This is a genomic window from Acetobacter oryzifermentans (assembly GCF_001628715.1).
Taxonomy (GTDB): Bacteria; Pseudomonadota; Alphaproteobacteria; order Acetobacterales; family Acetobacteraceae; genus Acetobacter; species Acetobacter oryzifermentans.
Map to the genome: position 1 here is coordinate 57,293 of NZ_CP011122.1, position 56,222 is coordinate 113,514.

A 56,222-nucleotide genomic window follows, 5' to 3' on the forward strand; every position below is an offset into this window, starting at 1 on the left:
GCCCTGACTGTCATTTCGCCTGATCTGTTCCTTGGCCAACGTGAGGTCGAACTTGGCCTGGCCCAGCGTAAAACGAGCTTTGTCTATTTTTTGCTCCATCGTCATGGGGGCGCCTGCAGGAACCGTCTCGGTTTTAAGGGTCATAGAGGAGCTTTGAGGCACTGGCTGAACAGATGGCGGGGCAGGTTGTGGAATATCAACGAACTCTGGCGTCCAGTCGGCGGGTAAGCGGCTGGGCATGATGGGCCTGTCGTTATTCTCATTATTCTTTGGCTTTTCCATGTCTGAGGTGGGAAGGGCTTGAGCCCGTTTGGCTTTGGCTCGACAAACGAGGTGCCATGTTTTGCGCACACGCTGTATCGACCTGGTATCAGTCTTGATAGGCACGCCGTCCTCAATGGCGAGTTCTATGTAAGGCAACCACATTTCACCAGGTAGCCGCATTTCCAACAGTTCTGCGTGGTTTTCAAACAGCCACTGATAGAGTTTTCCTGTCGTGCGCTTGCGCGGTTGCGTTTTGAGTCGTTCTTTCAGTTTTGCGAACTTCATGGGTCTCTCTCTTGGCCTCAGTGTCCTCTGAGGGTGCGCTTCCAAGATGCGACCGAAAACGATATCCGCTTTTCCGTTCCACGATTGTGGGGCTTTCTGTTCCATTTCCGTGGGGGTTCCGTTCCTCATGGCGTCCCATATCTGTGGGGTTTCCGTTCCGTTTCCGCCCCATATGAGTCCCACATCCGTTCCACCAAATTTAGGGCCTTCATACACCATTGCACCCTCAGTGCGGCGGCTGCGCCGCCAGGATTGGGCAAGCGGAGAAAGGGAGCTAGGATTCTGGCTCCCTTTGGGGTCGTGCATGGTTTGTGTGAAGAGAAAAAATCTTTCTCGTCGCATCATGATTACTGAAGATTAGCTGTTCATACGGTTATCAGGAGATACGGACGATGACAGCAAAAGAACACAATCAGAACAGCCGACAAAATGTACATTCAGTTGTGCCTGCAGGTTTAACCTTCGAGACACAACAATTGGGAACAGTTCTCATTGGTGGGCAGCGATGGGTATTGGCCAAAGAAGTATGCGATTTGTTAGGTATTAGCCGTCATCGCTATGCCGTGACGCGCTTGGATGATGATGAATGCAAATTAGTGCCTGTTCAGACACAAGGTGGTCCCCAAGACACATATCTGGTGAATGAGAGTGGCGCGTACCATCTCACATTTATATCGACGAAACCCGTAGCCAAGCGGTTCCGGCGGTGGGTGACAGATGAGGTGTTGCCGCAGATCCGTCGCACGGGAGAATACCGGCCTGATGCAGGTGCGCAGACCGACAGGGGGGCGTCCAAGCCCGATATTAGCGCGGCCGATCTGCGTCTTCTTGCGGAGTTGAAAGAAGGTGATATCTATCAATCAACTCGCCATCTGGTGACCCGGATGAACGGGAAATTCTCCGTCGAAAGAGCGTTAAGCGAAGCAAAACGTCCGTGGTCTTATGATCTGGATATTCTGGAACTCATTCATCTGGTGAAGCTCGTGCAAATCAGTTGGTTTGCTCTTGGACAAAATAGTGAGCGGTCGGATCAAATGCGCCAGTATATGTGCCGTCTATCCACGGTTATGCGGCTGTTGGATGATAAGCTTGGCACTGGCCCCTACTTTGAGCCGGTTTCCGCTGTATCACCAGTGAGGTCATAAGTTCCATCATTGAGGGAGTGGAAGGTAAACCCTTGTGGTTGTGGTGTAAAATCTATTACCCTTCCATTCCCTACTGGATCATGTTGGAACGTTAAATGAATAACCAGGACTTGATTGAACGTATTGTTGCTGTAACGGATATTTCAAAAAAAGATGCCAAAGCAGCCTTGGAAACAGTATTTGCAGCAATTACTGAAGCCGCTACGAAAGGTGACGAAACGACTATCTCAGGATTTGGCAAATTTGTCGTCCGTCAGATGGCTGAGCGCAAAGGACGCAATCCACAAACTGGTGCGGATCTGGTGATCCCCGCATCTCGTAAACTGGCTTATACACCAGCAAAAGCTGTCAAGGATGCTTTGACAGGTCAATGAGGGTTTACTGATCGCCTTGAAGTGCGGCGGAATGATTTCTCAGTGCGGGATGGGGCTTTTCTGCAACTCACTCTTTTCCCGGACGCCGTTTCTCTGGTGCGCGTCTATCCGCCGCGTAACACATGGCGCTATTACGATCTTTCAATCCAACCAGATCTATTCGGTGGCGCAGCACTCATTCGACGATGGGGAAGAATAGGAACTCCCGGAAAAGTAAGGCTTGATCTTTTTCCTGATGTAGGAGCTGCGGCTAATCAACTGGCACATCTATTACGTCAAAAGCTCAAGCGGGGGTACGCTGTAAGATCATGAGTAGTGGCATAGATGAGAGAACTTAAGTATCAATTTTCCTTTTTAGGGTGTTTACGGCTGCTGTGACTATCTGTCCCTGTTGCAATTCTTGAGACCGTGCTGGTGCTGATCTCGTATTCCAACGCAAGTTCTTTCAGTGTTGCGCCACTTTGACGCAAGTCCTTGATTTCCTGTTGCTGTAGCTTTGTGATCCTGGCAGGCCGCCCCATTTTTACACCTAAACGGGCAGCGCGTATGCGCCCTTCCGCAGTGCGGGTTTTAATCAGGTCACGTTCCACATCAGCCAGACCGCCTAAAACCGCCAGCATCAGGCGGCCAGTGCTCGTTGTCGTATCAGCCCAAGGCTCTGCAATAGAAAAAAACTGCGCACCTCTTTGTGTAATCTCTTTAATGATTGCGAAAAGATCAAAGGTACTGCGTGCTAACCGATCAATTCGCGTCACGACGACAGTCTCTCCATCAGAGAGGTTACGAAGTAGGCGTTGAAGCTGGATGCGTTCTGAATCCGCGCCACTTGCCTTTTCGCGGAAAATTTTGGCGCATCCATAGTTTTGAAGAGATTGGAACTGTACGTCGAGCGTCTGGCCGACTGTGCTCACGCGAGCATATCCAACTTTCCGAGACAATGTGCCGCCATCCTGAATTCATAAAGACGGATGCTTATCTCGGGATCTTTTTGTGCGCAATTCCTGATTTGCGCAAATGCCATAACGGGCCTTTTGCACCAGTGAATATATATTTGATGTTTATATAGGTAAAACAAAGAAGGCAATATGAAAATAAATAATGTCAGAAAAATCCTGTCTTGCAGGTTATGCGCAAATCAGGAGTTTGGGGAATGGCAGATAATACATATACGATTAACACCAGTGGTGATTGGACAAGCAGTTCTGATTGGAAAGACGTAAATCTTGCAGGGGGAAAGTCTGGAATAACACTTGCGGTTAACCCAGTAGATTATGGTAGCTGGAAAGAAGGTGATACCGCTAACTCGTCTTTTGGGGTTAATTCTTTAACGATTACCGGGAACGTGACGCTTTCTGGTAATGGATACCTGAAAGATAGTGGAAATCTGGTAAATAATGGCAGCCTGACCATTACGAATCCAAATTTTGCAGTTAATGGTACAGCATCAGGTAATACAATTACGATCTCTGATGGTGGCGGGTTAACAGTTGGCACATTAAATGCTTCAATTGCATTTGGTGCCTCGCCATCTGATTCAAGTCTCTACAATACATTAACAATAACAAATAATGCTCAGATAAATACAATAAGCAATCTTTCTCCGCAAGATAAAGTTGTTTTTGCTGATGGGAATACGTCATCTTTGCATTTAAGCTCTGACGGAACGCAAATTCTTGATCAGGCTGGAACAGTCAAAGCCAATGTGACATTGGCCCCCGGTTATACGGCTTCAGACTATCACTTTGAGGGAAACACTTTAACGGTCACTTGTTTTCTTTCAGGCAGCATGATCCGTACACAGGACGGTGATGTGGCTGTAGAAGATATCCAGATCGGTGACAAAATCGTTGCATTCGACTGGAAGAGCAACAAGAATGTCGTCCGTCCCGTAGTCTGGGTGGGCAAGGCGCGAGCTGTGGTGCGTCCTGAACTTCATGATGACGAAGCCGGTTGGCCAGTGCGTATCCTCAAAGACGCCATTGCCGATGGTGTGCCTTATAAGGATATGCTGATTACCGCTGAACATTGCCTGTTCTTCAAAGATCGGTTTGTGCCAGTGCGGATGCTGGTCAATGGCGTGTCTATCTTCTACGATAAATCCATCACCTCCTACGACTACTATCATGTCGAAACTGAACAGCATTCTGTGATCACCGCCGATGGCATGCTGACCGAAAGCTATCTTGACACCGGTAATCGCTCTTCTTTCCGTCAGGAAGGCAAGGTTGCTACTCTGCGAGGTGCAGTCAAAAGCTGGGAAAACGACGCTGGTGCAACGTTGGGGGTAGATCGTTCTTTTGTGGAACCGCTGTTCCGAGCACTGGAATGGCGCGAAAACAGTGTGATTGGTTGTCAGACATCCGGCCAGGCTACGACATTGACCAACGAGCCAGATCTGCATTTGGTAACAGATACAGGAAGTATTGTGCGTCCGATGCGTAAGACAGCGCATCAGTATAGCTTCATGCTGCCGCCTGATACGCAGTCTGTGCGTATTGTTTCACGCGCCAGCCGTCCATCTGATGTGATTGGTCCGTTTGTGGATGATCGCCGTTATATGGGTGTCGCTGTTGCAGATGTGCGTTTGCAGTGCGCAAAACAGCATTTCGATATCACCTCTCACCTTCAGGCTGAAAAACCGGAAGGTTGGTATGAGACTGACTGGACAGATTGCGCATGGACGAATGGCAATGCCGAACTGCCTTTAGGGGATCATCTGTCACACGGGAAAATGGGCATCCTGTCCATGACTGTTCGTGCTGCTGGCCCATATGTTGTAGACAATCAGACAATGACAAAAACGGCAAAATCTGCTTAAAACTTTAGAAACTCTTCCCCTCATCATCTGATGGGAGGGGAGAGTTTTCTCTCAGTATCCTGATTAAGGAGATTTTCCCATTCCGAGGGAAACAATAAACTAACAAAACTATTATCTATCCTGCTTCTCTACCGGATAATCGAGAAATCGGTTTTTTGCATGCATTAAGAACGAATAACTCATACCATGCTGTCATGAGAAAAAAGCTTTCTACTGTGCTTCTGGCTTGAGGGCGATCACACAGGGCTTGGCTTGACCGGCTTGTATTGCGGGGATTTGACAGTCTCTGATTTTTGGAAAGCCTATACCTGCTGGGTAGGTCTTTATTTTTTGAAACAACAGGAGTCATTTCATAAGCTAAAGTGCAGCAAAACCGGTCCACACGTCAGGTCTGACAGAACATAAACACGAGAATGATCCTTCATTCCCGCGCTGAAGTTTACCAGTAATATTCGTGGGGTCGTTGGATTCCGGTATACGGAAAGACCGCTTCGAGAGGATCAAGGTCGCCCTTGATGATCAGGCGGGCAACATGCCTGTCATGATGACGGCCAGAACGAATATCATGCAGATGGCTGTACCAGCTGGGGTTTCATAGGCTTACTTCAAAAAGAATCTCGCATTGTTTTCCGACATGAATTGAATTTGAAAAACAAAAAAGTTGTCATTCGGTAATCTCCCCACTTTATTACCTGGTGATAATCTAACACTAAACCCCAACCTTAATTCTCCTGATAAATAAGAAATTTAGCTATTTCCATCACAATGTAGATAGGCAAAAGAGAAAGATATCAGTATTAAAATCTGGTTGGAAATTTAATTCTGAATATGGGAAATGCTAAATGCATATAAAAAAAATAGCTTCTGTTTTTAGCTTAAGTGTTATGATGGCACTTTCTGCTTGTGGCTCTAGTGGCAATGTTTCCATCAAAAACGAAACCGCTACCTCAGTTGATCAGAAGATCCATGACGGTGTAACCACCAGAGAAGAAGTTCGCCAGATGTACGGCGACCCAGTAGCAACTGACTTCACCGATAGCGGCCATGAAAAATGGACATACACCTTTTCAAACACACAAGCAGATGCCGCTAACTTCATCCCGGTTTATGGTGACTTGCGCCAGGGCCAACATGGCACCGAAAAGCATCTGACCATTATCTTTGAAGGCGATAAAGTCTGGCACCACTCCATGAATAGTTCTGCGGTGAAGGCTAAAAGCGGCCTGTTCTAAGTATCCCATTTTTTCTTTAGTGACCCTGTATGCAGCTCTAAGCATGCAGGTGGATATCCACTGGAAAAATGGAAACGGCCAGTTCCCGGTACGGGGCTGGCCGTACACGGTGTGCTACTCACGGGAGCAGCATTGCGCTGACTTATCGGATTTTTGGAATATCCAAGAATTGCTTTCGCTACCCTTCATCTTCTCCTGTTAGTCCCTCTGGCATAGAACGAGGAGACTTTTCCTCTGTCCTGCTTTTCGGCCTGAATGGAAATCTAATAATTTTTCTATTCTTCCTTCAAAGTTGACGCTGTTTTCTGGCAGACAGTAATCCTGTCCTTATTGACTTCAACGTAACTGGCATAAGTCTACACTACTCTGCTCGGGGAATTTCTGAGCATTGCGGGGCAACTTCAGGGAAAAATGATACTGCTCCGACTGACCTGAAAACACGATGGAGACGCGCAGGGCTCCATGCTTTCGATGCAGGCTGAGATCATAATAGGATAACAGGTGGAAATGACCATGACTGATACAGTAACACCATCATCCAGACCCGACATGATACGCAATCTGACAGTACAGATTGTCTCTGCTTATATCAGCAACAACACTCTGCCAGATAACGCGCTACCTGACCTCATCTCCACGGTTTTTCAGGCACTCAACAGCTTGGGACAGGGAACACTTATAACACAAAATCTCGTGCCGGCTGTGCCCATAAAAGAATCTGTCTTTCCAGATTACATTATCTGCTTGGAAGACGGGAAAAAACTCAAGATACTCAAGCGTCATCTTCGATCCGTTTATAGCATAACACCAAAACAGTATCGGGAAAAATGGGGCTTGCCGGACAGCTACCCAATGGTCGCTCCATCCTACTCGGCACAGCGCTCCGCTCTGGCACAGGAAACCGGACTAGGGCGGGCCATTAGGACCATACAGGACGTTGCCGAACCCGCTGAAGATCAGGTGCCCGTCACGCACATACCCGAGAAAAAACGCGGACGCAGACCAAAATAGGCATGAGCATTCAGGACAGATCGGACCTGTCGGAATCTACTTCGTATGGGCGTAGCGTTCTTCTTGGAACACTGGATGCGATTGAACGCGCAATTGATCCCAGACCTGGCATTGGCCGTAAGCAGGCGCTGCTGCTGCTTGGGGTACGCGATCGTGTGATTGACGCGCAAAAGCGCTACGAGGATGATATTTCCTCACCAATGGATCACAAGGAATTGGCACGTCAGATACATAAGCTTTCGAAAAGGCTCGTTGCATGAAGGATATTGTCGTTCTCCCTGGAGGAGAAGAACTGTCATTGGACTGGAAACTATCCGATCCGGAGCGATTTCAACTCCTGCTCAAGGAAAAGCATGCTGACAATGGCAAAGCGGGCCCGGGGGAAAAAGCACATTGCCTCTGTGTCCACCAAGGACGTTATCTGGAGCTTCAGATCAGGGAGCTAGGTGAGAGTTATTATTTTGCTTGCATGCCAAATACAAGACCATACCACAGACCAACCTGCCCATTTTACAAACCTAACCCCGAAAAAAGTGGACAGGCCGCCTATGTGGATGGCGTCATCAAGGAAGACACAGAGCACGACGAAGTTACTGTCAAACTAATTACCTCATTAAACCGAAACAGCCCTACGAGTTCGGAAACTGCCGCTCTTTCGTCTGCTGGGACACGGTCAGGCGGAAAAACCCAGAGACGCATGACCACTCTTGGTTTGCTGCATCTCGTATGGGAGCGTGCCGGTTTGCACTACTGGCGGCCACAGTTTGCTGGACACCGTACTGATCCAAAAGCGCTCAGGCGGGCTTACGCAACATCTCGCAACATCAAGGTCCACCGTGGCATCACACTGGATCAGGTGCTCTGCCCAGTCGTCTCCGGCGATCGGGGTATTCAGTATTTCACCCAACGAACAATCAAAAACCATTCAGAGAAATTAAGACTGTATGTGATTGGGCGTTTAAGTAGCGTTCAGGTCCATCCTTATGGAAAAGGATACAATATCGAACTGTCTGGAATACGAGATGGATACCGAATGTTCATGTCGATTTCACAGGCCAAATGGGAGCGATTGGAAAAATCGTATTCAAGAGAACTGGCAGAGTTTTCTCGGAGTGAGGAAGGGCTTGCAGTTTTTGGATTATTCCTTGTCACCATAGATCCAATAAAAAAAGGAAAATATAGTAATTTTAGTACCGTTCAAATCGAAGATGCTGCTCTCATGACAACGACTGAGCAACTTATTCCAGTCGAAAGCCGCTATGAAGCAAAAATTGTAGAGTTATTAGTTCAAAAGGATAGGACCTTTATAAAGCCTCTCCGCTTTGATGCAGCACGAAAGCTTGTCCGGCCTGACTTTATCTTGACTGATATGGGCAAAAAAGAAGGCTGCCCAATGGAAGTATTTGGGCTGACGGATGAAAAATATCTCGCACGCAAAGCAGAGAAAGAAAAATACTACGCGCGTGTTTTTGGAGTTGACGGATGGTGGTCATGGGACGCTGCCCATAACGCACCCATTCCGCCTTTTCCAAAGGTCTCACTCCCCTTAGTCAATCATTCTTAGGGCTCAGACACATTCAGAGCCAGAAGCCGATGATCAAGTCTTGCGGCCACCCGGCTGCGTCGAATGAGCTGGCAACTGACCGACGTGGTACGCCCCTGGTCGAAACACTAAGCTGGTGGACGAATACGGCTTGTGCCGCGCCAATTTACCAGCAACTATTGTTTCAGCGCGACGACAGCGCCAGCTTGAGGCCGAAAGCAACGAAGATCCCACCGGTCAGATGGGGTGGACGGCCTCCCTGCGGCATCAATGTGCCATGATGGAGGTTCACTGACCATCAGGAGGAGACCGCCCGTATGAAAGCTAGCATAATTGGCCTTGATATTGCCAAATCCGTTTTTCAGGCTCATGGGGCTGACGCAATTGGAAAGTGCGTTTTCAAGCGCAAGCTTGGTCGCAGTGAAGTTTCAGCATTTTTTGCAAAACTTGACCCATGTGAAGTTGTTCTGGAAGCCTGCGGGTCAGCTCATTACTGGGCACGGGTGATCAGCAGGATTGGTCATGATGTCAGACTGGTTCCTCCTGATCGGGTCAAATCATTTGTCAAAAAAGGCAAGAAAAATGACGCTGTTGATGCGGCTGCGATCTGCATGGCGGCGACTCATCCTGATACGATGTGTGTTCCGATCAAGAGCGAAGAGCAGCAAGGTGTCTTGTCACTGCATTCTGCCCGCGCTCTTCTGGTCAAACAGCAGACCATGCTGAGTAATGCGTTACGGGCTCTTGCTTCCGAGTTCGGGCTGATAGCCCCTCTGGGCACACGCCATCTGCCAGAACTGATGGCAAAAATAGAGACATCAGCCGACCTGCCTGCTGCCATGAAGCAGAGTGCCATGTTGTTATTTGAGCATTATGAAAAGGTCGCTCAGAGCATTGATGCTTTGGAAGTGCAGATCCGGGCGCGTGCAAAAAGCGATGACGATGCGCGTCGGTTGATGACCATCCCTGGGGTCGGTCCCATAACGGCTTCTCTGATTGTCGCCTCGGTCGCGGATATTGGCTCTTTCGCCTCTGCGCGCCATTTTGCCGCCTGGCTGGGGCTTGTGCCTCGTCAGCATTCTACCGGCGGTAAAACCCGTCTGGGAAGGATTACCAAAACGGGCAATCGGCAGATAAGAACGTTGCTGGTTCTTGGTGCGACGGCCATGCTTCATCGTGCCCATAAGTGGGATAGCGCTGCGGGTCAGTGGCTATGCGAACTCATGGCGCGTCGTCCAAGGCGTCTGGCAACAGTTGCACTTGCCAATAAAATGGCTCGTATCATCTGGGCGTTGTTGTCACGTAAAGAGATCTATCGTCCGGCTGGTGTCAGTGTTTCAGCAGGCTGACCTGCACCAGCAGAACGATGGACACCGGAGCTTGCTCCGGTAGATCCGGCAGTATGTACGAACCGACGTGATGGGAAGACAGTCATTCAGCAACAGTTCAGGCCATACCGTTCGACCGTCTGTGCCCCTGAGCACGTGATACCAGATTGGTGCCTGACACGTGAGCGCACACCCATGATGGCCAGCGCATAAAGTCGCATAAACAGGCCGGACATAAGAGCGCATCTGACCGGGTCTTCACGTTAAATCGGTATTCATCATCCAGCCGGTAGAATAATACGTTTTAGAAATGACATCGGGAGAACAATGTGAGGTATTGCGCTTAAACGGCCGTCCACATAAGACGGTCGAGAACACAAACTGCGCCAGGACGCCGCAGGAACCGACCCAGTGGCATGGTGGCCGCGATCAGCAGCGCGAACCACAGCATACCCAACACGACGTGGATGCTCACCAGGAACATAGTGTAACGCGCCACACCCGCCGCCACCGGCACGAACTGCGGTAAAAAGGTCACGTAAAAGACACCGACCTTGGGATTAAGTATGTTGGTAAGGAAACCGCGCCAGAACGTGCCGCCGCTACGATTTGTTTCCTCGGTCCCCTCCAACGCCTCGCGTGGGCTAATGATCAGCCTGACGCCTAGCCAAAGGAGGTACATCGCCCCGGCAACCTTAAGGATAGTATAAGCGAGTTCGGAGGCCCGCAGCAACGCACCCAACCCGAACGCCACCGACAGCCCCCAGACTAAGCAGCCACACTGGATGCCGAACGCCGCCAGCACCGCCGAACGCCGACCATCGACGGTCGCGCTGCGCAGGACCATCGCCGTATCTACGCCGGGTGTAATAGTCAGGACCGATGCTGCGGCCACGAACTCAAGCAGAAGAGGAAGATTGATCATGATCCGCCGTTATCACAGGAGGCGTGGCACCGCCACCTTCCTCTTCTGATTGAATTTGGACTCTAAGGTCTATATTAACTTATCTATCCACCTCGATCAGCTGATCGAATAGCATTGAGACGTGGCGGGCTTACCGGCCAGATTTTCAACTTCACAGCGGTAACGGCCTTTAGGCGTCTCAATGATATAAATGCCTCCAGTTGCATCCATCATAGCAGCCTCCACATGACCCTCTTTCAAGAGGTCGGACATCGGTGTTGAGACCGGATCATTTTTCGTTGAAACTTTTGGTGCTTCTGTTGTTGGCTGATCAGCCATTGCGTTAGGTATCGTGGCACAAAACAAGGATGCTAGAGCCAAGGCAACGGGAATATTTTTTTTAAACATACTCAAACCTTTCATGAACCAAAATTGGTTGAGAGTTTTATGAACCTTAATAAGAGATGCTATGTCTTATAACTTGACGAACCGGCCACCTGAATCGCGTTTAAAATGGACTCACGTGCTCTGGCATCTGCAGCAATATTTGCAAGATCAGCTTGATGATCTAACTCCTCGGGAGACATATCGCGTCTTGGGAATGCCATAGCCCTAACGGCAGATCGCACGGGTGATGTCGCTACTGACGATACCGGATCCTCAATACGAGCAATTCTGCCCACCAGGCCGACAACCAGGCCCACGAGCACCATAAAACCGACCAATACCAGAAAGAGCATGAGGGCTTCCTTTATGCTAAGTCTTGAATATCGGCATTATGACATTAGCAAAGCCTGTTGCAAGTTTCAGGACACAGAGGGAGATGACTGGCCAGAAGGCGTCATTGTCACGATCTTTGCATATCGTTGGCGTATATCTTTTTCCTGACGGCTCATCACTTCAGGAGCTTGTTCGAGTATTTTTTTCAATTCATTATCAAGCCGACTTATCAAGTCGGAATGTGCGGCGTTAATCTGACGGCCTCTAAGAGCCATCTGGTTCTCACGTCCAATATCCCGGCCCTCAATACGAGCCTTCTCTATTTTGCGGCCGATATCAACAAGTTCACGGACTCTTTTATCCCGATCCTTTTTCTTCCGATAAGGCAAATCCATACCCAGAGCCTTGTAAGGCTTATGCGCCATCTTTTTAGCAACATAGTCCCACAACTGGTCACTCGTGATTGGTTCTTGATCTCCCAGAGCACGACCATTGCGAACCGCCTCAAAAGTTGCCCCATCTGAAATCATCGTCTAGGTTGTACCCCGTGCACGACTTTCGGCAACATAGGTTGTAAACCCCGTCGCCAGATCCACACCGCGCGGCATGGCATTAATATGTTCATCAGAGGTCAGACCTTGGGCGGCATCAATTGTCATGGCATGACCAAATCCCAACAGAACACGATTTGAGCGTGGATCTGATAGCCGGCGCCATTCCACTTGTGCTTCCTTCCCATCCGCAAGCCTCAATTTCAGCCCCTTGTCAGATGCACTGAGAACCTCACAGATATCTCCGTTATTCCCTACCCAGGTGTGCTTATCTCCAACAAGACCCCAGACCCGACGATACAGGCGCACCTTGTCTCCAACAGCAAGAGCCATGTCATACTCTTCGCCACGCTGATCAATGGCTTTGATAATCTTCTGGTCTGCGCCAATATCTCCGCGTTTTTGTAACACCTGACGTACCGCCAGACTGAGATCCGCAGCATCCTTGTTCGTTAGCGCTGACATGGTGATCGTCTTGAATGATCCGTCCGGCTTCGGGCCTTCAGCCTTCAGGGCATCTTTGCGGGACACATAATGTTGTGCGATGGCCTCCAGAACATTCTGATGGTCTCCTGTCACCAGACTGATGCTGCCGTCCTGGCGCTTCATCTCGATAGCCTGCCTAACCTCCTCAGTATGAAAACGGTTCCTCACGTCATCATCACGATTCGCGTCTGTCTCTGCTGCAACTGCTTTGCCCTTCGTCTCAAGTGCCTTAAGCTGATCATCGCTTGGTTCTTCTCCACGAAAAAGAGCCGCGATGTCACGATTACGCTTCGTTTTCTGGCGTACTGTTGACAGAAGCTCAGCCTGATCACTCGGCTCCAGCACTCTCTTGATTATTTCAAGGGCATCACCCGCCTCGATAGCCTGAGCCTGTTCTCTGTCACCCATCATACGCAGGGTCAGTCCCGTATCACGCTGCAGCTCAAGCAGTCGTAGCATCTGACGCGGCGCCACTTGCCCGACTTCGTCAAGAGCTATGACGGTATGCTCATCCAACGTGAGGTCGCCCCGATCAATACGGGCCAAAAATGGAGAAAGCGCATAGGTTTCATCAATACCGGCATCTTTCATGGCATCGGCCTGGCGCCACGCATTGGCCACACCAATGATGCGCCGTCCTGATGGGTTGGCCTCGGTATCATTGCGCCATGCGTCCACAAGAGGCTTGAGAAGTGTGGTCTTGCCGGCACCAGCCACCCCCGTAAGCATCGCTATCCTGCCGCTCTGCCCCAAGGTATGAACGGCTTTACGCTGAGCCTGCCCATGCTCCGATGTAAAATCCAGACCTGAGCGGGCAATCGCATCCTCAATGGCTTCTTTTCCGAGAGCCCTGCTCCGATCAGATGCAGCACGAGCAATATGAATGGCAAGATCCTCTTCCAGTCTGATTTGCTCAGTATGTGTGACCCTCTCACGCTCTCCTTTCATCTCAATAATGAGTTGCACCTTCTGACCGCGCACCTCAATGCCCCGTTTTTCTGTCAACTCGACCACGGCATCTATGTCAGATATTCCGCCCTCAATACCCGTCGCAATGAGACCTCGTGCAGCATAAGTCCGCAGTTTCTGGTGATCGATGACAGCGGCTGTTTCAAACTCCTGACCAAGATGCCTAGCAACGAAACGCCACGCTTGATCAAGCCGCTGTTGGCGATCCAGGCCGGTATCAATCTCCGGCCCCATAAGGCTTTGATCTACCCAACCCAACTCCTTAGCCTGACGCTTCCAAATATCGTGGTCGTCAGCGTCCAGATCCTTACCCAATCGGGCGGCCAATCCCGCCATTGAAAGCATTTTCTGCTTTCGTTCGATTGACAATCCCTCCCACTCCAGACCTTGTTCCGAGGCGTAGGACTGAGCAGCTTTCAGGACATTGCGGCGACCTTTGCTGAAAAAATCTGAAATCTCCTGTGGCACGGCAGAGATGACGGTTGCCTGTTCATTGGCGTCATACGTCTGGGCAATGCCAATTTTACGCAATTCCTGAGCGAGGATGGCTTGGAAGTAAGCGCCAAACTCGTGAACTCGCGATCGAAGCTGTTTTGTATCCAAAGACCCGACATGACCATCATCTGTGACAACCATGTTGAACATCGTGTTGTGAAAATGGGCATGAGGATCACCACCAGCCGGCGTATCAATCAGGTAGGTCTGATTGCTCTCGGGGTCTAACGCCTCGACTGTTGGCCGTGCTGTCGTGTGGCGGTATGTTACCCATGCAACATGCCCTTCTTCAGCACCGTCCTTCCCGCCCCGGCCCCGTCTAGCCAGTCCCAGTTTACGGGCCACATACCGCATAGTCTCGTCGTTAGCGACCTGCATAGCATGCCAGATAGCGGCGCGTTCTGCGTCAGTTTCGGCAAACTCTGCCGCAAGAGTCACAGACTTGTGAGGGGCCAATGTCAGATCATAGGCGCTGATTTTGCGCTGGTGTGCTGACCATTCCTCGCCATTGTCAGCCCGTTTGGCTTCATAGAGACGGGAAAGCTGCTCTCGGGTGGGAGGCTTGAAACGGTCGATGCCTAATGCCTCAGCAGCCCGCCACGGCATATCCGGACGCCAGGACGCACGACCATCACGACCGGTATAATAATTTGTCAAACGTGCACCGTCGCTGTCAGGCGTCTTTGTCGGATCCAGACGGCAGTCACTCTCCGGATCAGGAATATCCTGTAGGTAATAATTAGAGATGATCTGTCCTCTGCAGGCCGCAGAGATTTTCCGGAAGGTCATCATTCCTCTGCGCCTTCTTCTCCCGTTGTATCCGGGTAAGAACGTGGTGTACGTCCTTCAAGAAGATCCAGCGATGCGCCAGTGGTATGGTCAATGCGGCGAAGAACCGGTCTTTGGTCGGCTATGAGGGTGACAATACGGGCCAGCAGATCATCCAGAGATGGGCCTTCCCGTTCTTCTGGGGTCAGCAGTTCGAGTATGAGTGTCTGGCGTTGATGCAGAGCACGCAGTGATTCATGGATCGCATCAAACTGCTCATCAACGTGAGCACGCCATTCTGCCGTTGTTGGTTCTGGTAATTTTGTCATCACATTCTATCCTGCGAGCCCTAAATGATGCTTCAGGATCAGGAATGATGATGCGACGAAAAAGGGGCGAGCGGAAAAAGAAAGAGGACTTTCTCAATGAAGAGAAAGCCCTCTCACGTCTCATTTCACAAAAGATCGTTAAGCTGAAAGCTTCTGCACATCAGACACGGCTTGATCTGACAGCAGATAAGAGCCAGCAGCCCGAACAGTCATGGACAGGATGCCCATTTTCCCGTGTGACAGATGATCCCCTAAAGGCAGTTCGGCGTTACCATTTGTCCATGCACAATCTGTCCAATCGGTCTCATACCAACCTTCCAGTTTTTCGGCCTGAAGGTGAGAGGTGATATCGAAATGCTGTTTTGCGCACTGCAAACGCACATCTGCAACAGCGACACCCATATAACGGCGATCATCCACAAACGGACCAATCACATCAGATGGACGGCTGGCGCGTGAAACAATACGCACAGACTGCGTATCAGGCGGCAGCATGAAGCTATACTGATGCGCTGTCTTACGCATCGGACGCACAATACTTCCTGTATCTGTTACCAAATGCAGATCTGGCTCGTTGGTCAATGTCGTAGCCTGGCCGGATGTCTGACAACCAATCACACTGTTTTCGCGCCATTCCAGTGCTCGGAACAGCGGTTCCACAAAAGAACGATCTACCCCCAACGTTGCACCAGCGTCGTTTTCCCAGCTTTTGACTGCACCTCGCAGAGTAGCAACCTTGCCTTCCTGACGGAAAGAAGAGCGATTACCGGTGTCAAGATAGCTTTCGGTCAGCATGCCATCGGCGGTGATCACAGAATGCTGTTCAGTTTCGACATGATAGTAGTCGTAGGAGGTGATGGATTTATCGTAGAAGATAGACACGCCATTGACCAGCATCCGCACTGGCACAAACCGATCTTTGAAGAACAGGCAATGTTCAGCGGTAATCAGCATATCCTTATAAGGCACACCATCGGCAATGGCGTCTTTGAGGATACGCACTGGCCAACCGGCTTCGTCGTCACGAAGCTCTGGGCGAACATTAGCACGGGCCTTACCGACCCAGACAACAGAGCGGGTAACGTCCTCATTGTTTTTCCAGTCAAAGGCAATAACTTGATCGCCGATCTGAATATCTTCGACAGCAACATCACCTTCAGGGGTACGGATCATGCTACCAGCAAGGAAGCAGATAATGGCATTACCATCCTGTGTGCCTGTGGCTACTGTCGTTCCTTCAGGAACACCAGTGTCTTTAGAAGTATCGTATGAAACACTATTATATGTATATTTCTTGCCACCAGCATTCAGAACGACACTACCAGACCCATTCGAATTGGTATAGGTGGCCGTATCTACCGTTGAACCATTGACACCGATCATATCTCCTTTCGAAATACCCGAGATAGGAAGGTTGGTTTGAGCCGCAGAGGAAGAAATCAGGATTGTATTACCTGTGCCAGTGCCGGATACAACGCTGGAACCAGAATTATAGTTACCATCTAGGGAAATGGTAGACCCACCATTAACAGTAACCTTAGACTGTAGGTTGCTCACTGTCATACTCGAACCGTTGTTCAAAACGATTTGACCACCGCTTTTCACGTTGCTTCCGTTAAAACCAGAAAGGCTACTATGATCTAATTCAAACGTGCCGCCACTTACATTCAGGTTATTAACAGAATAATTTGTAAGGCCACTAATTACAAGTGTTCCAGAAGCGCTTGTTACGTTAGCTTGGCTAAATTGAATCTTAGAACTTGCAACGGTTGTCGTACCTGAGTTTACGTTTAACGTAATATTATTAGCTGAGGCACCGCTAGAAAATGTAATAGTCCCGCCATCATTTTCGATTTTTTGTGCCGAAATGCTAGAATTAATATTTAAGACACTGCCTTTATTAACAATAACAGTATCATTTTGTCCAGGAACAGTTTTTGAACTCCAATTTTTGGGGTCGTTCCAGTCTCCACTCGCAGCACCGATCCACGTTACATTTGACATTCTCTAAACTCCGATTTGCGCACAACCTGCAAGACAGGATTTTTCTGACATTATTTATTTTGATGTTGCCTTTTTTGTTTTTCCTATATAAACATAAACCGTAAGTTCACTGGCGCAAAAGGCCCGTTATGGCATTTGCGCAAATCAGGGTTTTTGCAAGGAACTTTTGAACGTTTTCAGTCGTTTAAACCTGAATGCAACCAGAAATAACACGTCGTAAAGTTGGATATGCCCGTGTCAGCACAGTAGGGCAGACTCTTGAACTTCAACTGAAAACACTGAAGGAATTCGGATGCCGTCGTATCTATCGTGAAAAAGCAAGTGGTGCAGATGCTACGCGTCCTGAATTATGTAAATTGCTTGCCAACCTTAAGCCTGGTCAAACCGTAGTCGTTACCCGTCTGGATCGACTGGCACGCAGTACATTTGATCTCTTCTCTATCGTAAAGACAATTACTGATCGTAAGGCTCAGTTTTACTCTTTAGCTGAACCCTGGACTGACACCAACACAAGTACAGGTCGGCTTATGCTTGCAGTCCTTGGTGGCTTGGCCGATGTGGAGCGCGATCTTATCCGTACACGCACCTCAGAAGGACGTGCACGTGCCATTAAGCAAGGCAAACGCATGGGAAGACCATCTCAGATTACAGACTTACAAAAGCATAAAATCATTGAAAGACGAAAAGAGGGGGAGTCCCTGAAATCGATCGCTGCTGCATTTGGAATCAGTGAAAGCACTGTCTCTCGCCTAGCTCGTGGCAGAGACAGCCATCACCATTATGGTCGGAAAATCGAGAAAGCTCGCAAATCTTACAGTACATCATGAGGTAGATAGCGCTTGGTGAACCCAAAGCTGTGATTTTGGCCATGTTGAGGAACGTACCGACAATGCGGATTTTTGATTGATGCATCTCATGCAGATCGTGCTTTTTCAGTCAGGAAGTAGCACAATGCAATCTGCATCTTCGGCAGCCGATATGGTGATGCCCTGGAACCTGAACTTTGCAGCCTATGGCTATTTCTCGTTGGATCACACGACAATTTTTTCTGAACGTCTGCTCCAAACCGTTCTGGTTAAACAGCAATGAGCCCACCGGATGATGCCAGAAGATTATCGCAGACTCACGTTGCTGATTTATAACCACGTCAATTCTTAATGGGCATTTCGAGCTGGATCTGGACACGTGGATAGATTTTGACGTTCTAGCCGTATGAGAGGAAAAATTCTCATAACATTAGGGGGCTCTTTCTTTACACTGGGATTCAACGATCCCACGAATATTACCAGTAATATTCAACGCGGTAATAAGATATTATTTTGTATTATATAATAATTTTAAAAATTAAATAACAATAAAATTTCGAAATTTTGGCAAAATAAAATCATTATTATTGAGTTTTTTACTTAAGTTATCAATGATTTGGAATAATGGAAAAATGTCGGATCTTTTCTCAAACATTTCTTCTTCGCATTCTGGACCACTTACTGTGTTTCAAGCACAGTTAAAAACTTATCGGCAGCAGAACTGGTCCGAGGTTTTCAAGGGGTATTCTGCTTTACGTGCGATTACCTTTTCAAGTTCTCTGGAATTTTTGCTCGATCTGACAGAACAGTTTAAAGATATCGAAATTGTTTTTGGCTCTGAGCATATTCTAACCAAAACCCATATTGCTTTGGCTCAAGCCAGTCAGCTTTTTGAAGACTACGGGTTTAAGGACTGTCTCACAGATCAAAAATCTCTTGTAGAAAGCTTACGTCAACTTCTTGGGTTACGCAGCAGTCTCTTTCTTCCGCGTTTGCAAAATGGTACCTTGCGTTTCAGGCTTCTGACTGGCCGTCCAAGTCATGAAAAACTTTATTTGCTATCAGGTTCCAACGGTCAACGCGTTATCACAGGATCCGCTAATCTCAGTATAGCGGCTTTCCATGGGCATCAACATGAAGTCATCATCACTTTTGATGATTTAGCAGCGTGGGATGCTTTTGATGAATATTACCAACGTGACTACAAAAAAAGTGTTGCAATCGAAAGGGATATTCTGATCAGCGTGTCTTCTGACGGCAAGAATAAACAGCCTGATATCTCTACAACATCCCTTCCTTACGAGGATGTTCCCATCGTGCGTGCGATACGGGCCGGGCTGGTTCATGTCGAACAGGGTGGTATGTCGATTTCAGAGGGAATAACCATTGATACGTTACGAAAGGCTCAACGCTTACGGCAGGAACTTGAAACAATTTCTCTGCCGATGAGCCGCAAGGGGGTAACGTTGGTCACTCCCACAATCGTTTCAACTTTTCTGCAGACACGCAATAATCTGCCTGCTGTGGACTCTCCGAAAGATGAAATTCCACGAGCCTCCCTCTCTGTTCGGACAGGAGAGATTTTTCTCAATGATCAGTTATGGCTTTCTGAAAAAGATACCATTTCAGAACATGACGTTGCCCGAGATGTACATCTGCTTGTGAATTATATCAGCAGTTTTTCGGCATTTTATGGAAATAGCCAAAGTGCCATCGCTTCCTACTGGGCATTTCTAGTCTGGCTTTACATGGCACCTTTTGCACCCTTTTTAAGACAAGGAGCCGTTAGTCATCATATCGATCCGTGGCTTTATCCCCCGTACGCGGTTTTATATGGCCGCTCCAGTGGTGGGAAAACCCTGTTTACGCAGATTATTGCACAATCCATGTTCGGGGTTGTCAAAAGTATTCAGTCATCAATGTTTACGGCACAACGTGTTTTGGGCTTACGTCAGCAATTAGGGGCAATTCCTCTGTTGATTGATGACGTGACGCCAGATCGAATGAGTAAATATGTGCCTGACATGGTGCGTACTGATCGGGATATGGCCGAATGCTACGCACCTATCGTCCTGACGACCAACAAGGACGTGACAAGCATTTCAGCTGATCTGACCAAACGGATGGTGACGTGTCACATTGATGCCTCTCTCCCGGATAGTCGAGCGCTTCAGACGGAAAGTCCCCGTCGTTTACAAAAAGAAATCGGGACAGCTTTATACCGGCGTTATCTGACTCTTATGTTCCCTCGCGTTCGAGATATGCGGATCGATATGGATCAGAGTGATGGCAAGCAGATTCCAGATGTTTTTACGGTGTCGTCTCATCTCTTGTTGTCGTTGATAGAACAACACCTTCCTGTAAAGCCAGACTGGGTTTGTCCTCTTTCTTATCGAACCTATCAAGCTATGCGGGCTGTTCAGTTCCAACGTGTGCTTGTCGAAATGATTAGAAGTCATCCTGAAAACATCGCTCTGTCGCGAGACAAGCGCTTTATGCAAGTGTGCTTTGGTGGAGATATTCGCCAAGCCATGGCATTTGAAAAATCTGTACCAGAATTTGTTTCCAAAGGGCGCATTGCAGATACCGTCAAGCTGGATATTCAAGCAATGGAAAATGAGCTGGGATTTTCTCCAATTCATCATAGTTCACTGGTTGAGAGGCTTATGAAAGTTTGGAGGAAGCGTAAGTAATTAACGCATCAGAAGCTGGTGTTTGTTTCGTGACAAATTGGATTGTCCATGTCCTTGCGGCACAGTGACAAAGTAACTGAGGATTTCCCCATGACTGCCGATCTGAACTGGTATGTCTGGCTTTTGGCCTTAAGTTTTTTGAAATCGCAATCAAGGCGGTTACCCTTGTCTTCCAGCGTTCCTGCTGGAAACCGTTGTCGTGCAGACGTAGTAAAGCATATTCCGGTCAGAATAGAGAAAACCGGGCGACATAGATAAGTCCCATAGAACGATTGTTTCTCACGTGGTGATGCCTTGCCAAACAGAAGCCGAACAAACTCCGATCTGCTGTTGTTGTCGAAGATAAATAGTTCCCACCTGAATGGTCGAACATCATGCTTATTCCTCTGACCGACGACGAGAATCTCGTTATTCCAGATCTGGCGGTTCGGATTGATCCGAGTGCTGATAATGGCTGTTCAAAGCTATGTTGGGCAGTCAGCGTCTTATTGACAACTACATCCAAGCATCGTCTCCGTGTAACCGGAAGCAAGGTGCGTCCTGACCAGTTACTCGCAATCAGACGTCAGATTGCTTTGTTGGTCGGAGCTGATGGCTAGATTGAATTGCCCCAAGTTTTGTGGTGACAGCAAGACCCGGAGCAACTCAGATAGAGCCAGCGGCAAAGCGGCAGTCAATGACGAGCGTCTTATGATGCATGCCATCGCGACGTTATTTAAGTCTGGCCGAACAATGATGCCTGACCAGGCTCGTCGTGAAGCTCTGTCGCTCCGTGATCCAGCACGCCAGGAACTGCAATCCGGGATTGATGCGGCCACCAGAACACTGAACGCAGGCCAGGCAGATAGTGCCACGTTGAAAGAACTCAGGGGCTTACGGGGAGAACTGAAAGCTTTGGAAAGCGACACGCAGGTTGGTGCCGTTCTGCGTCATATCGATCAAGCGCAAAAGGCGGGCATTGAAAAGTTGACCGTGCTCCCAGGACGCGACGGTTCTGCGCGTGACGCCATTTATGCGATCGGGCGGGCTGCCGTGCGTAGTCTTGACTTGCAGGACGATCAACGAGCAGTGCAGGGTATGAATTCCCAACAGACACAATCCCCAGCATCGTGGTTCAATCGTGCCAGTCAGAAGCTTTCTGCGCCGGAAGAAACACCCCCTCAGCCAAATAGCCCAAAATCACGTGGCCCGCAGTTTGGCTAGTTCTTGCTGAACCTAATCAGGCCGATGGCGGCTGATGAGACGTTCTGCGTGATCTATCGCACGCTCCAGTTCCTCATAATTAATGGGAGCAAACGTGGGCGCCGGCTCTACCGGCCGGATGTCCACGTTCTCATCTGGAGGACAGGTTTCCTGACTTTCTTTTTTTCTCGGTCGCCCACGTTTTCTGCCTGGTTGGGATCTTTTGGGAGGACGAACGATCTCGCGGAGAGGTTCCATATCTTTTAGTGCGAACAGACGTCGCGCCGCGCGATGCGTGACTTCAACAATCAGCCCTTCTTCTAGAAAACGTTCCAGATAGATGTAGGCAGCTTTCAGCGACAGGCCGAGCTCGGCTGAGAGGCGTGTTGCCGAGACCACTGAATAGGGCTGTGAGCAGATCTATCACCTTGTCAGCGCGCGAGGTGCGACGTTGGCCACCCGATTTTGATCTGGCCTGACGCCAGCTTTGTTCCAGAGTCCGTGTGCGGTCCTCAACGGCCGCGATCTCTTCATTCAGACAGTTCAGGAAAAAAGGGAGCCATTCTGAAGGGCTCCAAGGTGCTTCCGGTACGAAGGATCTGGCTCCAACAAGGGGAAGCGGAAAATGAAGAACATTGGTCAGGCGCCAGTGGCGGATCAATGCGGCGCGCATCGGGGCACGAACATGTCCTGCTTCTATCCAGGCATGAAAGGCCCGGGCAGAGCCAAGAAGAGGGCCTAATCTGACACTATGCTTGCTGAGCCAACCTGAAGCCTCTTCTATGGCGTTGCGTTGCGTATCCGTTGGCCTAACCAACCATTGATATTGCTCAAATGCAGCGTGGAGAGCGTCCACAGACGTTCCGCGTTCATAAATATCACATCCGAGTGGTACTGATCTCAAACCTTCCAGTTCTGCCGCCAACCGCCACGGATCTATGAGATGGCCATCGACTGCTGCGCAGGCTCTTGCAGCTTCCAGCTGCTCCCGAAACAGGATTGCAGGGAGGAGAGGATGATGATGCAGGCGCTGATCAAGTCTGCCGAAAGCCAGTGCCGTCTGGGTGAGGCTTTCGTATAACTTTCCGTCAGAAGATTGAACTGAGGCTGTCCGGAACATGCTCAGACGCGGCGGGTTGCATCGTCGTAAACCTCATTGGCATCCCTGCGTCCAATCGCAACAACCAGCACTATGAGTTTCCCCTCATGAACCTGATACACCAGCCGATATCCGGAAGCTCGACGTTTGATTTTATAGCAGCTCACAGATCGTCCAATGAAACCGGAAGAGACGGTTCAGGCGAGGCAAGACGCTCTCGAACGACGGCAAGGAGCTCCAGACCGTCATCCGATACAACAGTGCGCCGGACAGGGAGCTTGCCAGTAGCGACGACATATTCAAAGGTCTGGCGGATGAGATCTGAGGGTGTCACGCCGAGTTCTGACAGACGATCGTAGGCCGCTTTCTTCAGACTGTCATCGATGCGCAGGTTAATTGAAGCCATGATGTGTCCTCCAACAAACACATCATCTGTTTGTGCCTTTACGTTTGTAAAGGCAAATGAATAAGGGCTGCGTTCCTGTCGTTCCCATGGAAAACGACAGGGACCCATCGCTCACATCCTCAGATAGTGCGTCTTTCGACGAACATATCAGGCCATCGTTATCCGTGCTCACACACGATACAAATGTAATTGTACAAGTAGATATGACCCGCTTGACATCGTAAGGAATTTTCCTTACCTTTCAGAAGAAATCAAGATTGGAGCCAAGACATGGCCGCATTGCTGAAAGAAGAAAGTACTATCACCGCGAAGGGTCAAACAACCATTCCTAAGAGCATCAGACAGGCTTTGGGCGTGGACTATGGTGGGCGTATCACCTTCTTCGTGGACGACCAGCGTCGTATCCATGTCAAGAAGGCTACAGAAGGAACAAGAGATCCCGTCGTTTTTCGCTTCCTCGAATTTCTGGAGCAGGACATGATCGACCATCCCGACAGTTCCATCGTCAAGCTGCCTGCCAGCCTGCCTGATCGCGTAGCCGCGCTTGTCGGAAACATGGACGTTGACCTTGATGCCGAGATTGAGGGAGATGTTGCGCTCTGACTATGCTGACTATCAATGGCTGGACCATCCTAGCGCATCCGCTCTTTCTCGATCAGTTGGAAAAGCTCACCGACGCCGTTGAGGAGTTGAAGAAAAAAAAGCCTAACGAATACCAGAAGAATGCAAACACAAAGCTATTAGCTGCCTTGAACAAACTGATCTTCCAGTCAATCCCTGCTGATCCGACTGTAACCGCTTATCGGCAGGGCACGACGCTAGGGAAAGCGCACAAGCATTGGTTCAGGGCAAAGTTCGGGAATGGTCGTTTCCGCCTGTTCTTCCGCTATGATTCGGCCACGAAAGTCATCATCTTTGCCTGGGTGAACGATAACAATAGTTTGCGCACTTATGGCGCAAAGACCGATGCCTACAAAGTTTTCCAAGGAATGCTAGAAGGTGGCAACCCGCCTGATGGTTGGACCGAGCTTAGCAAAGAAGCGTCCGATCAGGCTGCTGTTGACCGGCTGGAAATTGCCTCGTCTTCGAATCCGTGACGAATACTGTAAAGTGTTACACTATATACTTGTTACCGTCTGAATCAGACTGTCAGCTGCATCGGAACTATGCTGTAGGCATGGTTTCCGCTATTCAACTTCAATCTCATAACGCAAGGGCGATACGTACACTTGGCCAGCCGCTCCATGCGACATGAGCTAGTCACAGCGACCCTGTCATGATCACACGGTAGTCCTATACTTTACTATCCGACTTAACAAGTGAATTGTCCCAGGTTTTGTGGAGAAAGAAAGATTCGTGATCCTGAGGGAAAGTGCCCATCATTATACGTGTAGACTTGTTAACGTATTCACAAAACTAAAACTGCGATCTTCAAAGCAGGCGCCGCTTTTGACATCATTCCACTCGAACAATTTCGGCCCATCTGTCATAAATTATTTTATACGCTAATAGCGTATAAAAAGCATGCGATGCGTCCTCTACACGTTCAAAACGTAATAACTGATGTTATCACGTGTCAGCCCGTCATTTCCTGAATTTGTGGCAAGCCTGCAAGGTAGAGGATTCTAAAAACCCTCATTTTGCATTTTAGAGAGGTAGCAATATCAATGTTTTACGATTTTCATATCGGCAAAAAGGAGGGTTTTTTAGAACCCTTCATGTTGGTTAGGACAATTTTAGTATGCGGTATATTAGGATTAACAGCCTGTGCCACAGAAACCCCAGAACAAGAATCTGCACATGTTGAACGCATCCAGCACGAAAATTATGTCTCAGACGCAGATCAAAATTATTACTACAATAGCCGGATTAAGAAACAGAAAAGCAAGATTTTCGATTATTACGAAAGTCACTGTCCAACGATTCAAGATCAAGATGAACAATGGGCATGCTGGAGTGAAGCAAAGAAATTTTGGGCAACATATTCACCCATGCCAGATCATGTTCCACATCCAGACCCTTTTGTGGATGATGTAATGCATGATCAAGATATTACGAATGAACGAAGAATGTTCGAATTCTATCATCGTTTAGATAATCTTGGTATCGGGTATTAACGGACAGTTCGTATTCCTCGTCTGTAAATGGTATCGATCTGAATGGCCTCATATTCTAACTGTCCCCACAAAACCAAGGGTAATTCAGTCGAGGGATGTGTCAAACTGGCCCAGTAGCTACGCCAGAAACTCCAAGAACAAGCGGTCAAGGCTCAATGGGAACGGACTAAAACATTTAGTCGATTTCGTGTACGTGATAATGATTGGGGTCGAGGGAGTTAAAAACGCAGTTCTATAAAATTCTTCATCTTCGAAAGGAAGAAAATGAAAAAGTTTATCTCTTTAATTGCTATCATGTTTCCTTGCTATGCTTTCGCAGAACCAAGTAATGATACTGTAACATCAAAATTAAATGATACATTTTCATTTGAACTGGAATCAAATCCAACTACAGGATACGGTTGGATGATTAAAGGTCTCCCAAAAAACGTCGCTTTAGTAGGTATGGAGTACATACAATCCAAAAATTGCGGTAATAATTTAGGTTGCGGTGGAGTGGAAAAATTCTTTTTTAAGGCCATTTCTTTAGGAAAAGGCACATTAGAGCTCAAATACGGACAACCTTTTGAAGATTTACCAAAAAACTCCACTTATAAATATATAAGCGTAATTAAATAATTTTTTTCAAAGCAATCACATTCGTCAAAATTCATAGGTCTATCAACGAACAAACTCTGCCAGAAAGGCGGGGTTTGTTCGTTGGTAGATCATTTGCTCAGAAAGAAATACTTAAACCAGTTCCCGTCCTATAGCAGGAGCGTCAATCCACTCTCGTTCGTCTAAAGGTTGAGGTTGGGAATAATCCGAGACGGCAAGAAGTTCATCCATTGTGTATCTATGTGGATTGGATGGTTTGCCAGACAGGGATTTTTCTTCTTTTTCCACGATAAGAACTCAAGAAAATAGAATGAGGGGCGATTTACGTATCTTTCCGCCAGATGCCTTTGGCGGGCTATGTCGCTCCCGTTCAGTATCGAAGCTAGGCTGTCGCCAGAACGGTCGATATTCATCACTCTCCATTGTTTCCGCGTTTACGCGAGGTACCACGGTATCGCCAGTCGGAATATTGTCATCAAAGGCGCCCTCAGATTTTCTGAAGAGAGAAAATTTAGTTCTTGATAGACTAAACTCATATGGCTAAGTTTTATGGTAGAAGATGATGACGCTTCTCTTATGCGCACAGTCAACATTCATGAAGCCAAGACCCATCTGTCTCGGCTGATTGATGCGGCCATGAAAGGGGAAAGTTTCATCATTGCCAAAGCCGGTCGGCCGATGGTGCGGGTCAGCCCGATTACGGCCCCTGAAGAACAACAGCAACGGCGTCTGGGTTTTCTGACAGGGAAAATCCGGGTGCCAGAGGATTTTGATCGCATGGGACAGGAGGACATCATTTCTCTGTTCGATGGTTCGGCATGAAGCTGCTTCTTCTGCTGCCCCCATGATCCTCTCGTGCAGGCTTATCTAGGTCCTGTCGAAGCTGTTTGAACGATATTCGTACGCGCCGCGCCCCTTATGTGTTGAGATGAAGTTCAGACCTATCTGAATTCGCGCGTGTCAGTAGCAGGATTTCCAAGATTATACCCATCAGCTCGTCTGGGATGCCACCGTCTTCCTCAGAGCTGGTCGTTTCCGGAGCAGTAGGTTTGCCAGAAACCTTACGGTTAAGGTTATTCAGCAGATCAGTCATCCCCTCATATCTTGACCGAGATACACCAGCTGATCGTCCCTGTTGACCAGTTTGCGGTCACTTTTAGACTGTCTCAAAACTGGACTTGTAACGGTTTTGAGCCGGTTGAGTGAGCGTTTACAACATTTAACAGGAAAGGCATGAGACCATGGCATTGAAGCAGACAGAAGAGTTTCGCCGCGAGGCGGTCAGGATCGCACTTAGCTGCGGTTTGTCCAGGACACGGGTTGCGGCGGATATGGGGATTAGCAAATCAACGCTGAGCCACTGGATTTCGCAGTCCCGAAATCGGGCCACCGTCAACTGTTCGAAACAGTGAAGATAGGTGAGATACAGTGCTTAACACCCAATATCAGGTTGAGTCGGAACCAAGGCAGGACTGCCATAAAGACAGTTTCACTCTCTGCCTACGGGCTATTTCTCCACGCAGGCAGGAAAGGTAAGGCTTCAGAACGTGGCGGAAAGGCTCACGTTGAATGAACGGCCCATGCCCGGCAAGGCGCGGGTGGTGCCGATATAACGTGTATCACCAAGAGAGAGACCACCCAGCGGCAAGTAGTAAGGCTGGTTGAGCACGTTATCAATTCCGGCATCCAGCGTCAGCATCTTCCAAGTGTAGCTGCCGCCAAGGTTCAGCAGGGCATAGCCTGCGGTGCGGGGTTCGCCGCGCAGCCAGTCCACGGTGTCCTTGGGTTTGACAAAGTTCATCTCCACCCGACCGGTCCAATGGCCCACTGTTTCATGTACAGCCACCGTGCCGTTAAGCGGCATCATGTTGTACAGGCCGGAATGTGTGACCTCATCCTGTCCACGCACCCAGTTGAGGACGCCGGTGACTTCACCCTTGCCATATTTTGCTGTGTCCCACAGCGTGTAATGGCCGGATGCGTTAATGCCGTAGGTCTGGGCATTGTGATTGGCAAATTGCAGCAAATGGTGCCCGTTGGAGAAAGTGCTCAACTGTACCACGTTGATGTAATTGTGCACGTAACTGTAATAGGGCTGGACCGTCAGACCCCAGCGGTTGGCGGCAGTGGGGTCATGCCAGTCCAGCGTCACGCTGGCCGTGTTGGCGATTTCTGACTTCAGATCCATGTTGCCCACATAGCCGTTGCCATCGCCAAACCAGCCGATCATGCTGGAAGACATGGTGCCACGGCCCCACGCATAGCGTTCATACAGGTTGGGCGCGCGGGATTTACGGGCGTAGCCGCCTTCCAGCGTAAAGCTGTCTGTTACCTTCCAGCGAGCCATGGCGGTGACATCAAAATTCACATCCGTCCGCCCCCGGTTGTGGGCGTTGAAGGCGCGGGCAGCCATGGCATCCTTCATGTTCATCATGCCTGTCCATGAATAGGGAGCCACGGCTCCCGTGTTCATCATGATCAGATCATTGCGGAACCCCAGCAGGGTAGAAACGCGCGGCGTCCAGTGGGCTTCCCACTCGGCATAGTGGCCCAGCCGGTCGCGGTGGCCGTTATTGATGTTGTGGTAGGTGTCCGGCCCCATCATCATGCTGCCTTGCAGCGGTGGCCACCAGTCATTCAGTCCCACATGGTCAAACCCGCTGCCCAGCTTGAGGGTATGAAAATGCCCTAGCGGAATGGTGGCCTTGAGCGAATAACCCGCCAGACGGGAGTCATTGTTCATGGGCATGCCGGTGGTGGCTGAATGGCCGCCCTTGTCCGCCAGCATGTTCATGGCGTGGGTAATGCGCTGCCAGTAGCCGCGGGCTTCAAACGTGCCCCAGTCAAACGAGCCAGTATATTTGCCGTTTACAAAAGTGGAGCGGTTGTTGGTCATGTCCATATACTGGTTGGCAAAGCCCTCACGCGGGGTGTCCTGCTGCCCCACGGTAATGGCCACCAGATGGTTGTCCTTGTGCAAGCCCACCGTTACGGCGTGATTATAGGTCAGGTAATTGGTGGAGTGCACGGTGCCCATGCCCGCCCCCCCCCCGATAATTGCCGGACTGATCATAAGAACCCGTATAGCTGATGCTGAGCAGATGATTGGCAACTGTGACAGAACCAGAAGCCCCGTAGGCCCCGCCATTGCTGCGGTAGGTGCCGCGCACCCGGCCTGTCACAAGAATTTTGCCCTTGCGGGCAAAGCGTGGGTCTGCCCGTTCCACATCAATGGTGCCGCCCAGACTGTCGCCCCCGCTGCTGACAGGGGTCAGGCCCGCAATGCTGGTGGCAGTCTGCACGCTGTCTGGATCAATGTAAGAGAGGGTGGGGTTCATGTGGTTGGGGCAGGCGGGAGAGATGCGCACGCCATCCACAATAGTGGCGACGCGATCATCCGCCATGCCGTTCAGCACGGGCAGGTTGGCCAGCCGCCCGCCGCCATAGGAACTGAACCCCGGCTGGTTACGGAACAGCGAGGACACATCCGGGCTGGAAAGCCGGGACATGCGCTGTGAGCTGGCATCGGGCGAGGACGCTGTCAGTGGGGCATCGGAGAGGGAGGTTTCCTCTTCCTCATCCGTTGAGATATCCAGCCGGGGCAGTGTGACAACGGCACTGCCAGAGGCCGTGTTGCTCTGGCTGGCGCTGACCTGCGCAGCCGTTGTTTGCGCCAGCGCAGCGGAGATGGTGGGGGCCGCGCACACCGCAGCAATGCCCCACGCCCACGTCGGCACGCGGCGTCGGTTGATAAGCGTGATCATAAAAACAATCCTGAAAACAAAGCGTGCAGAACCCTTTTTTCTTCGGTCATGAGGCCAAAAGGGCACGAAGAAGCTTTGTTCAGGCAGGAGGCCCACGTGAGGGCGGCAAGCCAAGCTGAACGCTGGGCGGTGCGCGTGGGGTGGAGGCGCTGCTGCCGCGCCGCATCCACCGCAGAATGGGCGGGGGCACCAGTAATAAGGCCACGGGGAGCGCCGCTGGCAGCGAAAGAAGCGGGCAAAGCGGGCACTGCTCCACCCCATGATGGTGGCCGGAATGCGGCTGCGTGGATTTACCCGCAATGGCCGCTGCCATGTGATGGGCATGTGCGGCCATCATATGATGGTGCTGGGTCGGGCCCACTCTGGTGGGCAGGCCCACCGCGCCTTCTGGCGAGGCAAGGCCAGAACCCTTCTGCCCTGCGCCAGCGGACGTTGCATCCAAGACTTCATCGGGTGCGGAGAGGGAAGCTGCAATATCCACGCCCAGAAGGCGGGCTATGGTGGCGCGGGGCAGTTCATCCGGTTGCGCAAAGCTCTGAAGGGCGAGCAGGCTGAGAAAGCCTACCAGTGTCACCACCACCAGCGACAATTTCAGCAGCGTATGCAACGGGTGGGTGGTGCGGGCCATCAGAGCAGCCGGAACTCCTGTCTGTGCGGGCCATGGTGGGTTGGACCAAAGGTGGGACGTGGCTTTGCTTTATTTATCTATGAGAGGATTTGTGTCAAACGTATGACTGCCGCAAAAGTGATCTTTCTGATTGAAGGCGGCGGCGAGAGGTATAAAATCACGGGAAAAAGCCCACACAGACCACGCAGAAAACAGGCAGGCACGCGTGCAGGTCGGCATAAGTGGCAAGGCGTCGCAGCTGTTTGGGTGCTTGGGTGTATCTGCCTTGTGTTGTGGGTATGGGCCGTTCAGGACCAAAGGATGAAGGAACGCGGACGGGTGAAACCGCACGGCAGACTAGGGCAGGATGACGATGCACTAACGCCAGACGTGCGTGCACGGTTAGAGGGGGGCGTATTTTCTGCTCGACAGAGCCGGACTAGCCGGGTGTGGCATCTGGCCCTTCTGGCAGCAGTCGTCGGGCACGGGGTAATTACAGCCTGCCTGCTAGTGACATTTCATCCATGGCATCCGTCGAAAGCACCGGGGCAGAAAGCTGTGGAGATGGTGTTTGAATCTCCTGTCAGCAAGCCCGTCAGCGCTGCGAACCTCACTTCTGTAACCCCGCCTCAGGAACTGGTTCCTACTCCTGAGCAGGTAGAACCACTCAGTGTGCCTCCTACGGCTAATCTCTTTTATGCCACTCAGTCCTCTGAGATAACACCGCCAGACGAGGCGCTTGCTTCCTCGCTGGGAGCGCCTCCCATGCCAGCGGATACACCACCCGTGCCGCGCATGACAAATATCTTTCCGCCTGTTGCCACACAGCGGGCCGCTCCAGCACATGAGCATCGGCCTTCAGCTCACTCTTCTCAAATATCCATGCCTCGCAAGGCGGCAGTACCATCTACACCCAAGACGAGTTTGACTTCGCATTCTCCGAAGGTAGCGACACCTCCTGTTTCCACTTCTGCTCGTACTGCGGCCAGTCAAATTCAGTTGGCTCCTGCAGCACAGAACTCTGCTGCTGCGCAACCAGCGGCGGCATCGGTGGCTCATGTAGCCAACGGGAGCGGGGCACGCACGCTTACTTGCTCCCCACCGCAGACGCATTATCCTCCCATGGCCCGGCATCTGCACGAAGAAGGAGAAGGCGTGGTGGAGGTCACTTTGGCAGCAGACGGAGCCATTGCTACAACTCGACTGGTGCAGAGTACTGGCTATGATGATCTGGATGCACAAGCACTGGCCGCTGCTCGTGGGTTGCACTGTGTCGCACCGGCTTCAACACCTATGGTGGGGCGGATTCCGGTCGGATTTCATATTCGTTAGGGCGTGTCGTCAGTTATCTCCGATGATAACGGAGACGAGTTGCACTGCTGTGATGAAGGTTGATTCCAGCTTGTCATAGAGTGTTGCAGTGCCTTTGAACTGCTTCGGGCTGGCGAAGAATTGTTCGATGATGTTCCGTTTTTTATAAATTGAAAAATAGGGTTTTTCGTGAACAGATACGATTTGGAGGGATCGAAGAACCCTTGATTGATGTGCTTGGCCGGTAATTTCTGGGTTTTGGCGATTTGATTGACGGTTTTTGCGATGGCGTCCAGTCTGCGTTTTGAGCAGATTGGGAGTTGTCTCTCGCTGGATGGCTATGCGCTCGCGTTCAATCTTTCGAGGAAGAGGAGGCGGCGCATATTGTAGACGATATTGGCGAGCCCGATCCTCATGGTGGCTCGACTGATACCGACAGTCCGGATAAACAGCCCCGTCTGTGACTTCTGATCGGCAAAGACATGCTCGACACGCGAGCGGATGACCGACTTTCCAGCATTTGATTTCTGGATATGCCGGGGCATAGGCTTGAGATGCGGCTTTTTGCGATGAACCTTGGAGACAAAGCCCTGCTTTTCCATGAAGTCTTCGTTGTCTTTTGAGCGATAGGCCGTGTCGGCCCAGACACTTGAGGCCGTATTGGTTTTATCCAGAAGCCCCTCTCTCAATCGCGCGCCATCACTGGCAGCGGCATGCGTTGTTTTCCATTTGCGGATGAACCGGTATTTCCGATCGATGGAAACATGCGATTTATAGCCAAAGAACGGGATGGCGAGATCGCTGGATGGCATGGTTCCATCATCCTGCCGCTTCGCCTTCGTGAACTTCAGTGTCCAGCGCGCATGACGATCCTTGTGCGACAGCTTTGCGGGTTTGTCCTGCCAGTCTTCAGGAATACGGCCTGCTCGCAGATCCGCTTTCTCTGCATTGGTGTTCCGCTGCTTCGGAGCCGCTACCAGCGTGGCATCCAGGATCTGGCCTGACATCGGCAAATACCCGGCGTTACGCAGGGTCGCATCAAAGCGGATGAACAGCCCATCGATCGCACCCGCCTGGGTCAGACGCTCGCGAAACAGCCAGACCGTTTTGGCATCCGGCACCCGATCTGAAAGTCCCAGCCCAAGGAAACGCATAAAGGAGAGGCGATCGTTGATCAGATATTCCGTCCGCTCATCAGACAAATTGTTGAGCGTCTGGATCACCAGGATCTTGAACATCAGCACAGGATCAAATGGCGGTCGTCCGCCCTTGCTTCCATCGGAATACGCCAGGGCCTTGTCCAGATCAGGACGGAACGCTTCAAAATCCACAGTCCGGGAAAACGCTTCGAGCTGATCGCCAAGCCCACTCAGCCGGGCAAGACGCTCTTCAACATCAAAGAAACCAGACTGCTTCATATCGCCATTCCCTCAATCAACGCAGAAGAAATAGAATCATACAGAAGACCTCAAAACCAGGGGGTTTTTAGAACCCTCCAGGTGGCGGGCGCGTTCGGACGTGGTTTCTGGAACGACGACGACGACGGGGACACCTAGCTTACGACCGGCGTAAGCAACAGCCAGTCCAGCATTGCCGCCGGAAGATGAAATGAAGCGGCGCGCACCTTTGCCATAGTGATATTCGCAGGCATGACCAATACCGCGAATCTTGAACGATCCTGACGGCTGCGCCGCCTCCATTTTCATCCAGACCTGCGTTCCATTCAACTGTTCAAGCGGCAACGATTCAAGCAGGGGCGTTTTTATACTCAGAGACATTATTTAAACTCCTGAAAGGTAAAAAGATCAGGCTAAAGATTGAATTTCGAGTTCTACATTGAGGTCATAAGTCGGTCGACTCACGATGGTAGAACGCGCCAAGAAACCTTCCTGAAGTAATTACGGTGAGTAGGCCCTAGATTTCTGGACGCCCTGGCTCCTAAAAATGAGGACAGGAGGCGTTGATGGGGAAGCCCAATTTCAGTGATGAGTTCAAGCGTGATGCGGTGACGCAGATTACCGAGCGGGGATATCCGGTAGCGGAAGTTTTGCAGCGGCTCGGGGTCAGCACACATTCGCTGTATGCGTGAAAGCGGCAATTCGCGAAGGTGGTATCGGGCGATTCTGGCAAGGATGCCGAGATCCGGCAATTGAAGCGCGAACTAGCCCGGGTCACCGAGGAGCGCGATATCTTAAAAAACGATCCCGGACGTTTGTCCGCCTGTGCGGCATAGAAACGGGCCATGCTATTGTGCCGGACAGGAGGGTAGCGGCCGTTCGCTTATTGGCGGGTTCGTCCCCGTTAAAAAACGTGGTCCATGGAACTGTGCGAACTTGAGAATGGTGACACCGCCTTGCGGTGATCCCGGTTAGGAAGATGATTGATAGGCATGTTCCACACCCTCCTCCAGCACACTGTGTGGAGATGTTACGATGCCTCGAAAATCTGCAAAAGCGTCCTTTGATCTCACACGCCATATTCAGGGAGCCGCTGCGATCGATATTGGATCACGGATGCATATGGCGGCGGTGTCCCCTGAGGCTGCGAAGGACCCAATCCGGTCCTTTGGCACATTTACGTCCGACCTGCATGCGTTGGCTGAGTGGTTCAAAGACTGCAAAGTCACCAGTGTCGCCATGGAATCTACAGGCGTCTACTGGATCCCGGTTTATGAAATCCTTGAGCAGCATGGTTTCGACGTCATTCTGGTGAACGCGCGCTACGCCAAGAATGTACCTGGTCGCAAGACGGACGTGAGCGATGCCGGATGGCTCCAGCAACTTCATTCCTATGGCTTGCTGCGTGGAAGCTTTCGGCCTCAGGCCGATATTGCCGCATTGCGGGCTTACCTGCGTCAACGTGAACGTCTGGTCGAGTATGCTGCGGGACATATCCAGCACATGCAGAAAGCCCTGATGGAAATGAATCTGCAACTCCATCACGTTGTCTCCGACATCACTGGCGTCACAGGCATGCAGATTATCCGGGCAATTGTCGGCGGTGAACGTGATCCAGAGACGCTGGCCGCTAAGCGCGACGTCAGATGCCGCTCATCGGCAGAAGTGATATCGGCAGCTCTGATGGGCAATTATAGAGATGAACATGTGTTCGCTCTGACGCAGGCACTGGAGCTCTATGATATTTATCAGGAACGGATCATGGCCTGTGATCGCCGCATGGAAGGCCTGTTACTGCTTTTGAGCCACGGCAGTGCAAAGCCTGCGGCAGACCTCCCAAAGCCTCGGATCAAGACAAAGCAGGTGAGTGTTCCGTCCTTCGACGTCCGCGGCATTCTATATCGCTTGCTGGGCGTGGATCTCACGCAGATCCATGGCATCGGTGTTTCCTTGGCACTCAAGCTTGTGGCAGAATGCGGCACAGACCTTCGCGTCTGGCCAAGTGCAAAACATTTCACGTCCTGGCTCTGCCTTGCTCCGGGAAACAAGATTTCCGGAGGAAAGCTTCTGTCATCTCGCACACGCCGATCCTCAAGCCGGGCCGCAGCACTGCTACGTCTGGCAGCCACAACGCTCGGGCGAAGCGATACGGCGTTGGGGGCTTTTTACAGACGCTTATCAGCGCGGGTCGGGAAAGCCAAGGCAGTCACCGCCACGGCTCGGAAGATAGCGGTTCTGTTTTACAATACCCTCAGGCACGGCATGATTTATGCCGATCCCGGAGCGGGACATGACGATGAAATCCATCGCAAACGTGTCGTCTCCAATCTCCACCGACGTGCGCAGTCATTAGGGTTTGTCCTGCATCCCATCCCTGTAGCCACCGAGCCTGGTGTTTCTTAGGAAAGCCACCGCGTATTTCGCCAAGGATGCAAAGTGAGATACGCCTTCATTACCGAGCATCGTGATCGTTTTGGAGTTCGGGCGATGTGCCGCTGTCTGGCCGTGCAGCCCAGTGGCTACTATGCCTGGCGGAAGGAGCCGTTGAGCCGACGGGCTTGCGAGGATGCCCGACAGACCACGTTGATCCGTCAGGCCTGGAACGACAGTGGCAGGGTTTATGGCTACCGTAAGCTGCACGATGATCTGCTCGATCAGGGCAGTCAGTTTACCAGCATGGACTGGACTGCCTTCATACGGGCTCACAATCTGGAACACTCGATGAGCCGCCGCGGCAATTGCCACGACAATGCTGTAGCGGAAAGTTTTTTCTCATCGCTCAAGCGTGAGCGCATCCGGCGTCGAACTTACAAAACGCGCCAGGAAGCCCGACAGGACGTGTTTGACTACATCGAAATGTTCTATAACCCGGTGCGCAAGCGGGTCAGGAACGAGATGCTGTCACCCGTGCAGTTCGAACAACAGCAGACTTTGAATGATCAAGGCGTCTAGAAAACTAGGGCCTACTCACGGCGTGTCTCATCAACGGCCCATACTGACTTCGTGCTGGATGCCCTTGAGCAGGCTCTGTGCCAGAGGCGGCCAGAGGGAAAAGTGACCCACCATTCCGACCGCGGCTGTCAATATGTGTCCATTCGCTACACGCAAAGACTGACTGAAGCAGGTCTCGTTGCCTCTGTCGGAAGTGTTGGGGATTCCTATGATAACGCCCTGGCTGAGACCATAAATGAGCTCTACAAAACTGAACTTATCTATCAGCAGGGGCTATGGAAAAATAGGGACGCTGTTGAACTGGCCACACTCAAATGGATGGATTGGTTCAATAATCGCCGCATTCTGTCATCCATGGGAAATATCCCGCCAGCAGAAGCTAAGACTTGTTTTTATGCTTAGCAGAAATTACATGCTTTAGCCGCTTAGTTCAGATAAAAAACGTCTCTACAAAACCCGAGACAATTCAGTGTGGACGTCTTCCCGTTGACACTAGTGACTGTGTCAGCCGCTCTTGAGGGGCTTGGTAAGCGGGGACAAAACATTATTCCCGTGTTCATTTCAGTTGATCCCGAACGTGATACCCCTGAAGTTTTAGAGGAGTATATTGAACGTTTTTCCCCGCGCATTGTTGGTTTGATAGGATCGGAACCTCAGCTTCAGCCTCGTTTTGAGGGAGTTTCATGTCTCAGTACGGCGTCATGCTCCCAATGCTTCAGACTATCTCGTTGATCATAGTTCGCTTCTTTACCTCATGCATGGACAAAATCATCTGGTTGGCATGATCCTCGTTGATGCTAGTGCCCATCAGATTGCAAGCGAGCTCAGATGACTTTTACCATCCTCCTGATGTCAGGTTTGACCTCATCTCGCAAACATCCGGTTTGCGAGAGTCAGAACAAGTAATGCGGCCCCCAGTTCTGGTAGAAGCAGCCCCAGAATGACAAGGGTCATAATACCGACAATTCCATATCTCTGAGAAGGCATGGCGGGCGGAACCCCCAAGGTTCCCACAGGTTTACGTTTAAGCCACAACACTGTTGCTGCACTGCTCATCATCAGTAAACCAGTTGCCACTAAAAAATTGATAGCCTGATTCATCTTTCCAAAAAGCTGGCCTTCATGCGCCGCAACGCCGTAGCCAATGATCCGATCGATAAGGCCTTTCTGGGCGAAAGTTGTATGTGCCTGCACATGGCCATCTGGTGTTACCGTCACACTTTCTCGCAAAGGTCGGTTTTGCGTGTCGGAACGTACAGTCCACATAGAACCAGATGGCGTAATGATGACCGGAGCGGGCAGGGAGAGAGTGCTCGCGGTCTGTACAACAGTATCCAGACTGCTTACCAAGTCCTCTTCAGGAAAAGAGGTGGAGACGGTTGGCATATCCATACCGGGCATATCCATGCTGCCTGTTGCAGGCTGCTTCTGTGATTGCCCGACCGGGTGCCCGGCAATGACCGTGGCGGCTGGAACCGCGCCGATTTCCCAGTCCTTGACTGAGGTCAGGCGACCAACCGTGTTTTCGACCGATTGCAGGGTATGTCCCCAGACAAAGGACCACGGTAGACCGGATACCAGAAACAGCACCAGAAACACTGATGCCCACACGCCAGTGACGGCATGGAGATCCCGCCACCGGGTTCGTCCCTTTATGCCAAGGCGTGGATAAACAACGCCTGCCAGTCCATTCTGACCGCGAGGCCACCAGAGCAGTAGGCCTGTCACAATGAGCACAATGGTCCATGATGCAACCATTTCCATAATGACAGAACCCATATTGCCCAGCAGCAACTGACCGTGCAACCGAAAAACCAGACGCTCAAATCTGTTCTCTTCCAGAACAGTTTTCAGAACAGTGTGGGTGTTCCTGTCCACATAGACCCGCACGGCCTCTCCTTCTGGTCTGCTGACCAGAATACGTGCGGCACTCTGCGAAGTCCGCGGAAGTTCATAAGCCAGGAAAGCCCCCTGCGGCACTGCTGATAAAGCAGCCTGAACGTCACGCTTGGGAGAGGGCGACTGAACTGTGAGCAGATGGTCATATCGCCAGTCAATCCAGTCATCAATCTGGGGTTTGAAGAGATAAACCGCTCCGGTCAGAGAGAGAAAAGCCACAAAAGGCAGGCAGAACAGCCCTGCGAAGAAATGCCAGCGCCAGAGCGTGCGGCGGTCTGGCCAGAGAGTGGCAATGTGTATGGTCATGGCACTATCCCTCAAAACCTGATCCGCATGCCGCCAAAATACGCACGGGGCGAACCTGCATAGATGGAGCCTGTGCTGTTCATGAGTGTCGTGGCACCGGCCTGCTGACCATTGGCTTGCAGTTTATCGCTGATGTTTGTGGCCCCTGCGATATAGGTCTGGTTGGCGACGTTCTGTACCTCGAAATACCAGTGCAAACGATGTGCCCAGCCAAACCGGGCGGGGGGATCATAATGTATTTCAAGATTAAGCAGCGCATACCCCGGCGCTTTCAGGCGATTGGCGTTATCTAGCCAGTAAGAATCACGCCACGTGACTTCCGCGTATCCGCCCAGCCCTTCCAGTAAACCGTCAGGCTGGTCATAAAGAAAGCGGGCATTAAGAAAATTGGGAATGACCCCGGGGATATAATGCCCTTTACGGCTGAAGCTGTGTGAGAGCGTGCTGTTGGAAAGAACTTCGGTATAATTGGTATAAATCTGGTTATCATAGGTGTAGCTCAGTTTAACCCGACCGCCGGGAAGCATTTTGGGCAACGGCTTCCACGCCACACCCAGAACAACACCACGATGTTCGGACGCGGGTGCGTTAAAAGTGTAGGAACCAACGGTGTTGACACCGGCAGACTGGCTGACCAGTTCGTTCTTATAAAACTCGTAAAAACCTGTTGCCTGAATGCTGATCGTCGAAGAGGGATGCCAGTCAGCGCCCAGATCAATGCCGACACTTGTCTGGCTTTTCAGTTGTGTATTGTTCCCGTATTCCCCCTGTGGCGTAATGAAAAGATTGGAAGAGGATGGGGTGCCATAGGCTGTGCCAACACGGGTATGAAGCGTCCAGTCTTTTGATGGCGTATAAATCAACGCGCCTTCTGGCGCGAGATTGAAATAGAAACGATTGGCTGTGATGGCCCGCTGGGTGTTGAGCGTTGCGGAGTAGCCATAGAGTGTTTCGGTTGCGCCAATATCGGAATATGTGCCGCCAAGCCCGGCGACAATGTGCCAGTCGGGTGCAAAATGCCAGTCTTCCTGAAAGCGCGCTCCGAGATTCCACTGGTGCCCGTAGCTTTCGGAATTCATGGCCCCTCGTGTTGCACCGCCCAGGGGCATGATGTTGTAAGTCTGTGAACCAAAATCGAGATAATCAAAATTCACGCCAGCAAATGTTTCCAACGCTCTGCCCGCAAGTTGCGCATGGTTGGTTATGTCGCTGCTTACATTATAGGAATTATAAGGACCGACATACGCCATAGGGGACGTTGGCTGGTCGATATGGCGCTGATCGTATGTAAACTGGTTTCGCCATGTTGTGTGGCTGTTGAAATCATGCTCCCAGCGCAGGCCAACCACCGTGCGCCGATCAAAGCGCCCCAACCCTGCCTCTTCAGGGCTCATGGCAACCTTCGCGCCATAGCGGCCATTGACCAACAGATTGACAGATGCGCAGCCAGTTGCTGCGCTGGACGCATTGGCGCACCCTTGCTGGTAAGGATTGGCCCGATACTGGTTGAGTGACAATCTTGCTGGCAAAAACGCATCCGTGACGTTGTTGACAAATTTCAGGATAAGACGATCAGCAGACGTCAGATTGACACGCAGCCGCACATTTTCTGTCGAGGTATTATAACGACTATTGGCAATGAAGCCGTTTCCACGCACATCGCTGCCAAAGATCATCAGATCGTAGTGTCTGTTGCCAAAGCCGAGGGTGGCATAGTTGTTGAACATCCCGAAACTGCCGAAATCGGAGCCCAGTTCCAGTCCGTGAATATCTGCTCCCTTCCGGGTGCGGAAATTGATGGCGCCGTTGATGGCATAATTACCATACAGGGTTGAGGCTGGCCCCTCGAAAACATCGACACCCTGATAGGCATGAGGGTCGATCAAGTCGGCCCGAGCTGTCCCATCAGGCTGGGTCATGGGGAACCCATCTTCCAGCACCTGAATATTTTTAAGTCCCCATGATTGACGATCTCCCGACCCACGAATGGAAACGTTTGTATCGCGAGGGCCATTCCCCTGAGTGAAGCTGACACCGGGAATGGTGACCACCATGTCTGCAACACTCTGTCCAACCTGGTTCGCGAAATTACTTCGATCGGAACTATAAGTCGTCTGGCCTGCAGGTCGAGTAAGGGCTGAAGATCGGCTTAATCCCGTTACAAGAATCTGTTCGTTTTTGGCGGGAGTTTTTTTGGTTCTGGGCGTAGGAAGAACACGCTTACTCAAAGATGGACGAGGCTTCTCTGCACCGATGGCAGCGTGCGTCGTGGTGGCCGAGAAAATGGCACCAGCGATCATTGTCCCGTAAAACGGGAGTGAAAAATAAACAGTACGAAACATGTGAAGGAACCTGAAGAGACAGCACAAAAAGCTCACCTACATGATTAGGTGAGCGGCTCTTTCAATTCAGATCAGACAGGAGGTCCCTGAGGGCAGAGAGAAGTCCGTTTCGGTGTTGGCGGCCCCCGGATGGCTGTGAACATCCATGTCTGGCGAATGCCAGCAACACACAATCCTATAAAAAGACAGAAAACGATGCTTACAATAAGCAGATCCAATGCCTCGGACAGAAGAAAGCCGTCATCGTCGGGAGCGGTTGAGTGATGGTTCTGTCCGTCTGGATCAGACGATGTGTTCTGAGCATCGCAAAGAATGCTCAGCTGTGTAAAAGTTTTGAGGGGATCGTCGATCAGTGCTGTTGGGGAAGCAATTCCGCCAAATGTCAGGCGTGCAATCAGCGCAAGCAATACGAGAGGCCAGAAGGCCAGCAGGTAGGTTGAACTGTGAGTGCGAGAGAGCATGTGAAGACAATTATATCAAATTCTTTTTGCGAACTAGATAATATCAGCGCCGGAAGTGCAACGCACACATGCCGCAGATAATGTTTGCTATGCGGAGAGGGTTAGGGGCGTCCTTGGGTGTGGTTGAATTGGGTTGCTTATGCAGTTCCCGATCAGGCCGAAAGCGCCAGCGGGAAGGTGGTCGCGCCATTGCGGTAGGTGCTACCGTGGGTGGCTTGATGTTCAGTGTCGGCGGTGTGTTTGGTGTCGGTCAGTACCATTCTTCTGTTTTTAGCTTTGCTGATCGCACTTTGGGTCAAGACAAGTCCATTTTTCTCATAGGAATGCTGGCAGGAGGCAGGAAGTTACGACGTACGACGTGGCTTACTGTGATGGAGCGAAAACCTGAAGATCAATCGTCACCGGATGGCGTTCCTGTAGCGTGGTCCGATGCGTGACGGACACGATCGTTACTGACGGGATATGGTCGCGCAGGAGGTCATAGAGCTGGTTTTCAGAGGCGGTATCAAGATTCGATGTCGATTCATCCAGAAACACCCATGCCGGCTGATTGAGCAGAACGCGACCAAACATCAGGCGTTGCTGCTCTCCCGGCGACAGCCGTTCCGTCCATCTGCCCTCAGTATCCCGATCGTCGATCAGGGCCGACAGGCCGACCTGCGCGAGGACGGTGCAAAGACGATCATCGGAAACGGTCTCGGGGGCGCGGGGATAGCATAGGGTGGCGCGCAGAGTTCCAAGAGGAAGGTAGGGACGCTGCGGAACGAACATCATCTCCTCCGCAGGCAGTCGTATTGTGCCGCTGGTGAACGGCCAGATACCGGCGAGCGTGCGTAGAAGCGTCGATTTTCCGAGACCTGATGGCCCGATCAGGACAATATCATGCCCTCTGGGCAATGTTATGTTTACCGACGACAGAAGCACCGAACCATCCGGACGGTATATATCCAGATGATCAGTCACAATGTCGCACACGGTCGGCTTAATTTCGCGCGTGGTTTTCCCGGTGCCGACAGACGCACGATCCATCGTGCGCTGGAAAGTAGCCAGACGAGCAACATTGGCCCGCCACTCAGTAAGTGACGCGTAGGAGGACCAGATCCATCCGAGTGCGTCCTCAACGCGGGAAAAAGCCTGCACAAGCTGCATCAGCGTACCGAAGGTGATCTTGCCAGCGAAATAGCGGATTGATCCGACGAGAAGAGCAAAATTTCCTGATAATGTTCCCAGACCATCCGTCAGGAAACCAAGCCATTTGGCGCGTTTCATAATCCCGAGGAAGTTGTCGTAGATGACGTCGAATTTCCCGATCAGAAGACGCTTCTCATGATCGGCCCCATCACTGAGAGCGATGCTAGCCGCGTGATCGCGGATATGAACCAGACTGTACCGGAAGTCAGCTTCCGCTTTCTGCTGGGCGATCCGCAGTGGAATCAGGCGACGACCCGTCAGATGCGTGACGACCGATGCAAAGAGTGAATAAAGAAGAGCTATCCACAGGAAATATCCTGGGATACGTACGCCGAATATCGAGATCGCACCCGACAGCACCCAGAGTAGGCCGACATAGCTGAACAAAGTGACAAGCCGTGACACGATGTCGAGGAACTGCGATAACGTGTTCCGCACGAAGCCGTCGATATCTTCCTGGATACGCTGATCGGGATTATCGCCAACAGCGGTCAGACCGGTTTCCTCTATGGCAATCCGGAAAGCGACGTTCTGGTCAAGCCACTGACTGACCATGCGATGTGTGAGCCAGCGCCGCCAGCGCAGTTGCAGTAATTGTTGCAGGTAGGTGGCGTATACCGCCGCCAGCAGGGAAGGAACTGCGATGATGAAGAAGCCGGGGATCGGCATCGTCGGGGTGTGAACGAACCAGAACAGACCACGCAGGAAGGATGTGACGTCCCGCTGCTGTAGAGCGGTATAGAAAATGTTACGCGAAAACGATTGCAGCACATCCGCCCCCACAAGCAGAAGGGTCAGCCCCAGTACGACGCCAAGCAAAGTCCAGGCCGATTTGCGTTCCGCCGAGGTGAAATAGGGTCGGCTCAGATACCAGAGATCCGCGAGAGCAGCGCGTAGTCCCTTCATGCGCCAAAGACCTTTGGCAGGCGGAAGCGGGAGGCGTCAGCCAGCAGGTCGATGGCTGTTTCCATTGTCATTGTTGGTGCATCCGGGTTTCCATACTCCCGGATGGAGACGGTTCCCGCCTGTGCTTCTTTCTTTCCGACAATCAGCAGCACAGGCACTTTCGCGAGACTGTGTTCGCGGATTTTGTAGGCGATTTTCTCGTTACGGAGATCGGGTGCCACGCGGATGCCACGCTGGCGGAGTGCTTTGATCAGATCGTCCGCGTACTCGTCTGCGGCGGCGGTGATTGTCGCCACAACGACCTGAACGGGAGCGAGCCAGAAGGGCAGATGGCCGGCATGGTGTTCAAGGAGAATGCCGATGAAACGTTCCAGCGAACCGAACAGGGCGCGGTGCAGCATGACGGGCGGATGCTTGTCCCCATCCGCGCCGACATAATGCGCGTCCAGACGCTGAGGCAGATTGAGATCGACCTGCACGGTACCGCACTGCCAGTCTCGTCCGATTGCATCACGCAGTACGAATTCCAGCTTGGGACCGTAAAAAGCACCTTCCCCCGGATTGCGCGTGTAGGAAAGGCACGAAGCTTCGACCCCGCGCCGTAACGCGTCCTCTGAGCGATCCCAGATCTCGTCCGATCCGACACGTTTTTCGGGTCGGTCAGAGAATTTGATACGGACATCGTCGAAGCCAAAATCCTTATAGATTGAGAGCACAAGATGGCAGATCCGCTGCGTCTCAGCTTCCATCTGCTCCGGCGTGCAGAAAATATGCGCGTCATCCTGCGTGAATGCGCGCACGCGCATGAGGCCATGCAGCGCTCCTGACGGTTCGAAGCGATGGACCTTGCCGAATTCAGCCATCCGCAGGGGCAGGTCACGATAACTCTTCAGGCCATGACGGAAAACCTGCACGCCACCGGGACAGTTCATGGGCTTGAGGGCGTAGGTGCGGCCTTCGGTCTCGGTGGTGAACATGTTCTCCCCGAATTTTTCCCAATGGCCGGAAGCTTGCCAGAGAGACAGATCCATAATGTCGGGCGTATTGATCTCTACATAGTTCTCGGCCTGTTGGCGCGTGCGTAGATAGGCGAGAAGCGTCTGGAACAGCGTCCAGCCATTTGGATGCCAGAAGACCGCTCCCGGTGCTTCAGGCTGGAAATGGAATAGATCCATCTCGCGTCCAAGTCGGCGATGATCGCGGCGTGCCGCTTCTTCCTGACGTCGCTCCCACGCCGCCAGTTCGTCGGCATCACGACAGGCCGTGCCGTGAATCCTTTGTAGCATCGGGTTGTTCCGGTCGCCCTTCCAGTAGGCCCCGGCTGTGCCGAGAAGCCGAAAGGCGTGTCCGATCTGCCCGGTGCTGGCGAGATGTGGCCCCCGGCAGAGATCGACGAAGCTGCCCTGTCGGTAAAAGCTCAGGATAGCATCAACAGGCAGGGACCGGATGATCTCCGCCTTGTAGGGCTGTCCGTTCTCCTTACACCAGGCAAGGGCGCTCTCACGCGTCCATTCTTCCCGGATGATCGCTTCGTCCCGATCGACAATCTCGTGCATGCGGGCTTCGATCCGAACGAGATCATCATCCGTGAAAGCGCGCTCAGCCGCGAAATCGTAGAAAAATCCCTGCTCCGTGGCGGGCCCTGTCGCAAGCGCGGTGCCGGGAAACAGTTCACTGACGGCCTGTGCCAGAACATGGGCCGTGTCGTGCCGGACCAGGGAAAGTGCATCGGCGTCTGACCGGAAAACAGGCTCAGAAGGTCGGTCACCTGACATGATTGCCGAAAGATCGGAGAGAGCGCCGTCCACACGCCGGGCGAGAACGTCCTTTGGGGAATGTGATGCGGAACAGGACGCGATGGTGGTCGATGACATTGAAGAACCTTGACGAAGAAGGGCGATGAGAGGGCAGCGGCTCATTTGGGGGCGCGTGTCGGAAGATCGTTCTGTTGGGGGCGTTGCAACGCGGACGAGAAAGAAGGACAGGTACTGCACTGAGCGCAGACGCCCTGCACTTCCATCACCCGGTGCCTGACCTGGAATCCAAGGGTCTCGGCTGCGCTGTCGATCTGCTGGCACGATGACGTGGTTTCCACCGCCTGTGCGGCGCCACATCGGTCGCAGATACAGTAGACGAGGCGCGACGGATCGCCTGTCCGGATCCGCACGAAGGCATTTCGACTTTCGAGCCGCCCGACGAGCCCGTCAGCGATCAGCTTTTCCAGGGCTCGATAAATTGTAGGCGGGGCAACTCGGCGGCGATCTGGATGACTGACACACCGGAGGATATCATAAGCCGATAACGGCAAATCTGTCTTAGTCAGCGCGTCGAGCACATCACTCAGCAAAGAGGTGGTCCGGCCATTTCGGGTATTGGAAACCTGATGGACGCCGCGAGAAGGATGCGTGACATGTTCTTTCATCGGGAAACCGTATCCATCACAAGGATTGGCCCCGGAATCGCACCGTTTGGGTCACTGGCCGGGAGACGATGGAGGCAGCCAGGTTCGCCTTCAGCAGCTCCCTTGATAAACGCAACGGCGAAAGGCGACAGGGTACTAACGATGCCGCTCTTCGGGTCCTGATTGCTGCACCATTCCGCCCCGGTGCGTCCATAGCCGCAGATCAGCCTGAGCGCATCAGGAGGAAGTTCGAATATTGCATCACTACTGAGGGAGGCCATCAGTCGGATGTGCTGTCGGATGCCTCCCGTCAAAGCAGCGAACAGAGAGGATAGATCCACGACATCCGTCAGAATGACGGGAGGCCAATCCTGAAGCACAGCCGGGGTTGCAAGGTAATCCGCGATCTCCGAAGGCATGCCGGAGAGAGTGAGAGGAGACGGGGAGCCCGACCAGCCTGTGACCGACTTCTCCCAAGCTGCTGGAACTCTGCGGCCCCATACGACCATATCAACATCTGGCCGTTGCAGATCCATCACAACGGCCGCGTGGGCACAGGCGACTACATGCGGTGCGGGACAGCCAAGAGCGGCGTCTTCTGGTGTATCGACTTTCGCTGCGGGCCAACTCTCCATGAACAGCATGACACCGGGACTCTCCTGCGGCGCACGCGCTGACGGGGGCATGTTCATCGAGACGGGATGTTGCTGTGTGGAAGACGGCATGGCTCCGGCGCTTGACGAGAAGTGGGCGATGTTCATAATGTTATATTATAACATAACATAGTCAATGCCGGGACGAGGACTGAATGGACACATTGATTGAAACGCCCCGAAAAATCCGGGTGCGACCGACACGGGCTCAGGCGGAAGAAGCCGTGCGGACTCTGCTCGCCTGGACCGGTGACGATCCTGATCGTGAGGGACTGGTCGGCACGCCCGGCCGTGTGGTGCGGGCCTATGAAGAGTTTTTCGAGGGATATCAGGACGATCCGGTCGCCCTTCTGGAGCGGACTTTCGAAGAAACCGGAAACTACAATGAAATGGTGGTGCTGCGCGACATCCGGCTGGAATCCCATTGTGAACATCATATCATTCCACTGATTGGCAAGGCGCATGTGGCTTACCTGCCCGACAGGCGGGTAGTCGGCATCAGCAAGCTGGCGCGGCTCGTGGACGTCTTTGCCCATCGCCTCCAGATTCAGGAAAAACTGACAGCCCAGGTCGCCGACACAATCCAGAGTGTTCTGCAGCCGCGCGGCGTTGCGGTGGTGATCGACGCGGCGCACCAGTGCATGACCACACGTGGGGTGCGTAAGCCGGGCGTGAGCATGGTCACCAGTCGCCTGTTAGGCGAGTTCAAGACCTCGGAACCTTTGCGTCGCCAGTTCTTCGCTATGGTGGGAATAGGGGGCGTATGATGGGCGAAACTTTCCCCTCTGCATCAACAGCGTTCCAGCCTCGTGTCTCTATCGAGCAGGTCGAGGAAGGAACCGATCTTGCCCCGCGTTTTGACGCTAGCGGATTGCTGAGCGTGGTCACGACGGACGCGGAGAGCGGGGATGTCATGATGGTCGGCGTCATGAACGCCGAAGCGCTCGCCCGTACCATCGAAACCCGCGAGGCGCATTACTGGAGCCGGAGCCGCCAGTGTCTCTGGCGGAAAGGCGCCACGAGCGGGCTGATCCAGCATGTCATCGAAATGCGGATTGATGACGATCAGGACGCGGTCTGGTTGCGGGTGCGCACCGCGGGCACAGGAGCGAACTGCCATGTGGGTTATCGAAGCTGTTTTTACCGGCGTGTCGATCTCACTGCTGATGAAGTCGTTTCGGCGTCATCCGCTGAACTCGTCTTTTGCGAAACGCACAAGACCTTCGATCCAGTCGCTGTCTATGGCGACGTTCCGAACCCAACACAGCTTTAGAGGAGAAAAAACCATGGACAACAGACTTCCCGTCACCGTGCTGTCCGGCTTTCTGGGCGCGGGCAAGACGACCCTACTCAATCATGTGCTAAATAACCGCCAAGGCTATAAGGTCGCGGTGATCGTAAATGACATGAGCGAGGTCAATATCGACGCCGATCTGGTGCGCGATGGTGGCAGCAATCTGTCGCGCACCGATGAGAAGCTGGTCGAAATGACCAATGGCTGCATCTGCTGCACCCTGCGCGATGATCTGTTGCAGGAAGTTCGGCGGCTCGCAGAGGAACGGAAATTCGATTATCTGCTCATTGAATCCACAGGCATCGCAGAGCCGCTGCCAGTCGCCGCGACGTTCGAGTTCCGTGACGAGAATGACGTCAGCCTGAGCGATATCGCACGGTTGGATACGATGGTGACGGTCGTGGACGCGGTCAATCTCCTGCGCGACTATTCCTCCAGCGATTTTCTGAAGGATCGGGGCGAAACAGCCGGGGAAGACGACGAGCGTGCTCTGGTCGATCTGCTTGTCCAGCAAATCGAGTTTGCCGATGTCGTGGTCATCAACAAGGTTTCCACCGCCACGCCAGATCAGGTGGACGCGGCGCGGAAGATCATTCGCGCGCTGAATGCGGACGCCGACATCATCGAGACCGATATGGGACGGGTTCCTGTTGAACGGATCCTGAATACCGGTCGCTTCGATTACGACAAGGCGCACCAGCATCCGTTGTGGTTCAAGGAACTTTATGGGTTTGCCAATCATGTTCCCGAAACGGACGAATATGGCATCCATAATTTTGTCTACCGGGCGCGGCGTCCGTTCGAGCCCGCAAAATTCCAGGCTTTTCTTGACCGGAACTGGCCGGGTGTCGTGCGTGCCAAAGGTCATTTCTGGTTGGCCACGCGCCCGGACTGGGTAGGAGAAATGAGTCAGGCCGGAGCCCTTGTGCGGAGCGAAGCAATGGGGTTGTGGTGGGCCGCGATACCGAAAAACCAGTGGCCAGACAGCGATCAATGGCGGGATTTTGTTCTGGGAAACTGGGATTCCGTCTATGGCGACCGGCGGCAGGAAATCGTCTTCATCGGCACGGCGGAGATGGATGAAGCAGGACTGCGCCGGGATCTTGACGCTTGTCTTGTGCCGGATCTTGGAGATACCCCTTTTGAGCCGTTACGCTACGCACGACTGCCCGATCCTTTTCCGGTCTGGCGTCGCCAGTCGGAAAATCTTGAGCACGCTTGAAGGGGTGATTGCGATGCATCTACGTAAAGTGACTTTCTTATGAAAATACGAGCTGTTATCGCGTGAGAACCCAATATGGCTTGGAGATTGATCTGGTTGATTTCCAAGGCTCGAAATCTGCGAGCGACCGATCTTGTTAAACCGACCGATCATACTGATCCGATCCAGAAGGTGATCATCGAGATGATGGGCGGCGGAGTGGATTATTCCTTCGAAGCGATCGGTCGCGTTGATGTCATGCGCGCTGCCCTTAAGCGCGGCCATAAAGGCTGGGGGAAATGCACGGTCATCGGTGTTGCCGGGGTACGGCCTTGGAGGGTAAAAGGGTGTTCGCCGTTACCCGGCATGGTCGATGAATGGCTGGCGGGAAAATTCAGCGTCGATCCCTATATCGCCCACAACATGACGCATGACTGGATCAATACGGCATTTAATCTTCTACATCGGGGGAGGTCATTCGTTCTGTCATGTACTATCAACCGAGGGAAACACTCTCCAACGACCTGCCTGGCGAAATTCTGGCCGATCTTTAGGAGACAGACCATGGCTAACTGAGTGGATTAATCCTCAATATAGCAACCTGACCACTAATACGGCCATCGCGGAGCTAAAACTCATGCAAGGAACTGATCCTGCGATAACCATTGTGGCTGAAAACCGCGACTGTACCGCCATTTCTGGTTTTGACCAGCATGTTTGATTTGTGAATTTTCGGAAACCATCTTGCAAGAATCCGGGGGGTGGAATTTGTTATTTCACGACTCCCTTTCGGTATCCGTCCAGTCTCAGTTTTCTGGGCATAAGTGTTTGTTTTTGTACAAATAGTGGTGCTGTTTGTTGTGGAATCAGTCTCAAACATTTATGCCCTTGTGGTTGGTCGCATCTTGATTGTGCATCCTGTCGCATGACGAGCACATAGTGGGTGCGCCAACCAAAGGTCTCGTGTGCATCGGTTTTTCCTATTGAAAGGAAAAGATCGTGCAGTGAGGAATATGTAAGAGGCGATGGATAGGGCAGCTAATGCGGCCTGGTTCGTCAGTATGACTGAGAGGAAGAATGAGCCATGACATAGTTTCCCCCAAAAACGACTGAGGCCCCGCTTTCGCGAGGCCTGCAGACACAAAAAACATTCCCTAGGGGATGTCGGATGAAAATAGTTTGGCGACAATTTTTCTCCGACATTTGCCGTAAAATTGCAAGTCTTTTCTTGCCATAGGGGACGTTTGTCCTGCGGGTCAGGAGCGCGACGGGGGTTTTGAACCCATTCGTCGGACAAAAAGAATAATGATAACAGAAGATTATGCCCGTTCTGCGGGTATCAGGAAAATCACGCCTGCCATGGTTGCGGCGCGCGCAACAGCTGAGGCCCTACCGCTGCAGGCTGTGGAAATGAGCGACCTTTATCGCTATTTGCGTCAAGGACGGTCGATTCTCGGCCTGACATGCCAGCAGACAGAACTGCTCTGTTATCTGATCGCATTTACCCAACCTGCCGACTGGTCAGGTGAGGACGATGTTCTGCCCGTCTCGACGGCTTCCAATCTGGATATCCAGCAACGCTTTGACCTCGGCCGCACCCGCGTCAAAACTCTGTTGCGCGAACTTGCCGAAGCTGGGTGGCTTCTCTACCGGGATAGTCCCAACGGACAGCGATACAGGCGATCAGGCCCGTTTGCTCCAAGGGGACAGCAGGCTTACGGGTTTGATCTTTCTCCGCTCGCCCGCCGATTTGAGGATTTGGAACGCGCAGCACAAACGGCACTGTGGCGGCAACAGGAAGGTCGCCGTCTGCATCGCGAAGTCACGATGATTGCCAGGACTATCTATGCCCTTTTCCAGACGGCTGATGAGGCAGGGCTCACGGTAAAAGACAGACAACAGATACTCGCTCGCACCTCTGCGTTGGTCGGTCAGCGTGGGACAGATCGCGATCCTCAGTGGCTTGACCCCATATGTCAGGAGCTACGCCAACTTCACGATCAGCTGGAGAGGGACATTTCGTATCTTCAAGAGCTAGAACATCAACCTGATGAGATCAAAGCTTCGTCTCTTTTATCTGTGGAAAGTGACCCCATGGGGTCACCTGAGCGACCCCAATATACTAATACAAACCCATCCATATTAGCTAAAGCTACTGTAAAAGCAGACGGCTCCGCCGAAAATTGCATTGAAGCTACGCGTAGTCGGCCGTCCTCGTCTTCCCGTGTTGCAGAACACCAGACACCACCCCCTTCTGCGGCAGATCCATTGAGGGGATTCCGGGCCAAGCCGACATTCGTGCTGCATATTGCCCCGATTTTCCGTCAGTATTGCACTTCCGATAGGCCGGCCGAGACGCAGATCATCCAGGCAGCGCTCTACGCGTGCGAACAGCTGGGAATTTCCAGACATGCTTGGGCACAGGGGCAAGCTGTTTTTGGGGACTATCCGAATGCAGTGGTGATCGCAGCAATTGCCGCACGGACAGATGCTGGAGAAGTCCGTTCACCGGGAGGACTGCTCCGTGCCATGATTTCGCGCTACCTGTCGGGTCAACTCGCACTGGATCGTACACTCTACGGGCTGGCGGAGAAGCTGAAAAACGGTCCGACTGTCGTGCAGTAAGCGTCAACCAGGTGGTTTCAAGTTCAAGCAAAAAATGTGTTTTTGGTCGCATCATGCTCTGGCTGAGTCGTGATCGTAGGAGATCATACGATGCAGACGATAAGGGATATGTTTCCCCCTTCGCTCGGCACAACCGGGAGGACCGAGGGCACCATGCTTGAACCAACACGCTTTCCACGTGTCGAGCGTTACCGAGAGGAATTAGCAAATCTGACGTTTGAGCCAGTTTCTGCGGATATGACGTCTTTCTATAAGGTCCTGATCCGGGACGCGATGTGCGTCATGAGCGAACTTGATAGGCCAGATCGCAGTCAGATAGCCGAAATAAGCTCTCTTACAACCCTACTTATTGAGGCATGCGTACCGGTGGAAATTTTCATGGATTTTCTTCAACGCCTTCATGAGGAACTGGATGAACCAATCCGCCCTACGGAAGGAGATGAATGATGCCCGTCACCGACCCTTATCTCTATCCTGGCACGGAAGTTCTCGTGAACAAGAAGGGCTATCAGAATGCTGAACGCCTTCGCATTTTTGAAACAACCCGGTATCTCAGCCGTGCGATAACCATGCCCACGGATACCAACGCGACGTCCGCCCTTAAGGATTTGCATCACCATCTCTTTCAGGATGTCTACGACTGGGCCGGTCAATACCGGACGTGCGATCTCGCTGTTGATGGTCGGAAAGGTCTTCATCCAGACCGGATTTCCCAGTCAGTTCAAGGCGTATTCCAAAACCTGAAAGCCAATAATGGTTTGCGGGATCTCTCTTCCGACCGTTTTGCGCGGGGAGCTGCCACCCATATTGCCGCTTTGGATAAAATCCTGCCTTTTCGGCAAGGAAACCAGCAGGTCACCCTGCTTCATCTCTCACACCTTGCTCGGAACGCCGGCCATAATTTTGACCTCAGCCAACTCGATCACGATCAATGGAACAGAGCCTGCGGCAAAGCGGCAGTCAATGACGAGCGTCTTATGATGCATGCCATCGCAACGTTATTTAAGTCTGGCCGAACAATGACGCCCGACCAGGCACGTCGTGAAGCTCTGTCGCTCCGTGATCCAGCACGCCAGGAACTGCAATCCGGGATTGATGCGGCCACCAGAACACTGAACGCAGGCCAGGCAGATAGTGCCACGTTGAAAGAACTCAGGGGCTTACGGGGAGAACTGAAAGCTTTGGCAAGCGACACGCAGGTTGGCGCCGTTCTGCGTCATATCGATCAAGCCCAAAAGGCGGGCATTGAAAAGCTGACCGTTCTCCCCGGCCGCGACGGTTCTGCACGTGACGCCATTTATGCCATCGGGCGGGCTGCCGTGCGTAGTCTTGACTTGCAGGACGATCAACGAGCAGTGCAAGGTATGAGTGCCGAACAGACACGATCCCCAGCATCGTGGTTCAATCGGGCCAGCCAGAAACTTTCTGGGCCGGAAGAAACACCCCCTCAGCCAAATAGCCCAAAATCACGTGGCCCGCAGTTTGGCTAGTTCCTGCTGAACTTAATCAGGCCGATGGCGTCTGATGAGACGTTCTGCGTGATCTATCGCACGCTCCTGTTCCTCATAATTGATGGGAGCAAACGTGGGCGCCGGCTCTACCGGCCGGATGTCCACGTTCTCATCTGGAGGACAGGTTTCCTGACTTTCTTTTTTCCCCGGTCGCCCACGTTTCCTGCCAGGTTGAGGCCTTTTGGGAGGACGGACGATCTCGCGGAGAGGTTCCAGATCTTTCAGGGCGAACAGACGTCGCGCCGCGCGATGCGTGACTTCAACAATCAGCCCCTCTTCCAGAAAACGTTCCAGATAGATGTAGGCAGCTTTGAGCGACAGGCCGAGCTCGGCTGAGAGGCGTGTTGCCGAGACCACTGAATAGGGCTGCGAGCAGATCTATCACCTTGTCAGCGCACGAGGTGCGACGTTGGCTGCGCTTTGGAGCCGTCTGTCTGGGCGGGTTTGCGCGCGTCCTGATCGGATGACGTGCCAGTTGGCGTGACGGACTCAAGCCGAAAGCCTTCGGATGTGCGGACAGCCCTCAGAGACGTTCCCTCGAGAAGGGCTGCGAGAGCATCGGCGGGACGGTAACGGCCATGGATCCAGTGAGCAGACTGGGTGCGCTCCTGATCTGGCAGAACATGCACGAAACAGCCGGAATTGTGGGCAAAGTCCTGAAGAGCCTCGTCCAGACGGCGGGTCTCAGCATCATAACGGCCCGGAATGTCCATGCAGACGGCGTATGCCTGTTCAGATGAGAGCAGCGACAGCAGGAGAAGACCTGGAACGGAAAGGGGGACGAGTGAACGCATCATGCCAGCATACTGAAGGACAGGCCATGAAAACGCAACGGTGATCCCGCCATAGGCCGGTGTCGCGCCGCAATGGTACGCCCTTGAGTGCTCGGTTGCAAAGTTTGGTTTCATATCTGAAACTGCTATTGGTTTTGAGGCGGATCCTCAGATCGCTCAAAACTTTGCAACAGAGCCGGCCGATGGCGGCTGATGAGACGTTCTGCGTGATCTATCGCACGCTCCAGTTCCTCATAATTAATGGGAGCAAACGTGGGCGCCGGCTCTACCGGCCGGATGTCCACGTTCTCATCTGGAGGACAGGTTTCCTGACTTTCTTTTTTTCTCGGTCGCCCACGTTTTCTGCCTGGTTGGGATCTTTTGGGAGGACGAACGATCTCGCGGAGAGGTTCCATATCTTTTAGTGCGAACAGACGTCGCGCCGCGCGATGCGTGACTTCAACAATCAGCCCTTCTTCTAGAAAACGTTCCAGATAGATGTAGGCAGCTTTGAGCGACAGGCCGAGCTCGGCTGAGAGGCGTGTTGCCGAGACCACTGGATAGGCTGTGAGCAGATCTATCACCTTGTCAGCGCGCGAGGTGCGACGTTGGCCACCCGATTTTGATCTGGCCTGACGCCAGCTTTGTTCCAGAGTCCGTGTGCGGTCCTCAACGGCCGCGATCTCTTCATTCAGACAGTTCAGGAAAAAAGGGAGCCATTCTGAAGGGCTCCAAGGTGCTTCCGGTACGAAGGATCTGGCTCCAACAAGGGGAAGCGGAAAATGAAGAACATTGGTCAGGCGCCAGTGGCGGATCAAAGCGGCGCGCATCGGGGCACGAGCATGTCCTGCTTCTATCCAGGCATGAAAGGCGTGGGCAGAGCCAAGAAGAGGGCCTGATCTGACACGATACTTGCTGAGCCAACCTGAAGCCTCTTCTATGGCGTTGCGTTGCGTATCTGTTGGCCTAACCAACCACTGATATTGCTCAAATGCAGCGTGGAGAGCGTCCACAGACGTTCCGCGTTCATAAATATCACATCCGAGTGGTACTGATCTCAAACCTTCCAGTTCTGCCGCTAACCGCCACGGATCTATGAGATGGCCATCAACTGCTGCACAGGCTCTTGCAGCTTCCAGCCGCTCCCGAAACAGGATTGCAGGGAGGAGAGGATGATGATGCAGGCGCTGATCAAGTCTGCCGAAAGCCAGTGCCGTCTGGGTGAGGCTTTCGTATAACTTTCCGTCAGAAGATTGAACTGAGGCTGTCCGGAACATGCTCAGACGCGGCGGGTTGCATCGTCGTAAACCTCATTGGCATCCCTGCGTCCAATCGCAACAACCAGCACTATGAGTTTCCCGTCATGAACCTGATACACCAGCCGGTATCCGGAAGCTCGACGTTTGATTTTATAGCAGCTCACAGATCGTCCAATGAAACCGGAAGAGACGGTTCAGGCGAGGCAAGACGCTCTCGAACGACGCCAAGGAGCTCCAGACCGTCATCCGATACAACAGTGCGCCGGACAGGGAGCTTGCCAGTAGCGACGACATATTCAAAGGTCTGGCGGATGAGATCTGAGGGTGTCACGCCGAGTTCTGACAGACGATCGTAGGCCGCTTTCTTCAGACTGTCATCGATGCGCAGGTTAATTGAAGCCATGATGTGTCCTCCAACAAACACATCATCTGTTTGTGCCTTTACGTTTGTAAAGGCAAATGAATAAGGGCTGCGTTCCTGTCGTTCCCATGGAAAACGACAGGGACCGTCCTGATCAGAGACCATTGTGAGACTATCTCTGATAATTATACAGCCTATAGCCCACATGTAGCGCCAAAATCCCGAAAACTGCGTAAATAGGGGATTTCATGAAGGCATCAGACGCCCACCAGCTCAGATCGCCCCATAGTGGGTCATGCAGAAATTTTGAATCCAGACTGGTGATCTGTCTGATGACCGGCGGGGGAAGCGTGGTTTGGATCTTCCAGAAAGCAAAGCCTTGCGCAAACACATTCCACAACCATGCGAACGAAATGCTTCCAAAAAAGGGAGCATAAATGCGGTCAGTACAGACCAGCCTCAACCGATCGAGGATTGGTGTGTCACCGTCCAAATCGACCATAAACAGCATCATGCTGATGCTCATGACACACATTACAACCAGAAGCGGCCATTCCCACACCAAAGACCATTCCAGATCGCTGGTAAATACACACCATGCTGCAATCAGACCACTGATGACGGCAGGAATATTCCATACGAGAAGTCTTTTTTCGCTCCATGACAAGTCATAAGGCATCCTAAACCTCATCAATCCTGATAATTTAAGCTACGGCTTTCAATTCATAGTCCACATGGAACCCATCGTAAGGGAATACGACTTTATCTCCGATCTTTTCAAGCAGACCTGCTGCCAACAAGACTTGAATATCACCATGAGTAGCTTTCACGTCCCGTCCAATGAGCTTACTCAGACCTCTTATCGACATGGGCTTTCGGCCT

Annotated in this window: 57 protein-coding genes and 6 pseudogenes (2 of these 63 running past the window's edge); 33 read left to right on the forward strand and 30 right to left on the reverse strand. The window is 52.0% G+C overall.

Annotated elements, in window-relative coordinates; all coding sequences use genetic code 11:
• Window positions 1–549 carry the 5' portion of a hypothetical protein gene (locus tag WG31_RS14345; RefSeq protein WP_231862529.1) on the reverse strand. The gene continues 168 nt to the left of window position 1, outside the view, so 549 of the gene's 717 nt are visible here — the first part of the coding sequence; the start codon lies at window positions 547–549; the stop codon falls past the left edge of the window.
• A 392-nt stretch (window positions 550–941) separates the two neighbouring features.
• Between WG31_RS14345 and WG31_RS14350 the strand changes: the two genes are divergently transcribed.
• The 3 genes from WG31_RS14350 to WG31_RS15285 all read left to right on the forward strand — a co-directional run bounded on the left by WG31_RS14350 (window position 942) and on the right by WG31_RS15285 (window position 2,380).
• Window positions 942–1,694 carry a BRO-N domain-containing protein gene (locus WG31_RS14350; RefSeq protein WP_003626751.1) on the forward strand — a complete coding sequence of 251 codons (753 nt, stop codon included), beginning with the start codon at window positions 942–944 and terminating at the stop codon, window positions 1,692–1,694.
• 95 nt (window positions 1,695–1,789) lie between these two features.
• On the forward strand, window positions 1,790–2,068 hold the full coding sequence (locus WG31_RS14355; protein ID WP_020936766.1) for an HU family DNA-binding protein: 279 nt from the start codon (window positions 1,790–1,792) through the stop codon (window positions 2,066–2,068).
• A 96-nt stretch (window positions 2,069–2,164) separates the two neighbouring features.
• The gene (locus WG31_RS15285) at window positions 2,165–2,380 is read left to right on the forward strand and encodes a WGR domain-containing protein (RefSeq protein WP_231862537.1); all 216 of its coding nucleotides are present in this window, start codon (window positions 2,165–2,167) and stop codon (window positions 2,378–2,380) included.
• Between the two features lie 29 nt (window positions 2,381–2,409).
• On the opposite strand, the gene WG31_RS14360 is transcribed toward WG31_RS15285, so the two are convergent.
• On the reverse strand, window positions 2,410–3,006 hold the full coding sequence (locus WG31_RS14360) for a recombinase family protein (protein WP_020936764.1): 597 nt from the start codon (window positions 3,004–3,006) through the stop codon (window positions 2,410–2,412).
• Between the two features lie 212 nt (window positions 3,007–3,218).
• On the opposite strand from WG31_RS14360, the gene WG31_RS14365 reads away from it, so the two are divergent.
• The 7 genes and pseudogenes from WG31_RS14365 to WG31_RS14390 all read left to right on the forward strand — a co-directional run bounded on the left by WG31_RS14365 (window position 3,219) and on the right by WG31_RS14390 (window position 10,021).
• Entirely contained in the window at window positions 3,219–4,886 is a 1,668-nt protein-coding gene (locus tag WG31_RS14365; protein WP_061342400.1) for a Hint domain-containing protein, read from the forward strand.
• 842 nt (window positions 4,887–5,728) lie between these two features.
• Window positions 5,729–6,118: an outer membrane protein assembly factor BamE domain-containing protein gene (bamE, locus tag WG31_RS14370; RefSeq protein ID WP_003626906.1), complete on the forward strand. Its 390-nt coding sequence runs from the start codon at window positions 5,729–5,731 to the stop codon at window positions 6,116–6,118.
• Between the two features lie 363 nt (window positions 6,119–6,481).
• Window positions 6,482–6,600: pseudogene (locus tag WG31_RS15290) on the forward strand (conjugal transfer protein TraD); the annotation flags it as partial.
• 31 nt (window positions 6,601–6,631) lie between these two features.
• Entirely contained in the window at window positions 6,632–7,129 is a 498-nt protein-coding gene (locus tag WG31_RS14375; protein ID WP_035362758.1) for a MucR family transcriptional regulator, read from the forward strand.
• Between the two features lie 2 nt (window positions 7,130–7,131).
• Window positions 7,132–7,389 (forward strand): hypothetical protein, encoded by a 258-nt coding sequence (locus tag WG31_RS14380; RefSeq protein ID WP_003626903.1) that lies wholly within the window; start codon window positions 7,132–7,134, stop codon window positions 7,387–7,389.
• Window positions 7,386–8,693 (forward strand): DUF1173 family protein, encoded by a 1,308-nt coding sequence (locus WG31_RS14385; protein ID WP_063355058.1) that lies wholly within the window; start codon window positions 7,386–7,388, stop codon window positions 8,691–8,693. The genes WG31_RS14380 and WG31_RS14385 overlap by 4 nt, the downstream gene beginning before the upstream one ends.
• Before the next feature lie 296 nt (window positions 8,694–8,989).
• Complete coding sequence (locus tag WG31_RS14390) at window positions 8,990–10,021, forward strand: IS110 family RNA-guided transposase (protein ID WP_010511145.1); 1,032 nt, start codon at window positions 8,990–8,992, stop codon at window positions 10,019–10,021.
• Between the two features lie 322 nt (window positions 10,022–10,343).
• On the opposite strand, the gene WG31_RS14395 is transcribed toward WG31_RS14390, so the two are convergent.
• The 7 genes from WG31_RS14395 to WG31_RS14420 all read right to left on the reverse strand — a co-directional run bounded on the left by WG31_RS14395 (window position 10,344) and on the right by WG31_RS14420 (window position 16,893).
• Complete coding sequence (locus tag WG31_RS14395; RefSeq protein WP_063355059.1) at window positions 10,344–10,925, reverse strand: LysE family translocator; 582 nt, start codon at window positions 10,923–10,925, stop codon at window positions 10,344–10,346.
• A 96-nt stretch (window positions 10,926–11,021) separates the two neighbouring features.
• Window positions 11,022–11,312: a hypothetical protein gene (locus WG31_RS14400; RefSeq protein ID WP_003626895.1), complete on the reverse strand. Its 291-nt coding sequence runs from the start codon at window positions 11,310–11,312 to the stop codon at window positions 11,022–11,024.
• A 59-nt stretch (window positions 11,313–11,371) separates the two neighbouring features.
• Window positions 11,372–11,644, reverse strand: a complete 273-nt coding sequence (locus WG31_RS14405) for a hypothetical protein (RefSeq protein ID WP_035362755.1) — start codon at window positions 11,642–11,644, stop codon at window positions 11,372–11,374.
• Window positions 11,645–11,710: 66 nt separating this feature from the next.
• Window positions 11,711–12,154 carry a hypothetical protein gene (locus tag WG31_RS16135; RefSeq protein ID WP_003626894.1) on the reverse strand — a complete coding sequence of 148 codons (444 nt, stop codon included), beginning with the start codon at window positions 12,152–12,154 and terminating at the stop codon, window positions 11,711–11,713.
• Window positions 12,155–12,157: 3 nt separating this feature from the next.
• Complete coding sequence (mobF, locus tag WG31_RS14410; protein ID WP_231862527.1) at window positions 12,158–14,917, reverse strand: MobF family relaxase; 2,760 nt, start codon at window positions 14,915–14,917, stop codon at window positions 12,158–12,160.
• The gene (locus WG31_RS14415) at window positions 14,914–15,222 is read right to left on the reverse strand and encodes a hypothetical protein (protein ID WP_003626889.1); all 309 of its coding nucleotides are present in this window, start codon (window positions 15,220–15,222) and stop codon (window positions 14,914–14,916) included. The genes mobF and WG31_RS14415 overlap by 4 nt, the downstream gene beginning before the upstream one ends.
• Before the next feature lie 138 nt (window positions 15,223–15,360).
• Complete coding sequence (locus WG31_RS14420) at window positions 15,361–16,893, reverse strand: Hint domain-containing protein (RefSeq protein WP_456303829.1); 1,533 nt, start codon at window positions 16,891–16,893, stop codon at window positions 15,361–15,363.
• Window positions 16,894–17,420: 527 nt separating this feature from the next.
• On the opposite strand from WG31_RS14420, the gene WG31_RS14425 reads away from it, so the two are divergent.
• The 4 genes from WG31_RS14425 (at window position 17,421) to WG31_RS15645 (ending at window position 21,928) form a co-directional block, all read left to right on the forward strand.
• Window positions 17,421–18,053 carry a recombinase family protein gene (locus tag WG31_RS14425; RefSeq protein ID WP_003627302.1) on the forward strand — a complete coding sequence of 211 codons (633 nt, stop codon included), beginning with the start codon at window positions 17,421–17,423 and terminating at the stop codon, window positions 18,051–18,053.
• A 124-nt stretch (window positions 18,054–18,177) separates the two neighbouring features.
• A complete protein-coding gene (locus WG31_RS15640; protein ID WP_157884548.1) occupies window positions 18,178–18,315 on the forward strand; it encodes a hypothetical protein in 138 nt (45 codons plus the stop codon).
• Window positions 18,316–18,664: 349 nt separating this feature from the next.
• Complete coding sequence (locus tag WG31_RS14430) at window positions 18,665–20,725, forward strand: restriction endonuclease PLD domain-containing protein (RefSeq protein ID WP_244176999.1); 2,061 nt, start codon at window positions 18,665–18,667, stop codon at window positions 20,723–20,725.
• Between the two features lie 732 nt (window positions 20,726–21,457).
• A complete protein-coding gene (locus WG31_RS15645) occupies window positions 21,458–21,928 on the forward strand; it encodes a hypothetical protein (protein WP_231862526.1) in 471 nt (156 codons plus the stop codon).
• A 12-nt stretch (window positions 21,929–21,940) separates the two neighbouring features.
• On the opposite strand, the gene WG31_RS16140 is transcribed toward WG31_RS15645, so the two are convergent.
• The 3 genes from WG31_RS16140 to WG31_RS14445 form a co-directional block, all read right to left on the reverse strand.
• Window positions 21,941–22,306 (reverse strand): hypothetical protein, encoded by a 366-nt coding sequence (locus WG31_RS16140; RefSeq protein WP_245191582.1) that lies wholly within the window; start codon window positions 22,304–22,306, stop codon window positions 21,941–21,943.
• Between the two features lie 723 nt (window positions 22,307–23,029).
• The gene (locus tag WG31_RS16145) at window positions 23,030–23,173 is read right to left on the reverse strand and encodes a type II toxin-antitoxin system RelE family toxin (RefSeq protein ID WP_238704126.1); all 144 of its coding nucleotides are present in this window, start codon (window positions 23,171–23,173) and stop codon (window positions 23,030–23,032) included.
• Window positions 23,170–23,412 (reverse strand): type II toxin-antitoxin system RelB/DinJ family antitoxin, encoded by a 243-nt coding sequence (locus WG31_RS14445; RefSeq protein WP_061342401.1) that lies wholly within the window; start codon window positions 23,410–23,412, stop codon window positions 23,170–23,172. Before WG31_RS14445 ends, WG31_RS16145 begins: the two co-directional genes overlap by 4 nt.
• Window positions 23,413–23,682: 270 nt before the next feature.
• Here WG31_RS14445 and WG31_RS14450 point away from each other — a divergent pair, with 270 nt between their 5' ends.
• The 6 genes from WG31_RS14450 to WG31_RS16280 all read left to right on the forward strand — a co-directional run bounded on the left by WG31_RS14450 (window position 23,683) and on the right by WG31_RS16280 (window position 27,538).
• Window positions 23,683–24,015, forward strand: a complete 333-nt coding sequence (locus tag WG31_RS14450) for a type II toxin-antitoxin system PrlF family antitoxin (protein WP_020936752.1) — start codon at window positions 23,683–23,685, stop codon at window positions 24,013–24,015.
• A gap of 2 nt (window positions 24,016–24,017) precedes the next feature.
• Window positions 24,018–24,509 (forward strand): type II toxin-antitoxin system YhaV family toxin, encoded by a 492-nt coding sequence (locus tag WG31_RS14455; RefSeq protein WP_020936751.1) that lies wholly within the window; start codon window positions 24,018–24,020, stop codon window positions 24,507–24,509.
• 570 nt (window positions 24,510–25,079) lie between these two features.
• Entirely contained in the window at window positions 25,080–25,529 is a 450-nt protein-coding gene (locus WG31_RS14460) for a hypothetical protein (protein ID WP_003626877.1), read from the forward strand.
• A 264-nt stretch (window positions 25,530–25,793) separates the two neighbouring features.
• The gene (locus WG31_RS14465; protein WP_035362748.1) at window positions 25,794–26,147 is read left to right on the forward strand and encodes a protease inhibitor I42 family protein; all 354 of its coding nucleotides are present in this window, start codon (window positions 25,794–25,796) and stop codon (window positions 26,145–26,147) included.
• Window positions 26,148–26,702: 555 nt separating this feature from the next.
• Window positions 26,703–26,948, forward strand: coding sequence for a type II toxin-antitoxin system Phd/YefM family antitoxin (locus tag WG31_RS14470; RefSeq protein WP_019092505.1), 246 nt, complete (start codon window positions 26,703–26,705; stop codon window positions 26,946–26,948).
• A 419-nt stretch (window positions 26,949–27,367) separates the two neighbouring features.
• Entirely contained in the window at window positions 27,368–27,538 is a 171-nt protein-coding gene (locus WG31_RS16280) for a transposase (RefSeq protein WP_099541955.1), read from the forward strand.
• A gap of 128 nt (window positions 27,539–27,666) precedes the next feature.
• Here the strand turns inward: WG31_RS16280 and WG31_RS14475 are convergent.
• Window positions 27,667–29,890 (reverse strand): annotated as a pseudogene (locus tag WG31_RS14475) (TonB-dependent receptor).
• A 79-nt stretch (window positions 29,891–29,969) separates the two neighbouring features.
• On the reverse strand, window positions 29,970–30,518 hold the full coding sequence (locus tag WG31_RS14480) for a hypothetical protein (protein WP_003626866.1): 549 nt from the start codon (window positions 30,516–30,518) through the stop codon (window positions 29,970–29,972).
• A gap of 300 nt (window positions 30,519–30,818) precedes the next feature.
• On the opposite strand from WG31_RS14480, the gene WG31_RS14485 reads away from it, so the two are divergent.
• Window positions 30,819–31,829 (forward strand): TonB family protein, encoded by a 1,011-nt coding sequence (locus WG31_RS14485; RefSeq protein ID WP_231862525.1) that lies wholly within the window; start codon window positions 30,819–30,821, stop codon window positions 31,827–31,829.
• A 317-nt stretch (window positions 31,830–32,146) separates the two neighbouring features.
• Here the strand turns inward: WG31_RS14485 and WG31_RS14490 are convergent, their stop codons facing one another.
• Window positions 32,147–33,226 (reverse strand): IS5 family transposase, encoded by a 1,080-nt coding sequence (locus tag WG31_RS14490; protein ID WP_003626862.1) that lies wholly within the window; start codon window positions 33,224–33,226, stop codon window positions 32,147–32,149.
• Between the two features lie 78 nt (window positions 33,227–33,304).
• Window positions 33,305–33,586 (reverse strand): annotated as a pseudogene (locus WG31_RS14495) (pyridoxal-phosphate dependent enzyme); the annotation flags it as partial.
• 185 nt (window positions 33,587–33,771) lie between these two features.
• Between WG31_RS14495 and WG31_RS15655 the strand changes: the two are divergent.
• From WG31_RS15655 to WG31_RS16150, 5 genes and pseudogenes are all read left to right on the forward strand, one after another.
• Window positions 33,772–34,005: pseudogene (locus WG31_RS15655) on the forward strand (transposase); the annotation flags it as partial.
• A 235-nt stretch (window positions 34,006–34,240) separates the two neighbouring features.
• Entirely contained in the window at window positions 34,241–35,608 is a 1,368-nt protein-coding gene (locus WG31_RS14505) for an IS110 family RNA-guided transposase (RefSeq protein ID WP_003627592.1), read from the forward strand.
• Window positions 35,609–36,157 (forward strand): annotated as a pseudogene (locus WG31_RS14510) (IS3 family transposase); the annotation flags it as partial. It lies immediately after the preceding gene.
• A 21-nt stretch (window positions 36,158–36,178) separates the two neighbouring features.
• Window positions 36,179–36,559, forward strand: a pseudogene (locus WG31_RS14515) (integrase core domain-containing protein); the annotation flags it as partial.
• Window positions 36,560–36,658: 99 nt separating this feature from the next.
• Complete coding sequence (locus tag WG31_RS16150) at window positions 36,659–36,889, forward strand: SCO family protein (RefSeq protein ID WP_238331373.1); 231 nt, start codon at window positions 36,659–36,661, stop codon at window positions 36,887–36,889.
• A 132-nt stretch (window positions 36,890–37,021) separates the two neighbouring features.
• On the opposite strand, the gene WG31_RS14520 is transcribed toward WG31_RS16150, so the two are convergent.
• The 7 genes from WG31_RS14520 to WG31_RS14545 all read right to left on the reverse strand — a co-directional run bounded on the left by WG31_RS14520 (window position 37,022) and on the right by WG31_RS14545 (window position 46,307).
• On the reverse strand, window positions 37,022–38,362 hold the full coding sequence (locus WG31_RS14520; RefSeq protein ID WP_061342402.1) for a PepSY-associated TM helix domain-containing protein: 1,341 nt from the start codon (window positions 38,360–38,362) through the stop codon (window positions 37,022–37,024).
• Window positions 38,363–38,373: 11 nt separating this feature from the next.
• Complete coding sequence (locus WG31_RS14525; RefSeq protein WP_077208809.1) at window positions 38,374–40,662, reverse strand: TonB-dependent receptor family protein; 2,289 nt, start codon at window positions 40,660–40,662, stop codon at window positions 38,374–38,376.
• 113 nt (window positions 40,663–40,775) lie between these two features.
• The gene (locus tag WG31_RS14530) at window positions 40,776–41,165 is read right to left on the reverse strand and encodes a hypothetical protein (protein WP_020936740.1); all 390 of its coding nucleotides are present in this window, start codon (window positions 41,163–41,165) and stop codon (window positions 40,776–40,778) included.
• 363 nt (window positions 41,166–41,528) lie between these two features.
• Window positions 41,529–43,262, reverse strand: a complete 1,734-nt coding sequence (locus tag WG31_RS14535) for an ABC transporter ATP-binding protein/permease (protein ID WP_003626794.1) — start codon at window positions 43,260–43,262, stop codon at window positions 41,529–41,531.
• Window positions 43,259–45,136, reverse strand: a complete 1,878-nt coding sequence (gene thrS / locus WG31_RS14540) for a threonine--tRNA ligase (protein WP_047957394.1) — start codon at window positions 45,134–45,136, stop codon at window positions 43,259–43,261. The genes WG31_RS14535 and thrS overlap by 4 nt, the downstream gene beginning before the upstream one ends.
• Window positions 45,137–45,177: 41 nt before the next feature.
• Window positions 45,178–45,684 carry a Fur family transcriptional regulator gene (locus tag WG31_RS15345; protein ID WP_020936739.1) on the reverse strand — a complete coding sequence of 169 codons (507 nt, stop codon included), beginning with the start codon at window positions 45,682–45,684 and terminating at the stop codon, window positions 45,178–45,180.
• A complete protein-coding gene (locus WG31_RS14545; protein WP_020936738.1) occupies window positions 45,681–46,307 on the reverse strand; it encodes a DUF1826 domain-containing protein in 627 nt (208 codons plus the stop codon). Before WG31_RS14545 ends, WG31_RS15345 begins: the two co-directional genes overlap by 4 nt.
• Window positions 46,308–46,471: 164 nt before the next feature.
• On the opposite strand from WG31_RS14545, the gene folE reads away from it, so the two are divergent.
• From folE to WG31_RS14580, 7 genes are all read left to right on the forward strand, one after another.
• On the forward strand, window positions 46,472–47,083 hold the full coding sequence (gene folE / locus WG31_RS14550) for a GTP cyclohydrolase I FolE (protein WP_020936737.1): 612 nt from the start codon (window positions 46,472–46,474) through the stop codon (window positions 47,081–47,083).
• The gene (hisI, locus tag WG31_RS14555) at window positions 47,080–47,589 is read left to right on the forward strand and encodes a phosphoribosyl-AMP cyclohydrolase (protein WP_035362736.1); all 510 of its coding nucleotides are present in this window, start codon (window positions 47,080–47,082) and stop codon (window positions 47,587–47,589) included. The genes folE and hisI overlap by 4 nt, the downstream gene beginning before the upstream one ends.
• A 13-nt stretch (window positions 47,590–47,602) precedes the next feature.
• A complete protein-coding gene (gene zigA, locus WG31_RS14560; protein ID WP_035362737.1) occupies window positions 47,603–48,832 on the forward strand; it encodes a zinc metallochaperone GTPase ZigA in 1,230 nt (409 codons plus the stop codon).
• Between the two features lie 75 nt (window positions 48,833–48,907).
• A complete protein-coding gene (locus WG31_RS14565) occupies window positions 48,908–49,387 on the forward strand; it encodes an MDR/zinc-dependent alcohol dehydrogenase-like family protein (RefSeq protein WP_020936735.1) in 480 nt (159 codons plus the stop codon).
• A gap of 729 nt (window positions 49,388–50,116) precedes the next feature.
• Window positions 50,117–51,436 carry a plasmid replication protein RepC gene (gene repC, locus WG31_RS14570; RefSeq protein ID WP_003626803.1) on the forward strand — a complete coding sequence of 440 codons (1,320 nt, stop codon included), beginning with the start codon at window positions 50,117–50,119 and terminating at the stop codon, window positions 51,434–51,436.
• Between the two features lie 153 nt (window positions 51,437–51,589).
• On the forward strand, window positions 51,590–51,883 hold the full coding sequence (locus WG31_RS14575) for a hypothetical protein (RefSeq protein WP_003626805.1): 294 nt from the start codon (window positions 51,590–51,592) through the stop codon (window positions 51,881–51,883).
• Window positions 51,880–52,926 carry a Fic/DOC family protein gene (locus WG31_RS14580; protein WP_020936732.1) on the forward strand — a complete coding sequence of 349 codons (1,047 nt, stop codon included), beginning with the start codon at window positions 51,880–51,882 and terminating at the stop codon, window positions 52,924–52,926. The genes WG31_RS14575 and WG31_RS14580 overlap by 4 nt, the downstream gene beginning before the upstream one ends.
• Before the next feature lie 12 nt (window positions 52,927–52,938).
• On the opposite strand, the gene WG31_RS15355 is transcribed toward WG31_RS14580, so the two are convergent.
• The 7 genes in view from WG31_RS15355 to WG31_RS14610 are tightly spaced (at most 32 nt apart) and all read right to left on the reverse strand, a layout consistent with a single transcriptional unit that may run on beyond the window.
• Window positions 52,939–53,304 (reverse strand): hypothetical protein, encoded by a 366-nt coding sequence (locus tag WG31_RS15355; protein ID WP_020936731.1) that lies wholly within the window; start codon window positions 53,302–53,304, stop codon window positions 52,939–52,941.
• Window positions 53,305–53,336: 32 nt separating this feature from the next.
• The gene (locus WG31_RS15720) at window positions 53,337–53,855 is read right to left on the reverse strand and encodes a hypothetical protein (protein WP_020936730.1); all 519 of its coding nucleotides are present in this window, start codon (window positions 53,853–53,855) and stop codon (window positions 53,337–53,339) included.
• An 11-nt stretch (window positions 53,856–53,866) separates the two neighbouring features.
• Window positions 53,867–54,997 (reverse strand): Fic family protein, encoded by a 1,131-nt coding sequence (locus WG31_RS14595; RefSeq protein ID WP_020936729.1) that lies wholly within the window; start codon window positions 54,995–54,997, stop codon window positions 53,867–53,869.
• Window positions 54,998–54,999: 2 nt separating this feature from the next.
• Window positions 55,000–55,143: a type II toxin-antitoxin system RelE family toxin gene (locus tag WG31_RS16160; RefSeq protein WP_076026999.1), complete on the reverse strand. Its 144-nt coding sequence runs from the start codon at window positions 55,141–55,143 to the stop codon at window positions 55,000–55,002.
• A complete protein-coding gene (locus WG31_RS15890) occupies window positions 55,140–55,505 on the reverse strand; it encodes a type II toxin-antitoxin system RelB/DinJ family antitoxin (protein WP_342446846.1) in 366 nt (121 codons plus the stop codon). Before WG31_RS15890 ends, WG31_RS16160 begins: the two co-directional genes overlap by 4 nt.
• Window positions 55,506–55,512: 7 nt before the next feature.
• Entirely contained in the window at window positions 55,513–56,019 is a 507-nt protein-coding gene (locus tag WG31_RS14605) for a hypothetical protein (RefSeq protein WP_003627485.1), read from the reverse strand.
• Between the two features lie 25 nt (window positions 56,020–56,044).
• Window positions 56,045–56,222, reverse strand: the 3' end of a protein-coding gene (locus WG31_RS14610; protein ID WP_003627483.1) for an HVO_A0114 family putative DNA-binding protein. The gene runs 203 nt beyond the window's last position; the window shows 178 of its 381 coding nt (coding positions 204–381); the start codon falls outside the window, past its right edge — the gene reads right to left on this strand; it ends in the stop codon at window positions 56,045–56,047.

Excerpts from the sequence above, each read along its gene's own strand:
- WG31_RS14605 (WP_003627485.1), bottom strand. The coding sequence starts at position 56,019 with ATGCCTTATGACTTGTCATGGAGCGAAAAAAGACTTCTCGTATGGAAT.
- WG31_RS14455 (WP_020936751.1), top strand. The coding sequence starts at position 24,018 with ATGCTGACTATCAATGGCTGGACCATCCTAGCGCATCCGCTCTTTCTC.
- WG31_RS14395 (WP_063355059.1), bottom strand. The coding sequence starts at position 10,925 with ATGATCAATCTTCCTCTTCTGCTTGAGTTCGTGGCCGCAGCATCGGTC.
- WG31_RS14460 (WP_003626877.1), top strand. The coding sequence starts at position 25,080 with ATGTTTTACGATTTTCATATCGGCAAAAAGGAGGGTTTTTTAGAACCC.
- WG31_RS14580 (WP_020936732.1), top strand. The coding sequence starts at position 51,880 with ATGATGCCCGTCACCGACCCTTATCTCTATCCTGGCACGGAAGTTCTC.
- WG31_RS14355 (WP_020936766.1), top strand. The coding sequence starts at position 1,790 with ATGAATAACCAGGACTTGATTGAACGTATTGTTGCTGTAACGGATATT.
- repC (WP_003626803.1), top strand. The coding sequence starts at position 50,117 with ATGATAACAGAAGATTATGCCCGTTCTGCGGGTATCAGGAAAATCACG.
- WG31_RS15345 (WP_020936739.1), bottom strand. The coding sequence starts at position 45,684 with ATGAAAGAACATGTCACGCATCCTTCTCGCGGCGTCCATCAGGTTTCC.
- folE (WP_020936737.1), top strand. The coding sequence starts at position 46,472 with ATGGACACATTGATTGAAACGCCCCGAAAAATCCGGGTGCGACCGACA.
- WG31_RS14470 (WP_019092505.1), top strand. The coding sequence starts at position 26,703 with ATGCGCACAGTCAACATTCATGAAGCCAAGACCCATCTGTCTCGGCTG.
- WG31_RS14350 (WP_003626751.1), top strand. The coding sequence starts at position 942 with ATGACAGCAAAAGAACACAATCAGAACAGCCGACAAAATGTACATTCA.
- WG31_RS14425 (WP_003627302.1), top strand. The coding sequence starts at position 17,421 with ATGCAACCAGAAATAACACGTCGTAAAGTTGGATATGCCCGTGTCAGC.
- zigA (WP_035362737.1), top strand. The coding sequence starts at position 47,603 with ATGGACAACAGACTTCCCGTCACCGTGCTGTCCGGCTTTCTGGGCGCG.
- WG31_RS15640 (WP_157884548.1), top strand. The coding sequence starts at position 18,178 with ATGCAATCTGCATCTTCGGCAGCCGATATGGTGATGCCCTGGAACCTG.
- WG31_RS15720 (WP_020936730.1), bottom strand. The coding sequence starts at position 53,855 with ATGAAACCAAACTTTGCAACCGAGCACTCAAGGGCGTACCATTGCGGC.
- hisI (WP_035362736.1), top strand. The coding sequence starts at position 47,080 with ATGATGGGCGAAACTTTCCCCTCTGCATCAACAGCGTTCCAGCCTCGT.
- WG31_RS14445 (WP_061342401.1), bottom strand. The coding sequence starts at position 23,412 with ATGGCTTCAATTAACCTGCGCATCGATGACAGTCTGAAGAAAGCGGCC.
- WG31_RS14545 (WP_020936738.1), bottom strand. The coding sequence starts at position 46,307 with ATGCTGTTCATGGAGAGTTGGCCCGCAGCGAAAGTCGATACACCAGAA.
- WG31_RS14430 (WP_244176999.1), top strand. The coding sequence starts at position 18,665 with ATGTCGGATCTTTTCTCAAACATTTCTTCTTCGCATTCTGGACCACTT.
- WG31_RS14375 (WP_035362758.1), top strand. The coding sequence starts at position 6,632 with ATGACTGATACAGTAACACCATCATCCAGACCCGACATGATACGCAAT.
- WG31_RS14450 (WP_020936752.1), top strand. The coding sequence starts at position 23,683 with ATGGCCGCATTGCTGAAAGAAGAAAGTACTATCACCGCGAAGGGTCAA.
- WG31_RS14490 (WP_003626862.1), bottom strand. The coding sequence starts at position 33,226 with ATGAAGCAGTCTGGTTTCTTTGATGTTGAAGAGCGTCTTGCCCGGCTG.
- WG31_RS15890 (WP_342446846.1), bottom strand. The coding sequence starts at position 55,505 with ATGGTCTCTGATCAGGACGGTCCCTGTCGTTTTCCATGGGAACGACAG.
- WG31_RS16280 (WP_099541955.1), top strand. The coding sequence starts at position 27,368 with ATGGCATTGAAGCAGACAGAAGAGTTTCGCCGCGAGGCGGTCAGGATC.
- WG31_RS14525 (WP_077208809.1), bottom strand. The coding sequence starts at position 40,662 with ATGATCGCTGGTGCCATTTTCTCGGCCACCACGACGCACGCTGCCATC.
- WG31_RS14400 (WP_003626895.1), bottom strand. The coding sequence starts at position 11,312 with ATGTTTAAAAAAAATATTCCCGTTGCCTTGGCTCTAGCATCCTTGTTT.
- bamE (WP_003626906.1), top strand. The coding sequence starts at position 5,729 with ATGCATATAAAAAAAATAGCTTCTGTTTTTAGCTTAAGTGTTATGATG.
- WG31_RS14485 (WP_231862525.1), top strand. The coding sequence starts at position 30,819 with ATGAAGGAACGCGGACGGGTGAAACCGCACGGCAGACTAGGGCAGGAT.
- WG31_RS14390 (WP_010511145.1), top strand. The coding sequence starts at position 8,990 with ATGAAAGCTAGCATAATTGGCCTTGATATTGCCAAATCCGTTTTTCAG.
- WG31_RS14380 (WP_003626903.1), top strand. The coding sequence starts at position 7,132 with ATGAGCATTCAGGACAGATCGGACCTGTCGGAATCTACTTCGTATGGG.
- mobF (WP_231862527.1), bottom strand. The coding sequence starts at position 14,917 with ATGATGACCTTCCGGAAAATCTCTGCGGCCTGCAGAGGACAGATCATC.
- WG31_RS14535 (WP_003626794.1), bottom strand. The coding sequence starts at position 43,262 with ATGAAGGGACTACGCGCTGCTCTCGCGGATCTCTGGTATCTGAGCCGA.
- WG31_RS14530 (WP_020936740.1), bottom strand. The coding sequence starts at position 41,165 with ATGCTCTCTCGCACTCACAGTTCAACCTACCTGCTGGCCTTCTGGCCT.
- WG31_RS14595 (WP_020936729.1), bottom strand. The coding sequence starts at position 54,997 with ATGTTCCGGACAGCCTCAGTTCAATCTTCTGACGGAAAGTTATACGAA.
- WG31_RS14480 (WP_003626866.1), bottom strand. The coding sequence starts at position 30,518 with ATGGCCCGCACCACCCACCCGTTGCATACGCTGCTGAAATTGTCGCTG.
- thrS (WP_047957394.1), bottom strand. The coding sequence starts at position 45,136 with ATGTCATCGACCACCATCGCGTCCTGTTCCGCATCACATTCCCCAAAG.
- WG31_RS14465 (WP_035362748.1), top strand. The coding sequence starts at position 25,794 with ATGAAAAAGTTTATCTCTTTAATTGCTATCATGTTTCCTTGCTATGCT.
- WG31_RS15645 (WP_231862526.1), top strand. The coding sequence starts at position 21,458 with ATGATGCCTGACCAGGCTCGTCGTGAAGCTCTGTCGCTCCGTGATCCA.
- WG31_RS14405 (WP_035362755.1), bottom strand. The coding sequence starts at position 11,644 with ATGCTCTTTCTGGTATTGGTCGGTTTTATGGTGCTCGTGGGCCTGGTT.
- WG31_RS14520 (WP_061342402.1), bottom strand. The coding sequence starts at position 38,362 with ATGACCATACACATTGCCACTCTCTGGCCAGACCGCCGCACGCTCTGG.
- WG31_RS14565 (WP_020936735.1), top strand. The coding sequence starts at position 48,908 with ATGGCTTGGAGATTGATCTGGTTGATTTCCAAGGCTCGAAATCTGCGA.
- WG31_RS14505 (WP_003627592.1), top strand. The coding sequence starts at position 34,241 with ATGCCTCGAAAATCTGCAAAAGCGTCCTTTGATCTCACACGCCATATT.
- WG31_RS14415 (WP_003626889.1), bottom strand. The coding sequence starts at position 15,222 with ATGACAAAATTACCAGAACCAACAACGGCAGAATGGCGTGCTCACGTT.
- WG31_RS14575 (WP_003626805.1), top strand. The coding sequence starts at position 51,590 with ATGCTTGAACCAACACGCTTTCCACGTGTCGAGCGTTACCGAGAGGAA.
- WG31_RS14385 (WP_063355058.1), top strand. The coding sequence starts at position 7,386 with ATGAAGGATATTGTCGTTCTCCCTGGAGGAGAAGAACTGTCATTGGAC.
- WG31_RS16135 (WP_003626894.1), bottom strand. The coding sequence starts at position 12,154 with ATGATTTCAGATGGGGCAACTTTTGAGGCGGTTCGCAATGGTCGTGCT.
- WG31_RS14365 (WP_061342400.1), top strand. The coding sequence starts at position 3,219 with ATGGCAGATAATACATATACGATTAACACCAGTGGTGATTGGACAAGC.